The 55,485-nt window shown below is 61.6% G+C and carries 61 protein-coding genes, 2 tRNA genes and 1 pseudogene (1 of these 64 only partly in view); 30 read left to right on the forward strand and 34 right to left on the reverse strand.

What is annotated here, in order from left to right:
- Positions 1-210 (reverse strand): transposase (locus FEV51_RS11360; protein WP_171033121.1); only part of this gene is annotated, 210 nt, incomplete at its 3' end.
- Between the two features lie 357 nt (positions 211-567).
- On the opposite strand from FEV51_RS11360, the gene FEV51_RS11365 reads away from it, so the two are divergent.
- On the forward strand, positions 568-4,608 hold the full coding sequence (locus FEV51_RS11365) for a calcium-binding protein (RefSeq protein ID WP_138619025.1): 4,041 nt from the start codon (positions 568-570) through the stop codon (positions 4,606-4,608).
- Positions 4,609-4,666: 58 nt separating this feature from the next.
- Here FEV51_RS11365 and FEV51_RS11370 read toward each other — a convergent pair.
- Positions 4,667-4,756 (reverse strand) — tRNA-Ser (locus tag FEV51_RS11370).
- A 158-nt stretch (positions 4,757-4,914) separates the two neighbouring features.
- On the opposite strand from FEV51_RS11370, the gene hspQ reads away from it, so the two are divergent.
- On the forward strand, positions 4,915-5,295 hold the full coding sequence (hspQ, locus tag FEV51_RS11375) for a heat shock protein HspQ (RefSeq protein ID WP_138619027.1): 381 nt from the start codon (positions 4,915-4,917) through the stop codon (positions 5,293-5,295).
- Positions 5,296-5,322: 27 nt separating this feature from the next.
- Here the strand turns inward: hspQ and FEV51_RS11380 are convergent, their stop codons facing one another.
- The gene (locus FEV51_RS11380; RefSeq protein ID WP_425466624.1) at positions 5,323-6,237 is read right to left on the reverse strand and encodes an ABC transporter permease; all 915 of its coding nucleotides are present in this window, start codon (positions 6,235-6,237) and stop codon (positions 5,323-5,325) included.
- Between the two features lie 71 nt (positions 6,238-6,308).
- On the opposite strand from FEV51_RS11380, the gene FEV51_RS11385 reads away from it, so the two are divergent.
- The 3 genes from FEV51_RS11385 (at position 6,309) to FEV51_RS11395 (ending at position 8,968) form a co-directional block, all read left to right on the forward strand.
- Positions 6,309-7,013 (forward strand): GcrA family cell cycle regulator, encoded by a 705-nt coding sequence (locus tag FEV51_RS11385; RefSeq protein WP_138619029.1) that lies wholly within the window; start codon positions 6,309-6,311, stop codon positions 7,011-7,013.
- A gap of 170 nt (positions 7,014-7,183) precedes the next feature.
- Positions 7,184-8,389, forward strand: a complete 1,206-nt coding sequence (locus FEV51_RS11390) for a GGDEF domain-containing protein (RefSeq protein WP_138619031.1) — start codon at positions 7,184-7,186, stop codon at positions 8,387-8,389.
- A 51-nt stretch (positions 8,390-8,440) separates the two neighbouring features.
- Complete coding sequence (locus FEV51_RS11395; RefSeq protein WP_138619033.1) at positions 8,441-8,968, forward strand: DUF1993 domain-containing protein; 528 nt, start codon at positions 8,441-8,443, stop codon at positions 8,966-8,968.
- A gap of 15 nt (positions 8,969-8,983) precedes the next feature.
- Here FEV51_RS11395 and FEV51_RS11400 read toward each other — a convergent pair whose 3' ends face one another.
- From FEV51_RS11400 to pspF, 15 genes and pseudogenes are all read right to left on the reverse strand, one after another.
- Entirely contained in the window at positions 8,984-9,664 is a 681-nt protein-coding gene (locus FEV51_RS11400; protein WP_138619035.1) for a polyamine aminopropyltransferase, read from the reverse strand.
- A 4-nt stretch (positions 9,665-9,668) separates the two neighbouring features.
- Positions 9,669-10,712, reverse strand: a complete 1,044-nt coding sequence (locus tag FEV51_RS11405) for a sensor histidine kinase (RefSeq protein WP_138619037.1) — start codon at positions 10,710-10,712, stop codon at positions 9,669-9,671.
- Positions 10,713-10,843: 131 nt separating this feature from the next.
- Complete coding sequence (gene pnp / locus FEV51_RS11410) at positions 10,844-13,144, reverse strand: polyribonucleotide nucleotidyltransferase (protein WP_138619039.1); 2,301 nt, start codon at positions 13,142-13,144, stop codon at positions 10,844-10,846.
- Between the two features lie 167 nt (positions 13,145-13,311).
- Complete coding sequence (gene rpsO, locus FEV51_RS11415) at positions 13,312-13,581, reverse strand: 30S ribosomal protein S15 (protein ID WP_138619041.1); 270 nt, start codon at positions 13,579-13,581, stop codon at positions 13,312-13,314.
- Entirely contained in the window at positions 13,578-14,579 is a 1,002-nt protein-coding gene (gene truB, locus FEV51_RS11420) for a tRNA pseudouridine(55) synthase TruB (protein WP_138619043.1), read from the reverse strand. Before truB ends, rpsO begins: the two co-directional genes overlap by 4 nt.
- A gap of 4 nt (positions 14,580-14,583) precedes the next feature.
- Positions 14,584-15,267 (reverse strand): site-2 protease family protein, encoded by a 684-nt coding sequence (locus tag FEV51_RS11425; protein WP_138619045.1) that lies wholly within the window; start codon positions 15,265-15,267, stop codon positions 14,584-14,586.
- A 25-nt stretch (positions 15,268-15,292) separates the two neighbouring features.
- A complete protein-coding gene (locus FEV51_RS11430; RefSeq protein WP_138619047.1) occupies positions 15,293-15,871 on the reverse strand; it encodes a thymidine kinase in 579 nt (192 codons plus the stop codon).
- On the reverse strand, positions 15,871-16,269 hold the full coding sequence (rbfA, locus tag FEV51_RS11435; protein ID WP_138619049.1) for a 30S ribosome-binding factor RbfA: 399 nt from the start codon (positions 16,267-16,269) through the stop codon (positions 15,871-15,873). Before rbfA ends, FEV51_RS11430 begins: the two co-directional genes overlap by 1 nt.
- 98 nt (positions 16,270-16,367) lie before the next feature.
- Positions 16,368-18,890 carry a translation initiation factor IF-2 gene (infB, locus tag FEV51_RS11440; protein WP_138619051.1) on the reverse strand — a complete coding sequence of 841 codons (2,523 nt, stop codon included), beginning with the start codon at positions 18,888-18,890 and terminating at the stop codon, positions 16,368-16,370.
- Between the two features lie 21 nt (positions 18,891-18,911).
- A complete protein-coding gene (locus FEV51_RS11445; protein WP_138619054.1) occupies positions 18,912-19,661 on the reverse strand; it encodes a DUF448 domain-containing protein in 750 nt (249 codons plus the stop codon).
- A complete protein-coding gene (nusA, locus tag FEV51_RS11450) occupies positions 19,642-21,315 on the reverse strand; it encodes a transcription termination factor NusA (protein ID WP_138619055.1) in 1,674 nt (557 codons plus the stop codon). The genes FEV51_RS11445 and nusA overlap by 20 nt, the downstream gene beginning before the upstream one ends.
- Positions 21,315-21,881, reverse strand: a complete 567-nt coding sequence (gene rimP / locus FEV51_RS11455) for a ribosome maturation protein RimP (protein WP_138619057.1) — start codon at positions 21,879-21,881, stop codon at positions 21,315-21,317. Before rimP ends, nusA begins: the two co-directional genes overlap by 1 nt.
- Before the next feature lie 142 nt (positions 21,882-22,023).
- Positions 22,024-22,644: pseudogene (locus FEV51_RS11460) on the reverse strand (class I SAM-dependent methyltransferase); the annotation flags it as partial.
- A gap of 164 nt (positions 22,645-22,808) precedes the next feature.
- Entirely contained in the window at positions 22,809-23,663 is an 855-nt protein-coding gene (locus FEV51_RS11465) for a hypothetical protein (protein ID WP_138619061.1), read from the reverse strand.
- 32 nt (positions 23,664-23,695) lie between these two features.
- Positions 23,696-24,727: a phage shock protein operon transcriptional activator gene (pspF, locus tag FEV51_RS11470; RefSeq protein WP_138619063.1), complete on the reverse strand. Its 1,032-nt coding sequence runs from the start codon at positions 24,725-24,727 to the stop codon at positions 23,696-23,698.
- Positions 24,728-24,894: 167 nt separating this feature from the next.
- Between pspF and FEV51_RS13180 the strand changes: the two genes are divergently transcribed.
- From FEV51_RS13180 to FEV51_RS11525, 13 genes are all read left to right on the forward strand, one after another.
- Positions 24,895-25,047, forward strand: coding sequence for a hypothetical protein (locus tag FEV51_RS13180; protein ID WP_171033122.1), 153 nt, complete (start codon positions 24,895-24,897; stop codon positions 25,045-25,047).
- A complete protein-coding gene (pspA, locus tag FEV51_RS11475) occupies positions 25,044-25,952 on the forward strand; it encodes a phage shock protein PspA (RefSeq protein WP_425466625.1) in 909 nt (302 codons plus the stop codon). The genes FEV51_RS13180 and pspA overlap by 4 nt, the downstream gene beginning before the upstream one ends.
- 4 nt (positions 25,953-25,956) lie before the next feature.
- Entirely contained in the window at positions 25,957-26,250 is a 294-nt protein-coding gene (pspB, locus tag FEV51_RS11480; protein WP_138619065.1) for an envelope stress response membrane protein PspB, read from the forward strand.
- Positions 26,250-26,624, forward strand: a complete 375-nt coding sequence (gene pspC, locus FEV51_RS11485; protein WP_138619067.1) for an envelope stress response membrane protein PspC — start codon at positions 26,250-26,252, stop codon at positions 26,622-26,624. Before pspB ends, pspC begins: the two co-directional genes overlap by 1 nt.
- 23 nt (positions 26,625-26,647) lie before the next feature.
- Entirely contained in the window at positions 26,648-26,953 is a 306-nt protein-coding gene (locus FEV51_RS11490) for a hypothetical protein (RefSeq protein ID WP_138619069.1), read from the forward strand.
- Positions 26,953-27,312, forward strand: a complete 360-nt coding sequence (locus FEV51_RS11495; RefSeq protein ID WP_246034546.1) for a hypothetical protein — start codon at positions 26,953-26,955, stop codon at positions 27,310-27,312. Before FEV51_RS11490 ends, FEV51_RS11495 begins: the two co-directional genes overlap by 1 nt.
- Positions 27,312-27,620: a hypothetical protein gene (locus FEV51_RS11500; protein ID WP_138619071.1), complete on the forward strand. Its 309-nt coding sequence runs from the start codon at positions 27,312-27,314 to the stop codon at positions 27,618-27,620. Before FEV51_RS11495 ends, FEV51_RS11500 begins: the two co-directional genes overlap by 1 nt.
- The gene (locus tag FEV51_RS11505) at positions 27,620-27,907 is read left to right on the forward strand and encodes a hypothetical protein (protein WP_138619073.1); all 288 of its coding nucleotides are present in this window, start codon (positions 27,620-27,622) and stop codon (positions 27,905-27,907) included. The genes FEV51_RS11500 and FEV51_RS11505 overlap by 1 nt, the downstream gene beginning before the upstream one ends.
- On the forward strand, positions 27,904-28,185 hold the full coding sequence (locus FEV51_RS11510; RefSeq protein WP_138619075.1) for a hypothetical protein: 282 nt from the start codon (positions 27,904-27,906) through the stop codon (positions 28,183-28,185). Before FEV51_RS11505 ends, FEV51_RS11510 begins: the two co-directional genes overlap by 4 nt.
- A gap of 32 nt (positions 28,186-28,217) precedes the next feature.
- Entirely contained in the window at positions 28,218-28,463 is a 246-nt protein-coding gene (locus FEV51_RS11515) for a hypothetical protein (protein WP_138619077.1), read from the forward strand.
- Positions 28,460-28,636, forward strand: a complete 177-nt coding sequence (locus tag FEV51_RS13185) for a hypothetical protein (protein ID WP_171033123.1) — start codon at positions 28,460-28,462, stop codon at positions 28,634-28,636. The genes FEV51_RS11515 and FEV51_RS13185 overlap by 4 nt, the downstream gene beginning before the upstream one ends.
- Before the next feature lie 78 nt (positions 28,637-28,714).
- Positions 28,715-29,122: a SufE family protein gene (locus FEV51_RS11520; RefSeq protein ID WP_138619079.1), complete on the forward strand. Its 408-nt coding sequence runs from the start codon at positions 28,715-28,717 to the stop codon at positions 29,120-29,122.
- A 2-nt stretch (positions 29,123-29,124) separates the two neighbouring features.
- Positions 29,125-29,475, forward strand: coding sequence for a YbaN family protein (locus tag FEV51_RS11525; RefSeq protein WP_138619081.1), 351 nt, complete (start codon positions 29,125-29,127; stop codon positions 29,473-29,475).
- Positions 29,476-29,530: 55 nt separating this feature from the next.
- Here the strand turns inward: FEV51_RS11525 and FEV51_RS11530 are convergent, their stop codons facing one another.
- From FEV51_RS11530 to FEV51_RS11545, 4 genes are all read right to left on the reverse strand, one after another.
- Positions 29,531-29,947 carry a hypothetical protein gene (locus FEV51_RS11530; RefSeq protein ID WP_138619083.1) on the reverse strand — a complete coding sequence of 139 codons (417 nt, stop codon included), beginning with the start codon at positions 29,945-29,947 and terminating at the stop codon, positions 29,531-29,533.
- Positions 29,948-30,023: 76 nt separating this feature from the next.
- The gene (locus tag FEV51_RS11535) at positions 30,024-30,524 is read right to left on the reverse strand and encodes a sterol desaturase family protein (RefSeq protein ID WP_138619085.1); all 501 of its coding nucleotides are present in this window, start codon (positions 30,522-30,524) and stop codon (positions 30,024-30,026) included.
- A complete protein-coding gene (locus FEV51_RS11540) occupies positions 30,521-31,282 on the reverse strand; it encodes a fatty acid desaturase (protein WP_138619087.1) in 762 nt (253 codons plus the stop codon). Before FEV51_RS11540 ends, FEV51_RS11535 begins: the two co-directional genes overlap by 4 nt.
- 17 nt (positions 31,283-31,299) lie before the next feature.
- Positions 31,300-31,701, reverse strand: coding sequence for an acyl-CoA thioesterase (locus tag FEV51_RS11545; protein WP_138619089.1), 402 nt, complete (start codon positions 31,699-31,701; stop codon positions 31,300-31,302).
- Between the two features lie 104 nt (positions 31,702-31,805).
- On the opposite strand from FEV51_RS11545, the gene leuC reads away from it, so the two are divergent.
- The 8 genes from leuC (at position 31,806) to FEV51_RS11585 (ending at position 37,113) form a co-directional block, all read left to right on the forward strand.
- Positions 31,806-33,257 carry a 3-isopropylmalate dehydratase large subunit gene (leuC, locus tag FEV51_RS11550; protein WP_138619152.1) on the forward strand — a complete coding sequence of 484 codons (1,452 nt, stop codon included), beginning with the start codon at positions 31,806-31,808 and terminating at the stop codon, positions 33,255-33,257.
- Between the two features lie 13 nt (positions 33,258-33,270).
- Positions 33,271-33,426, forward strand: coding sequence for an isopropylmalate isomerase (locus tag FEV51_RS11555; protein WP_138619091.1), 156 nt, complete (start codon positions 33,271-33,273; stop codon positions 33,424-33,426).
- Positions 33,426-34,028, forward strand: coding sequence for a 3-isopropylmalate dehydratase small subunit (gene leuD / locus FEV51_RS11560; RefSeq protein WP_171033124.1), 603 nt, complete (start codon positions 33,426-33,428; stop codon positions 34,026-34,028). Before FEV51_RS11555 ends, leuD begins: the two co-directional genes overlap by 1 nt.
- Positions 34,025-35,023: an NADPH:quinone oxidoreductase family protein gene (locus FEV51_RS11565; protein WP_138619095.1), complete on the forward strand. Its 999-nt coding sequence runs from the start codon at positions 34,025-34,027 to the stop codon at positions 35,021-35,023. Before leuD ends, FEV51_RS11565 begins: the two co-directional genes overlap by 4 nt.
- Positions 35,024-35,081: 58 nt before the next feature.
- Positions 35,082-35,408, forward strand: a complete 327-nt coding sequence (locus FEV51_RS11570; protein WP_138619096.1) for a DUF1476 domain-containing protein — start codon at positions 35,082-35,084, stop codon at positions 35,406-35,408.
- Positions 35,409-35,412: 4 nt separating this feature from the next.
- Positions 35,413-35,646 carry a BolA/IbaG family iron-sulfur metabolism protein gene (locus FEV51_RS11575; RefSeq protein WP_138619098.1) on the forward strand — a complete coding sequence of 78 codons (234 nt, stop codon included), beginning with the start codon at positions 35,413-35,415 and terminating at the stop codon, positions 35,644-35,646.
- A gap of 39 nt (positions 35,647-35,685) precedes the next feature.
- Positions 35,686-36,033, forward strand: a complete 348-nt coding sequence (gene grxD, locus FEV51_RS11580) for a Grx4 family monothiol glutaredoxin (RefSeq protein ID WP_138619100.1) — start codon at positions 35,686-35,688, stop codon at positions 36,031-36,033.
- Between the two features lie 297 nt (positions 36,034-36,330).
- A complete protein-coding gene (locus FEV51_RS11585; RefSeq protein ID WP_138619102.1) occupies positions 36,331-37,113 on the forward strand; it encodes an NUDIX hydrolase in 783 nt (260 codons plus the stop codon).
- Positions 37,114-37,239: 126 nt separating this feature from the next.
- Here the strand turns inward: FEV51_RS11585 and FEV51_RS11590 are convergent.
- The 12 genes from FEV51_RS11590 to FEV51_RS11645 all read right to left on the reverse strand — a co-directional run bounded on the left by FEV51_RS11590 (position 37,240) and on the right by FEV51_RS11645 (position 48,769).
- Positions 37,240-37,316 (reverse strand) — tRNA-Arg (locus FEV51_RS11590).
- A gap of 81 nt (positions 37,317-37,397) precedes the next feature.
- Positions 37,398-38,429, reverse strand: coding sequence for a P-type DNA transfer ATPase VirB11 (gene virB11 / locus FEV51_RS11595; protein ID WP_171033125.1), 1,032 nt, complete (start codon positions 38,427-38,429; stop codon positions 37,398-37,400).
- Between the two features lie 13 nt (positions 38,430-38,442).
- On the reverse strand, positions 38,443-39,564 hold the full coding sequence (locus FEV51_RS11600; RefSeq protein ID WP_138619156.1) for a TrbI/VirB10 family protein: 1,122 nt from the start codon (positions 39,562-39,564) through the stop codon (positions 38,443-38,445).
- 11 nt (positions 39,565-39,575) lie between these two features.
- A complete protein-coding gene (locus FEV51_RS11605) occupies positions 39,576-40,349 on the reverse strand; it encodes a TrbG/VirB9 family P-type conjugative transfer protein (RefSeq protein ID WP_138619104.1) in 774 nt (257 codons plus the stop codon).
- Positions 40,346-41,536, reverse strand: a complete 1,191-nt coding sequence (locus FEV51_RS11610; RefSeq protein WP_138619106.1) for a TrbL/VirB6 family protein — start codon at positions 41,534-41,536, stop codon at positions 40,346-40,348. Before FEV51_RS11610 ends, FEV51_RS11605 begins: the two co-directional genes overlap by 4 nt.
- On the reverse strand, positions 41,533-43,962 hold the full coding sequence (locus FEV51_RS11615) for a VirB4 family type IV secretion/conjugal transfer ATPase (protein ID WP_138619108.1): 2,430 nt from the start codon (positions 43,960-43,962) through the stop codon (positions 41,533-41,535). Before FEV51_RS11615 ends, FEV51_RS11610 begins: the two co-directional genes overlap by 4 nt.
- 22 nt (positions 43,963-43,984) lie before the next feature.
- Positions 43,985-44,269, reverse strand: coding sequence for a VirB3 family type IV secretion system protein (locus FEV51_RS11620; protein ID WP_138619110.1), 285 nt, complete (start codon positions 44,267-44,269; stop codon positions 43,985-43,987).
- A 1-nt stretch (position 44,270) separates the two neighbouring features.
- Complete coding sequence (locus tag FEV51_RS11625; RefSeq protein ID WP_138619112.1) at positions 44,271-44,573, reverse strand: TrbC/VirB2 family type IV secretion system protein; 303 nt, start codon at positions 44,571-44,573, stop codon at positions 44,271-44,273.
- Positions 44,574-44,579: 6 nt separating this feature from the next.
- Positions 44,580-45,227, reverse strand: a complete 648-nt coding sequence (locus FEV51_RS11630) for a lytic transglycosylase domain-containing protein (RefSeq protein ID WP_138619114.1) — start codon at positions 45,225-45,227, stop codon at positions 44,580-44,582.
- Between the two features lie 363 nt (positions 45,228-45,590).
- On the reverse strand, positions 45,591-46,562 hold the full coding sequence (locus tag FEV51_RS11635; RefSeq protein ID WP_138619116.1) for an NAD(P)H-dependent flavin oxidoreductase: 972 nt from the start codon (positions 46,560-46,562) through the stop codon (positions 45,591-45,593).
- A gap of 53 nt (positions 46,563-46,615) precedes the next feature.
- Positions 46,616-47,218, reverse strand: a complete 603-nt coding sequence (locus FEV51_RS11640) for a flavin reductase family protein (RefSeq protein WP_138619118.1) — start codon at positions 47,216-47,218, stop codon at positions 46,616-46,618.
- Positions 47,219-47,257: 39 nt separating this feature from the next.
- A complete protein-coding gene (locus tag FEV51_RS11645) occupies positions 47,258-48,769 on the reverse strand; it encodes a tryptophan halogenase family protein (protein WP_138619120.1) in 1,512 nt (503 codons plus the stop codon).
- 155 nt (positions 48,770-48,924) lie between these two features.
- Between FEV51_RS11645 and FEV51_RS11650 the strand changes: the two genes are divergently transcribed.
- The 4 genes from FEV51_RS11650 to FEV51_RS11665 all read left to right on the forward strand — a co-directional run.
- Positions 48,925-52,275, forward strand: coding sequence for a TonB-dependent receptor (locus FEV51_RS11650; protein WP_138619158.1), 3,351 nt, complete (start codon positions 48,925-48,927; stop codon positions 52,273-52,275).
- 188 nt (positions 52,276-52,463) lie between these two features.
- Entirely contained in the window at positions 52,464-53,516 is a 1,053-nt protein-coding gene (locus FEV51_RS11655; protein WP_138619122.1) for a LacI family DNA-binding transcriptional regulator, read from the forward strand.
- The gene (locus FEV51_RS11660; protein WP_138619124.1) at positions 53,513-54,706 is read left to right on the forward strand and encodes an MFS transporter; all 1,194 of its coding nucleotides are present in this window, start codon (positions 53,513-53,515) and stop codon (positions 54,704-54,706) included. Before FEV51_RS11655 ends, FEV51_RS11660 begins: the two co-directional genes overlap by 4 nt.
- A gap of 85 nt (positions 54,707-54,791) precedes the next feature.
- Positions 54,792-55,485, forward strand: the start of a protein-coding gene (locus FEV51_RS11665) for a glycoside hydrolase family 3 protein (RefSeq protein ID WP_138619126.1). The gene runs 1,766 nt beyond the window's last position; 694 of the gene's 2,460 nt are visible here — the first part of the coding sequence; it begins with the start codon at positions 54,792-54,794; its stop codon lies beyond the right edge, outside the window.

The raw sequence follows: 55,485 nt of genomic DNA on the forward strand, positions 1-55,485 counted from the left end.
CTTGCCAGCCTCCATGAAGTCCTTCGACCATTTGTAATACACGCCCTGCGCAATACCCTCACGGCGGCACAGTTCGGCGATACTATCCTCGCCGCGCAGGCCTTCCAGCACAATCCGGATCTTCTCCTCTGCGCTATACTGTTTGCGGGTCGCCCGGCGGATGTCTTTGACTACCCGCTCCGCGGGCGCCTTTGAGTGTTTTGACTTCATCTTCGTTCCTTACAGTCACGAAGATGAACCCAAAACACTCTCCTATTTTATGCAGCCAATCTGTCTATTGAACGCTGGCGGGGGACAGCTCCCATGTGGTTTTTCGCATCGCTGAGGGGCATCGACCGCTACAACTTGTCTATCTTTGCGACGAAGCCAGGCTTTGAACTTGTGACCGCAACTGGTCCGCAGTGATGTGCGGCTCGGGCAAATAGTTATGCCCTTACGCCACATGCACTCTCTCCAGCTCAGGAATTCAGTCGCAAAATAGTGTTCGAAAACGGCAAAACCAATTGCGCGGCTTAACGATCAGATTTATCCCAGATATCTGCAAAAGCTGGACGGGCGTATCAACAGATGTCGATCATACCAAACCCGGGCCTGCCGCCCGAAATCGCCCCCACCAGTCGGCCTCGTACGGTCAATGCAGCCACTTATACCATCACCGAAGATACCGTGTTTCACAGGACCGGCACCAACCGGGTCTTCGATGGCTGGAACTTGTCGATCACCAACTATGGCACGGTCTGGCTCGACTCGGGCGGCGTTCACGCCTGGTTGGTTACCGGCGGTCAGCCTGAAGTCTTCAATCACGGTCTGATTTATATACACGGGGAATCCCAAGTCGAACTGTCTCCGCTTGGCAGGCATCTCGTCAACACCGGTTCTATTTATGCCATTTCGGATTCAGGCTGGGCGCGCGTCCTCAGCGCCGAATACAACGGCTATGTTGAAAACTCCGGCCTGATCGCCGCGCAATCGCTGGGGATCGATCCGGAATATTCTTTTATCTGGAATGCCACTGCGATCGACTCGCCCGGCGGTGTTGAAGTAATCAATCACGCAGGCGGCAGCATCCTTGCCGAAGCACCCAATCTGGCCATTGCCATCTTCTCGGGCGGCGCCGATTTGCAGCCCGGTCACGCGATCGTGACGAATGCGGGCCTTATCGAAGCCAATGCCACGGGTCCCGGCGGAACCTCGATCGGCATTTACGTCTCACAGCCCGGCTATAATGTCGCGACGATCATCAACAGCGGTACGATCCGTGCCGATCTGGCGATCTACGCCACCTATAGCGCCGAGACGGTCAGCAATTCTCAGGAATGGGTCCAGAACCTGACCGGCGGCGTCATCGACGGCTTTGTATTTCTCGACATTGGCGATGACCAGTTCGACAATGACGGAACCGTGATCGGTAACGTCGATATGGGTGCCGGTAATGACATCTTCGGTGGCGCCGGGACTGTCAGCGGCGTGGTTTCGATGGGCTTTGGCGCTGACCACTATACCGGATCAGGCGAGAATGACCGCGCCGTGGGCGGCCGCGGTGACGATACTATGAACGGGCGCGGCGGGCGTGACCTGCTGATGGGCGGGTTCGGCAATGACATCCTGCGCGGCGATGCGGGGAATGACGGCCTGTTCGGTGAATGGGGTAACGATGTCATTTTCACGCTGAACGGCGATCATGCCGATGGCGGATCGGGCAATGACCGCATTGTTCTGGGCGATTACACATTTGCCGCAGTGCGGGGCGGCGAAGGCGTAGACACTCTGGTGATGGCCAGCGGCACGCGCAATTTCAGCCTTGAAAAAATGCTCACTGGCGGGCGCATTTCCGGGTTTGAAGCACTCGAGCTTCAGGCCGGACAGAACATTGCGATCACTGCCAACGCAGTATCGACTTTCACCGGCAGCAATACCGCCCTGCGGATCGATGCCGCTGCGGGCAATACCATCCATCTTGCCGGGAACTGGACGCGCGGTGCCGATGTTACCGTTGGCGGTGTACTCTACGAAGCCTGGACCCAGGGCAGCGCCCGGGTGCTGGTGAACGAAGCGGCTACTGTCACACCCGGCTCCAATCCGAATTACGCGGGTCTTGATGCCGTTGCTGGCGGCGCGGCAGCATTCCAGCCCGGCGCAGCTGCCGGTTTGGATTACTCCCTGCCGTCCGAATTCGTGTCACGCTTCGTGCTGTATGACGAAACCTTCACAGTCGATGCGCAAGAGATCTTCTATTCCGATGGCGCGCCGATTTTCGTTTCGACCAGCAATCTGACCTTCATCAACAATGGCGAACTTTACAGCCTTGACGATGGCTTCCCCAGCGCTCGCGGGCTGGATTTCTATGGCCCGACGCTGGTGATCAACAATGGCCTGATCGCCGTCGAGGAAACCGCGCCGCTGGATTCGGTCTATTACTACCCCAGCATCGGCATCGCGATGGGCGGCGGGGCCGACAATACCGTGCTGGAGAACACGGGCGAGATTTCGGTCTATTCGGTGCCCGGCAGTGCCATCGGCGTCCACAATATGGGCGTGTTGCGCAATGAGGGCCTGATCGTCGCAGTATCGGAACACTCGCGTGCGATTGCGGTCAATTACGTTTTTGCCAGCCACATCCTCGATGATACGCAAACCTTCTTCAACACCGGCGTCATTTATGCCGAAGGCGGCGGTGCCGGAGCCCAAAATTATGCCGAGGGCGACCGGATCGTGCCCGAAATTTATGCGGCCACCGGCGTCGCGGCCTATGGCTCGCTCACCAATGACGGCGTTATTCGTGCTGACTTGGGCGCTAATGCCGCGCCGGGCACGCAGACGGCGGGCGTCTATATCCTGAACCATTACGAAGATTTCGAGAAACAGGCCGGGGTCACCAATTACGGTACGATCGAAGGCACGATCGCGATCAAGTTCGAGGAAAATTACTACAACGATTACAACCACTGGGTGGTCAATAACGGCTTGCTGCTAGGCGATGTCGAGTTTGAAGATGGCAATGACCATTACGACAACACCAATGGCGAAACGGTCGGGATCGTGTTCGGCTTTGGTGGCGACGACACCTTCCTGGGCGGCGCATATGACGACATTTTTGAAGGCGGAACGGGCAACAATACGCTCTACGGGCGCGCCGGATCGGACACCGCCAGCTATCTGCGCGCGGCTGCCGGAGTAACCGTCGACCTGCGCATTTCCAGCGCGCAGGATACCATTGGTGCCGGGATCGATACGCTGATCGGAATCGAGAATTTGCTCGGATCGTCCCATGACGATGTCCTGATCGGCGATAACCGCGCCAACTTCATCGATGGCGGCGAAGGTGCCGATCAGATGGCCGGCGGCAAGGGCCACGATTTCTATATTGTGGACCATGCCGGAGACCGGATCACCGAAGTGGGCGGCGGCGGTATCGACACCGTGGTCAGCTATCTACAGGACTATACACTCGCCGCTGCTGTTGAGAACCTGATACTGGGTTCAGGCGCGGTTTCGGGCACTGGCAACAGCCTCGCCAACCAGATCACTGGCAACAGTGCTGGCAACACGCTTCTCGGCGGCGGCGGCAATGATGTGCTGTCCGGTCTGGCAGGCGATGACATTCTGAATGGCGGCGGTGGCGCTGACCGGATGGTGGGCGGACTGGGTAACGACAGTTACTACGTCAACGTGATCAATGATGTTGTAGTCGAAACCGCCAATGGCGGTATCGACACCGTATTTTCGTCGATTGGCCTGTACCGGCTCGGCAGCAATGTTGAAAATGCAGGTCTGCTGAATGGCGGCGTCACGCTGTATGGCAACACTGATGCCAACCAGCTGACCGGCAACGCAGCAGCCAACAATCTGTTTGGTCTGGGCGGAGACGACTGGCTTTACGGTATGGGCGGCAGCGACAAGCTTGATGGCGGGACCGGCGGCACCGACCACCTGTTTGGCGGCACCGGGAATGACGTTTACTTCATTCGTGACCGACTGGACCAAGTGACCGAATATGCTGGTGAAGGGCGCGATATCGTCAAGGCGTTTGTGAATTACACGCTGGGCGACAATGTCGAAAGCCTCACGCTGCTGGGCGATGCGCGCAACGGTACCGGCAACCAGCTCGACAACATCCTGCGCGGCCAGAATCTGGTGAATGTGCTGCACGGCGGGGCTGGCAATGACCGCGTTTTCGGCGGCGGCGGCAATGACAGCATCTTTGGCGACGCGGGTATCGACCGCCTCTATGGTCAGGCTGGCGACGATATCCTTTTCGGCGGCAGCGAGCGGGATTTTCTGTCCGGAGGCGTCGGCGCCGACCGCTTCGTGTTCCGCGAAGGCGATACAGGGGCAAGTTTTGGCACAGCGGACATCATCACTGATTTCACCCACGCACAGGGCGATTTGATAGACCTGCGCAGCATCGATGCGAAGGTGGGCGCCGGCAATCAGGCCTTCACATTCATCGGCGATGCCGCCTTCTCGGGCAATGCTGGCGAACTACGGTTCGAACAGATCGGTTCCAGCACCCGGGTCTATGCTGATGTCGACGGAGACGGCGTCGCTGACTTCATGATCCGCCTGAATGGCCTGCACGACCTGCAAGCCAGTGATTTCATGCTGTAATATACGCAAGCGAGCCACGCGCGCTCTTGCAGCAGGAGATTAGCTGGGCTGGCATACTTGGCGGAGAGGGTGGGATTCGAACCCACGGTACGGTCTCCCGTACACTGCATTTCGAGTGCAGCGCATTCGACCTCTCTGCCACCTCTCCGCTCGAGGATGCGCTCAGGGGCCGTGGCCCCGGTCGAAGCGAGCGCGCCCGTTAGCTTAAGCCCCCATCATTGCCAAGCCCTTTTCCGACGGAAAACGGGGGATCGCAGGCCAGCGGTGGTTGCCACTGGCGCGATCGCTCCCATATCCTTGGCAATTATGGATCGCGCGCAGTTCTATTCCGCACAGGCAGGCCGCACATTGGAGGCCCCCGCCAGCATTCGCACCCGCTTTGCGATTGGCGATGTCGTGCGCCACCGGATGTTTGAATTTCGCGGTGTGATCTTCGATATCGATCCGGTGTTTGCCAACAGCCAAGAATGGTACGATTCCATTCCCGAGGACATTCGCCCAAATCGCGACCAACCGTTTTATCACCTGCTCGCCGAAAGCGACGACAGTTCCTATGTCGCCTATGTCAGCCAGCAGAATCTGTTGCGTGATACGCAGGGTGGTCCGGTCGATCATCCCGAAGTCCACGGCCTGTTCGAACAGTTTGCCAATGGCCGTTACCGGATGCGTCGCAAGCTGACTCACTGAGGCTGGGGGTATTAACCCGGCGCCCAGTTAGCTCCTGATTTTCCAACCCGATTTCAGCAAGCGATAGGCAATCGCTGCCAGCAGCAGGTTGAAGCCGAGCAAGCCCGCAGCAGCAATCATTACCGCATTGCTGTCGCCAATATCGCTGCGCCCCAGAAAGCCGTAGCGGAAGCCCGATATTACATAAAAAAACGGGTTGAGGCGGCTAATCATCTGGAACACGCCGCCCAGATTATCGATCACGTAAAATGTGCCCGACAGCATTGAAAGCGGGGCGATGACGAAATTGGTCACCGCGGCATTGTGGTCGAATTTCTCTGCCCAGATCGACGCGACCAGACCGAGCAGCGACAGCATCGCTGCGCCCATGAGCGCGAACCACAGGACTGCCCAGGGCTCTGCCATTGCCAGGCTGACGCCGGGATAGAGCGACATGGCGATGGCAACCGTACAACCGACCAGCACCGCACGGGTCATTGCCGCTGCGACGATACCCGCCATCAGCTCGCCTTCGGACAAGGGCGGCATCAGCAGGTCGATGATCGTGCCCTGGATCTTGCCCGACAGCAGCGAAAAGCTGGAATTGGCAAAACCGTTCTGCATCATCGCCATCGCGATCAGGCCCGGCGCGACAAAGCTGGCAAACTGTACGCCCAGCACTTCACGCCCGCCACGGCCTAGTGCGACAGTGAAAATTACCAGAAACAGCAGGGTGGTAACCGCCGGAGCCCAGACAGTTTGCGTCTGCACCTTGAGAAACCGGCGGACCTCCTTAATATAGAGGCTCCACAAGCCGATCCGGTTGATCCCGGTTATGACCGGAACCCCCTGCGCGGGAAACCGGTCCGGCTTTCCAGCATTCCTTTCCATAAAGGTGCCATTCCCGACAGTTTGGTCGGGATGCGCGGATGGGGATGCGGGTTCGTGGGCTTGATCGGCCATGGGCGCGCGCCTAGGGCGAAGTGCTGCTGCTGGCAAGCCAGGTGGCAGGAAACAAGGATACAGGACTGCAGATGAGCTGGACCGAAGAACGGATCGCAACGCTGAAGAAGATGTGGGAAGGCGGCTCGACCGCCAGCCAGATCGCCGAGGAACTTGGCGGGGTCAGCCGCAATGCGGTGATCGGCAAGGCGCACCGCCTTGACCTCAAGGCACGCCCCTCCCCCGTTAAGGCGAATGATGCGAAGAAAGCCAAGGCAGCAGCCAAGCCGGCTCCGCGTCCGGCGCCAAGGAAAACTGCGCCCAGCGTCAAGCCGGCCGCGCCCAAGCCGCAGGGCCAGCCCGCACAGCCAGCCGCCGAGGCCAAGCCTGCTGCTGCCGTTACCCCCAACAGCGATGGGTCGATCCCGTCACAGCCGCTGCCCAACCGCTCACCCGATCTGCCGAAGATCGTCTCGGTCGGACCCGGCGGCTTTTTGCGTCAAGGGCCTGGCGACCAACAGCCGCCGATCCCGCCAGCTCCGCCGCGCCGCCTGGTTCCGGCCAAGCCGAGCCCGGAAATTGCCGACAAGACCAGCATTCTCAATCTGAGCGACAAGGTCTGCCGCTGGCCGATGGGTCATCCGGGCGAGGCGGATTTTCACTTTTGCGGCGTCGCCGTTAACCCGGGGTTCCCCTATTGCGTCGAACATTGCGGCCGTGCGTATCAGGCACAGCTGCCCCGCGGTGCGCGCCGTCCCCCTCCGCCCCTGCCGTTCGGCGGCCCGCGCGTACGCTAAGAAGTTCCCGCGTCGTGCTGCGGCACGGGAAACTTTTGGGCGCTAAAGGATTGTGCCCTTTGACTCACCGCTAACCATATTTATTGACCAGCAGCTCAGCTGCTTGTCGGTATAGTGACAGGTCCAAGATTGGGACAATACCGACAGCTGAAGGGCAAACCAACGCCATCATGGATTGGCAAAGCGTTATCTTTGGCGCCTTTTTAGGCATAGCCGGCGTGTTTGGCGCCATCGCGCTCGCGCTTTATCCTGTAATGCGGCGGACATTTCTGTTGTGGATCGCTGCGCGGACGCTGGCGTTTTTCATCATGGCAATTGCGCTATTCCCGGTGGCCCTCCCGGTTTCCAGCACCGGCGATGCATGGCGTATTGGTCTTGGCGGAGTAGCTGTAGCGATGGGGGCAGCTTCTGCCGGTCCCTTGCTTGCAGCATATCTGGAACAAAATTTGCCGTTGCAGTGGGTCCGTAAATGGCTGCGCGCGATGTTTATTGTGGGTTCGGTATCGGCAGTTTTCACCATTTTCGGTGGCGCAATGCCGTTGCTGGATTTGTTTTACGACGTCGGCCTTCTCGTCGTAACACTCGTGGTTTTCTGGGCCCTGGCCAAGGCGGTTAAAGCGGGCAGTCGTGTCGCCCGGTTTCAGGCAGTTGCTTGGGGCCCGCTTATTGCTGTCGGCTTTGCCTCGCTGAGTTTTGAATTGCTCACCGGCGATGAGATGCCATTCTGGACGGTCGCGGTGTTGGCGGCGCTGGCGGTCGATATCATCGTCACTGCAATGGGACTGGTCGACGGCTTCATGCTGATGCAGGAAGAGCGTGACAAGGCGGTTGCAGGGATCAACGCGGCACATATCGCCGTCGCCACAGATCCGCTTACCGGGATCGCCAACCGCCGCGGTCTGGAGAAACGTTTTGCCGATCCCGCGCATGGTCGCCCTGCCGCGCTGGCGCTTATCGATTGTGATAAATTCAAGCAGATCAATGATGGCTTCGGCCATGCCGTGGGCGACGAAGTGCTGGTCTGCGTCGCCGATGCATTGGGTGATCTGGAAGTCTTTCCGGCCCGGCTGGGCGGCGAAGAGTTCGTCATCCTGCTTTACGGCGAAAACTGGGAAGAAATGGCCGAAACTGTGCGGGCGCGGATTACCAGCGCTGTGGCCCATGTGGTGCCCGAAGTGTCCTTCCCGGTAACCGCCAGCGCAGGCGTGGCTCCAGTCTTTCCGGGCGAGGCCCTGCGCGCCGTGCTCCAACGCGCGGATCGCGCCATGTATGCCGCCAAGGATGCTGGTCGCAACTGCAGCGTTGTCGCGGGCAGCACATCGGACGCAGAAGACCGCAAGCCTGAAAGCAATGTCGTACGACTTGGCTTGGCGTAAGCTGTCAGGCCGCTATGGTTGGCGGCTTGTTCTTGCTGGAGCCATGACGCCATGCCTTTGACCCTTCACGCCGCCATCATCCCCAATTGGCTCCAGTCGCTGGGCGCCACCGCGCGGCTGCTCGACAGGGCCGAACAGTGGAGCGGTGAGGCCGGGATGTCCGAGGGCGAAATTCTGGGCGCGCGCCTCGCAGACGATATGCTCCCCCTCGCTTATCAGTTCACCAGCTGCTGCAATCACTCCGCCTATGCGATTGAGCGCTGCCGTGAAGGGCATTTCACGCCGCAGACCAATCCCCCGCCGATGAAGTTCGCGGAGCTGCGCGCAATGGTGCAGGAGGCGATCGGCACGCTGACCGCTGTGACGCCCCAAGAGCTTGAGGATATCGCTGGAAACGACATGATCTTCAGCTTTGGCGAGACCATGCGGCTGGAGTTTACCGTTCAGGATTTCCTCCTGAGCTTCTCCAACCCCAATCTCTTTTTCCATGCTGCCACCGCTTATGACATCCTGCGGATGAAGGGCATGCCGCTCAGCAAGCGCGATTTCATGGGTGCTGCACGTGTAAAACAGGGCTGATAGCCCGGCTGGAGTTTACGGCCGGACCGCGAACCAGATGATGAAGCGCGGACCCTTGTTGTTCGGGCGGGCGCGTACGCTGCGTTCTTCAACGGCAAAACCGGCATCGCGCAACTTCTCGACAAAGCGCGGATCGGTGCCTGCGGACCACACCGCCAGAATGCCGCCGGGTTTCAGCGCCTCGCGCGCCTTGGCGAGGCCGGTGCGGGTGTAAAGTCGTTCATTGCCGTCACGCACAATGCCATCGGGGCCGTTATCGACGTCGAGCAGGATCGCATCATACAGAGGCGTGGTGCCATCGATCGCGTCATCGATCAGCGCGGCGACATCGGCTATGATAATCTCGCCGCGCTTGTCCTCCAGCGTGTCGCCGGTCAGCGCCGCCAGCGGACCTTTCGCCCATTCGAGGATCTCATGGACCACTTCGGCCACCACCACACGGCCGCCAGCGGGCAGCTTTGCCAGCGCCGCGCGATAGGTGAAGCCCATGCCGTACCCACCGATCAGCAGCCGCGGTTGCGGGGCCTGCAGGCGCTCCAGCGTCAGTTCGGCCAGCTGTTCTTCGGAAAACTGCATCCGCGTGCCCATCAGCTCTTCACGGCCCAGCATGATGATGAAATCACGCCCATGACTGACCAGGGTCAATGTGTCGCCGCCGGGGATGGCAGCCGTGGCAATGGTTTCGCGTGGCAACATGTGATTATCCCTGAACCCGGCGCGCTGAAATGTCCAAGGCTGCCAGCGTGCCATGCCCGCGATTGCGGGGTGCAAGCGTGAACTGTCCGCCCAGCGAACGTGCAAGATTGCTCGCGATCTTCAGCCCCAGACTGTCCGCCGCCGCCAAATCAAAGCCCTCTGGCAAGCCTGCACCATCATCGGTCACTTCGATGCGGCAACCGCCGTCCTGCTCCTGCACGACAACCGAAATCGTCCCTGCGCCGGCCGACAACCCATGCTCGATGGAATTGCTGACTGCTTCGGTGACCACCAGTGCCGCCGGGATGGCATCGCTCGGGTCCAGCTTGGCCTGACCGATGTCGCCCTGAAAACTATAGCCGATGTCCTTGCGGCCCGAAGCTTCGATAGTCTCGCGCACAATGGTGTCGATGAACGATCCAAGCGCCAGCTGCTCGCCATCATGGCTGTACAGCGTCCGCTGGATGCGCCCGATCAATGCCACGCGGCGCGCAGCATCGGCCAGTGCATCGCGGGCAATCGGCCCCTTCAGCCCGTGCCCCTGCATGGCGAGCAGAGAAGCGACCATCTGGAGATTGTTGCCAACCCGGTGCTGCAATTCGTTGAACAGCATCTCGCGGGTGTCGGCCAGTTTGTCACTGCGTGCGCGTTCCTGCGCCAGATGCGCATTGGCGCGCTGCATCCAGTGGACCAGCGCAATATCAACCGTGACGATGACGAGATAAAACCCCAGCGCCAGCGCAGCAGCATAGCTGAGGTCGAAGCTGTCGAATGGCGGAATGAAATAGTACCACGCCGCCAGCCCGCTGAGCACAGCGGCGGCGATGCCCGGCCCCACTCCGAAAAAGAACGCCGTGACGATGACTACGGGGAAGAACGTCAGATATTGGAAGCCGGCAGGGATCAGGCTGTCGATTTCCTGCCGCAGGACCAGACCGGCCAGACTGGCAACAATGGCAAATCCATAGGCGGCCCAGCGCCGGTCGCGCGCCAACGGTAGCCGCTGGAGCAGGCTGAAGGGCCGGTCGGTTTCAGCTGCTGAATTCATGGGCCTGGCGTCCTTTGCGCAGTGCCGAATGACCGACACGGCGCGCCTTCTATCTTACTCTGCAGAAATGAAAAAGGGGCCGCGACGGTGAACGCCGCGGCCCCTGATTTGATTTCATCAAGTGACTGTGATCAGTCCTTGAGGAAGTCGGGCAGATGGCCCGGCGCATCGCCGGAGCCGCCCTTATCGCCGCCGCCGCCATCACGGTTGCCGCCGCCACGCGGGCCGCGGCCGCCACGATCACCGCCGCGACCACCACCGCCGCTGCGCGGACCACGACGATCGCCGCGATCACCGCCTGCGCGGGGTTCGCGCGGGGGACGGGTGTCCTCCAGCGCTTCACCGGTTTCCTGGTCAACAACCCGCATCGACAGGCGAACCTTGCCGCGCGGGTCGATTTCGAGGACCTTGACTTTAACTTCCTGACCTTCGGACACGACATCGGTCGGCTTTTCGACACGCTCGTTCTTCATTTCGGACACGTGGACGAGACCGTCCTTGCCGCCCATGAAGTTCACGAATGCGCCGAAATCGACGATGTTGACGACCTTGCCGTCGTAGATCTTGCCGACTTCGGCTTCTTCGACGATGCCAGCGATCCACTTTTTCGCAGCTTCGATCTGGCTCATGTCGGACGAGCTGATCTTGATGATGCCTTCGTCGTCGATGTCGACCTTGGCACCGGTTTCCGCAACGATTTCACGGATGACCTTGCCGCCGGTGCCGATGATGTCGCGGATCTTCGATTTGTCGATCTGCATCGTCTCGATACGCGGAGCATGCTGGCTGACTTCCTGACGGGCATTGCCCAGCGCCTTGGTCATTTCCCCAAGGATGTGCGCACGGCCTTCCTTGGCCTGCTCAAGCGCCTTGGTCATGATTTCCTGCGTGATGCCGGCAACCTTGATGTCCATCTGGAGGCTGGTGATACCCGTTTCGGTACCCGCAACCTTGAAGTCCATGTCGCCAAGGTGATCTTCGTCACCCAGGATGTCGGACAGGACGGTGTAGTCACTGCCTTCAAGGATCAGGCCCATCGCGATACCCGAAACCGGGCGTTCGATCGGCACACCGGCGTCCATCATGGCCAGACAGCCACCGCAGACTGTCGCCATCGAGGACGAGCCATTGCTCTCCGTAATGTCGGACAGGATGCGGATGGTGTAAGGGAAGTCCTCATGGCTGGGCAGCACGGGGTGCAGCGCACGCCATGCCAGCTTGCCATGACCCGTCTCGCGGCGGCTGGTGAAGCCGAAGCGGCCCACTTCGCCGACCGAATAGGGCGGGAAGTTGTAGTGCAGCATGAAGGGCGAATAGCTCAAGCCTTCAAGGCCGTCGATCATCTGCTCGGCATCCTTGGTGCCCAGCGTGGTGGTGCAGATTGCCTGCGTTTCACCGCGCGTGAACAGCGCCGAACCGTGCGTGCGGGGCAGCAGGCCAACCATCGCCTCGATCGGGCGAACTTCGTCGGTGCGGCGTCCGTCGATACGCTGGCCGTCCTTGAGGATGGCACCGCGGACGATGTCGGCTTCCAGCTTCTTGACGGCCTTGTTGGCGGTCATCTGCGTCTGGCCTTCGGCATCGGCGAAGGCTTCCTTGGCCTTGGCACGGGCAGCGTTCAGCGCGTCCGAGCGTTCCGACTTGTCGGTCAGCTTGTAAGCGGCGGCGATGTCGTCACCGACGATCCCGCGCAGCTGTTCCTTGATCGCCGAAGTGTCGTCGGAAACGCTCACTTCCCAGGCATCCTTGGCAGCCTGTTCGGCCAGATCGATGATCGCGCCGATGACCTTGCGGCTTTCTTCATGCGCGAACATCACGGCGCCCAGCATGACCTCTTCGGTCAGTTCCTTGGCTTCCGATTCCACCATCATCACGGCGTCATTGGTAGCGGCCACGACCAGGTCGAGGCTGCCAGTTTCGAAGATGTTCGAAACGGTCGGGTTCAGCACATATTCGCCGTCGACATAGCCGACGCGTGCGGCACCGATCGGACCCATGAAGGGCAGGCCGGAAATCGTCAGCGCAGCCGATGCGGCAACCATGGCGATGATGTCTGGCTCAGTCTCGCCGTCATACGACAGGACCTGGCAAATTACGTTGATTTCGTTGTAGAAACCTTCGGGGAAGAGCGGCCGCACGGGACGGTCGATCAGGCGCGAGGTCAGCGTTTCTTTCTCCGTCGCGCGGCCTTCGCGCTTGAAGAAGCCGCCGGGGATGCGGCCCGCGGCCGAGAATTTTTCCTGATAGTGGACGGTCAGCGGGAAGAAGTCCTGCCCTTCGCGTACACTCCTGGCGGCGGTCACGGCGCACAGCACCACGGTTTCGCCATAGGTTGCCAATACGGCGCCATCGGCCTGACGGGCGATGCGGCCAGTTTCGAGGGTGAGGGTCTTGCCGCCCCACTCCAGCGATACGGTCTTTGTGTCGAACATGTGTTTTCCTTATGAACCCGCACGCCACATTGCGCTGCGGGGCCTACTGTTCCGGGCAAATCCGTCCCGGTCCGGTGCGGGGCTGTTTGCGCCCCAAGGCCGGATGCCGAATGCACCCGCCCCCATATGCGAAGAGCGGCCCGATTAAGGGCCGCTCCGCAAAACTCTTATTTACGAAGACCCAGCTTCTGGATCAGGGCGTTGTACCGTTCGACGTCTTTCTTCTTGAGATAGGCGAGGAGGGTACGGCGCTTGTTGACCATCATCAGGAGCCCGCGACGCGAGTGGTTGTCCTTGTGATTGGCCTTGAAATGGTCCGTCAGATTGCGGATGCGTTCGGTCAGGATTGCGACCTGGACTTCGGGGGACCCGGTGTCGCCCTTGGCCTGTGCGTTGTCCTTGATAACTTCCAGCTTCTTTTCTGCGGTAATCGTCATGTATTCTGCTCCGCGACATCAGGCAAATTGAAACCCCTGACGACTTTCGCCGTCCCGCCTGTGAGCTCCAGCAAAGCGACCGGCACAGCGTGCAGTGTCGCAAGATAGAGCCCGTCGGACTGGGGCATTTCCGAAAGGACCCGGCCCTGGCGGACCGCCTGCGCGCTATCGGGATCGAGATGTAGAGCCGGGATGTCGTCCAGCCCCGCCTCGAGCGGCAGGAGGAGGTCTTGAAGTGGCGCGCCCTTACCGATTTCGTTTAAACTGTCCAGCGAAATCGCCTGCGCCTCGGTAAACGGCCCTGCCTTGGTACGGCGCAGATAGGTAACGTGCCCCAGGGTTCCAAGCGCGCGTGCGATGTCCCGTGCCAGGGATCGGATGTAGGTGCCCTTGCTGACATGGGCGACCAGTGTCACGCAATCGGCCAGTTCCAGCGGTGCGGGCGGGTTGAACGGATCGGGCTGCGCAAATGACGTGGCGAGTTCCGAAGGGATGTCCTCTCCCTTGTAATCGCCCGCAAAACGCAGCGAATGGATCGTCACCGCGCGGGTTTTGAGCGCCACCTCCTCGCCCGCCCGCGCCAGATCGTACGCGCGCTTGCCATCGACCTTGATCGCCGAGAACGCGGGCGGCACCTGCTCGATATCGCCAGTGAACAGCTCCAGCACTGCGGCGACCGCTTCCATCGGCGGGCGCCGATCACTGCTCTTGGTCACCTCACCCTCGGTATCGAGCGTGGTGGTTTCCGCACCGAACTGGATTGTAAATTCGTAAGTTTTGCTGGCATCCAGCATCCGTCCGGCCAGCTTGGTCGCCTCGCCCAAAGCGATGGGCAGCACGCCTTCGGCCAACGGGTCCAGTGTCCCGCCATGGCCCACCTTGGTCTTGGCATAACCGCCCTGCCGCAACACGCGCTTCACCGCGCTGACCGCCTGCGTCGAGCCCAGCCCGCGCGGTTTGTCGAGGATCAGCCAGCCGGATGCGGGAATATCCGTCATCGGCTCACTGCCCGGCCACGGCAGCGGCAATGCCCAGATATTGCTCAATCATCCAATTGACCGGCGGGCCGACGGTATTCTCGATCACGCCCAGACCCGGCGCAAACCAGGTCAGCGCGATCAGCGCGAAAAAGGCCATCATGCCGAACGGGCGCAGCTTTTCATATCGCTTGGCCCAGCTGGGCGGCATCAGCCCTTCGACAATGTGCGACCCATCGAACGGCGGGATCGGCAGCAGGTTGAAGAAAGCGAGAAAGACGTTGATCGTGATGAACAGATACATGCCCTGAAGCAGCACCGATGGCTCTGTAATCACGCCGGGTTGCGGGGTGGGAACCATCAGCCCCAGCACGGCCGCACCGATCAGCGCCAGCAGCAGATTGCTCGCCGGACCAGCTGCCGCCACCGCCACCATACCAAAGCGCGGGTTGCGAAGCCGCTCCTTGATAACCGGCACCGGCTTCGCCCAGCCAAAGATCGGCCCCTTCACCAGCGCCAGAAACCCCGGCACCAGCAGCGTACCCACCGGATCGACATGGCGCAGCGGATTGAGCGATAAGCGCTTCTGCTCTCGCGCGGTGGGATCGCCCAGCATATTGGCGACCAGCCCGTGCGCCACTTCGTGAAACACGATCGCCACGATCAGACAGGGTATGAGAATGGCCGCAAGGCCCAGCATTTCGGTCATGTGGGGTTAGATAGGGTGCGCAGGCTCAACCCGCCACCGCCTCACTGAAATGACGGCGGCACAGCGCCAGATAGCGGTCATTGCCGCCAATCTCGGTCTGCGCGCCCGCGGTCACGGCAGCACCGCTGGCATCGACGCGCAAATTCATCGTCGCCTTGCGCCCGCAGTGGCAGACCGCTTTCAGCTCGACCAGCGCATCGGCAATGCCCAGCAGCACAGCGGAGCCAGGAAACAGCTCGCCCAGAAAATCGGTCCGCAATCCGTAACACAGCACCGGAATACTCGCCCGGTCGGCCAGCCGCGCGCATTGCCAGACTTGATCCGCAGTCAGGAACTGCGCCTCGTCCACCAGCACGCAGGCAATCGGATCGCTGGCATGGTCTGCCCGCACGCGCGCCTCGATATCGGTGTCCGCATCATAGCGGTGCGCGTCGCTGGCCAGGCCGATCCGGCTGCTGATCGCGCCAAAGCCGGGGCGATTGTCCAGCGCGGCGGTCCATAGCGAAACGCGCATATCGCGCTCGCCATAATTGAACGCGGTTTGCAGCAGGGTGGAGCTCTTGCCCGCATTCATGCTGGCATAATAGAAATAGAGCTTGGCCACTATTCCTCTTCGCCCAGATCCCGCGCCACTTTGGGGTCGCTCAGCAAGCGTTCGATTTTTTCCGCCACGTCGAAGCTTTCGTCGGGCTTGAATTGCAGTTTCGGCGCAAATTTCAGGCCGAGACGCTTGGCGACCTCGCGCTGGAAGAAAGCGGTGTTGGTGCGCAGCGCCTTGAGCACCACGTCCTCTTCCTCGCCCAGCAACGGCTTCACATAGGCGTTGGCATTGCGCAGATCGGGCGTCATCCGCACTTCGGTAACGCTGATCGCATGCGCCGACAGCACATCATCATGCGCCTCGCCGCGTGACAGCAGTTCGGACAGGATATGACGCACCCGCTCGCCCACCTTGAGGACGCGAACCGATTGCTGTTCGGGAGTGGAAGCGTTCTTCGCCATGGCAGTCAGAGGGACCACGGGCGAGAATCGAACTCGCCAAATGACAGGACGAAACCTGCCATCTCCGCCGACCGGATCAGGCCCACATCATTTCCTTCTTAAAGCACCCGTTCGCGCAGTTCGATTTCGAAGACTTCGAGGCTGTCGCCCGGCTTGATGTCGTTGGTGTCTTCCAGCACCACACCACATTCCAGACCGGTGCGGACTTCGTCCACATCGTCCTTGAACCGGCGCAACGACGCAATGGTCGTGGCCGAAACGATAACATCGTCGCGGGTGAGACGCGCGTGGAGGCCCTTGCGGATAACGCCTTCGGTGACCAGCAGACCGGCTGCCTTGTCCTTCTTGCCCGAACGGAACACCTCCTTGACATCGGCACGGCCAAGCACGTGCTCGATCTTCTCAGGACCAAGCTCGCCGGCCATCTCCTTCGCGATTTCCTCGGTCAGGTGATAGATCACGTCGTAATACATCATCCGCACCTTATCGCGGTTGACCAGCAGGCGGGCCTTGGCGTTGGGACGCACATTGAAGCCCAGAATCGGGGCCTTGCTCGCCGCCGCCAGCATCACGTCGCTTTCAGTGATCGCACCCACGCCCGCATTCAGCACGCGGACCTTGATGAGATCGTTGGAAAGGTTGTGCAGCGCGGTCACGATGGCTTCGACACTGCCCTGTACGTCGGCTTTCACCAGCACGGGGAATTCGACAAGATCGCTCTGCAGATTGCTGAACATGGTGTCGAAATTGGTCGGCGCCAGCGCGGTGCGCTTCTCGGTCGCCTTCTCCTGCCGATACTGCGCCACTTCACGGGCACGCTGCTCGTTTTCGACCACGGTCATCTGCTCGCCCGCACCCGGTACGCCGCCGAGGCCCAGGACCTCGACCGGCATCGAGGGTCCTGCTTCCTTGATCTGCTTGCCCTGATCGTTGACGATGGCGCGCACCCGGCCGCTTTCGGTGCCGACGACAAAGGTGTCGCCGCGCTTCAGCGTGCCGCGTGTCACCAGCACAGTGGCAACCGGGCCGCGGCCCTTGTCCAGCTGTGCCTCGATCACGGTGGCTTCCGCATCGCGGTCCGGGTTGGCTTTCAGTTCCAGCAGTTCGGATTGCAGCGCGATCTTTTCGAGCAATTCGTCAAGACCAGTGCCCTCCTTGGCGGAGATTTCCACGTCCTGCACTTCGCCCGACATCGCCTCGACGATGACTTCGTGCTCCAGCAGGCGCTCGCGAATTTTCTGCGCATTGGCTTCGGGCTTGTCGATCTTGTTGATCGCCACGATCATCGGGACGCCCGCCGCCTGGGTGTGTTTGATGGCTTCGATGGTCTGCGGCATGATGCCGTCATCCGCCGCAACCACCAGCACCACGATATCGGTGACATTGGCACCGCGCGCGCGCATTTCGGTAAAGGCAGCATGTCCGGGCGTGTCGAGGAAGGTGATGACCTGCTTGTCCTTGGTGGTCACCTGATAGCTGCCAATGTGCTGGGTGATGCCGCCGGCCTCGCCCTTGGTCACATTGGTGCCGCGCAGCGCGTCCAGCAGGCTGGTCTTGCCGTGATCGACATGGCCCATGATGGTGACAACCGGGGGACGCGGCTTCAGCGTATCTTCCGGATCATCATTCTGCGTGGCTTTGATGTCGACATCGCTTTCGGAAACGCGCGTCACATTGTGGCCGAATTCCTCGACCAGCAGCTCTGCGGTGTCCTGATCGATGGTCTGGTTGACGGTGACCATCATGTCGAGATTGAACAGCGCCTTGACCAGATCGGCGCCCTTTTCGCCCATCCGCTTGGACAATTCGCCAATGGTGATCGCCTCGGGGACGACCACATCGCGGACCTGCTTTTCGCGCGGCTTGGACGAACCGCCGCCCTGCATCCGGCGTTCCTTCTCGCGCGCACGCTTGAGCGCGGCGAGGCTGCGCGCACGGCGGCCTTCGTCCTCGTTCAGCGCCTTGCTGACAGTCAGCTTGCCCGCACGGCGCTTGTCAGCACGTTCGGGTTCGGCGCGCTTATCGTCTTTCTTTTTCTTCTCAGGCCGCTTTGGCTCAGGGCGCGCGACCGGCGTGAATTTGCGAGCTGCGGGCGCAGGCGTGGCAACGGGTTGAGCAGGCTCGGCCTTTGGTTCTACGACTGCTTCCGGCTCAGCGGCGGCCTTGGCGTCCTGCTCGGCCTGTTTGGCGGCATCAGCTTCGGCTTTGCGATTATCCTCGGCGCGCTGCTTCTCGGTTTCGGAGGCCTTGAGCACTTGGGCATCGTCACGCTTGCGCGCCTGTTCGTTCAGTCGCAGCCGGTCTTCCTCGGCTTCGAGCTGGAGCCGGGCAACACGTTCCTGCGGCGTCTCGCCAGCGGGATCCTTGCGCGCGGGCGCCTTCTTCGCGGCAGGCGCGGGCGCAGCGGGTGCTGGCTCGGGTGCCGGAGCAGGCTCGGCCACAGGTTCGGGCGCGGGCGCAGGCGTTTCGCCAGGCTTGAGCAGCTTACGGCGCCGCTTCACCTCGACCGCAACCTTGTTGGTGCGGCCGTGGCTGAAGGTCTGCTTGACCTCGCCAGCATCGACCGCCCGCTTCAGGCCAAGCGGTTTGCGGGTGCGCGGGGTTTCGTTTTCGTCGCTCATTCTGGCTCGTTTCTCTATTTATCAATCGGTCAAATCGTCGTCGGCGCGCGCAGCATTGCGTACACCCGGTTCGGTCATCGGCACAGCGTGCCCAAGATAGTGCAACAGGCGCGTCAGGGCCTTGAGTACCCGCCCGGCAGCAGCATCGTCGGCCAGCGCCAAATGGACGACATTGTCGCGGCCCAATGCCACAGACAAAGCCGCGCGGTCCAGTGGCAAGGTCATGCCGCGTTCGCCCGACCCCTCGGCCTCGCGTCCGACGCGCCATGCCTGGTCGAGCTTCTTGCGGCCATCTTCGCTGGAATCGCTGGCGTGCAGCAACAGCGTCACCCCGCCCCCGCGCGCGGTTTCGATAATCCGCTGCGTGCCCAAGATAAGACTTCCCACGCGCATTTCGAGGCCCAACCGGTCGAGCACCACACGGGTCAGCGCATCTTCGATCTTTTGCGGCAGCTCTTCCGGTATTTCCAACTCGCCCGTCTTATAGGCACGGGCAAGCCCGCCCTTGAGCTTGCCGCTGGCCATAGCAGCTTCCAGATCGGCGCGATTCGTGCCGATCCAGGCACCGCGTCCCGGCGCGCGTTCCTGCGCATCAGGCAGCACCAGACCGCTGGGCGAGATTGCCAGCCGCACCAGAGTGTCGCGCGCCAGTACTTCGCCGGTAATAACGCAGCGGCGTTCCGGGCAGGACTTGGCGCGCCCGGAATCTCTCCGTGCCGTGGGCGCTTCAGCGGTGTCGGACGTCAGGCGCTCATTGTGGGGAGTCCGCATCGGCGGCCTCCTGAGTGTCGGGTTCGGCAGCGGGAGCTGCGGCAGCAGCCGGCTCCTCGTCTTCGAACCAATGTGCACGGGCCGCCATGATGATCTCGTTGCCCTGCTCTTCGGAAAGTCCGTATTCGCCCAGCACGCCGCCCTTGTCCTGCTCGCGCTGCGGCGGACGCTTCATCGGCGGGCCGGAGGCTTCGGGATTGACGCGGCGACGCGGTGCTTCGCGCTTCTTGGCGATCAGCTCGTCGGTGGCCAGATCGGCCAGATCGTCGAGTGTCTTGATGCCCGCCTTGCCGAGCGTCACCAGCATGGCTTCGCTCAAGTGCGGCAGCTCGGCCAGATCGTCTTCGACGCCCAGTTCGCGGCGCGCTTCGCGATGCGCAGTGTCCTGACGTTCCAGTGCCTCGGTGGCGCGATTCTGGAGCTCTTCTGCCAGATCGTCGTCAAAGCCTTCGATACCGGCCAGTTCGGACAGTTCGACATAGGCGACTTCTTCCAGCTCGGCGAAGCCTTCGGCGACCAGCAGCTGTGACAGCGTTTCGTCGACGTCGAGTTCTTCCTCGAACATCTTGGAGCGTTCGGCGAATTCCTTCTGCCGCTTCTCGCTCGCCTCTTCCTCGGTCATGATGTCGATCTGGTTGCCTGTCAGCTGGCTGGCGAGGCGCACGTTCTGGCCGCGGCGACCGATCGCCAGGCTCAGCTGGTCTTCGGGGACCACAACTTCGATGCGGCCTTCTTCTTCGTCCAGCACCACGCGGCTGACCGTTGCCGGCTGCAGCGCGTTGACGATGAAGGTCGCCTGATCTTCCGACCAGGGAATGATGTCGATCTTCTCGCCCTGCATTTCCTGCACCACCGCCTGAACGCGGCTGCCCTTCATGCCGACACAGGCGCCGACCGGGTCGATGCTGCTGTCATGGCTGATCACACCGATCTTGGCGCGGCTACCCGGGTCACGGGCGGCGGCCTTGATCTCGATGATACCGTCGTAAATTTCGGGCACTTCCTGCGCGAACAGCTTGCGCATGAAATCGGGATGCGCGCGGCTGAGGAAAATCTGCGGGCCGCGATTGTTGCGTTCCACCTTGGTGATCAGCGCGCGGACACGCTCGCCGGTACGGGCGGCTTCGCGCGGGATCTGCTGGTCGCGGCGGATCACGCCTTCGGCACGGCCGAGGTTGACGATCACATGGCCAAATTCGACCGATTTGATAACACCGGTGATGATTTCGCCAGCACGGTCCTTGAACTCTTCGAACTGACGTTCACGCTCGGCATCGCGGACCTTCTGGAAGATGACCTGCTTGGCGCTCTGCGCATCAATGCGGCCCAGATCGACGGGCGGCAGCGGATCGACGATGAAGTCGCCGATACTGGCGCCGGCTTCCAGCTTCTGGCCCTGCTTGAGGTCCACCTGCTTGAAATAATCCTCAACCTCTTCGACCACCTCGACAACACGCCACAGGCGCAGATCGCCGGTCACGGGGTCAAGCTTGGCACGAATGTCGTTTTCGGCACCGTAACGGTTGCGCGCCGACTTCTGGATCGCTTCTTCCATTGCTTCGATAACGATCGATTTGTCGATCATCTTTTCCGAAGCAACCGCGGTTGCAATCGCAAGCAGCTCTGCCTTGTTGGCGGAAATTGCACTGGCCATCAGTCGTCAGCCTTTTCTTCTGTAACTTCGAGGATTTCGTCAGCACCGCTCGTATCGAGCGGCCGGGTGGCGGCGATAAGCTCGTCGGTAAGGACGAGTTTGGCCGAATGAATGGCGGACAGCTGCACAGCGGTTTCGCCTGCCTTGCGGTCTGCCAGGGTAATTGTTTCGCCTTCGATCCCGCGCAGGATACCGCGAAAATTGCGCGGGCCTTCGGCGGATTTGTCGAGCGAGATCTTGACCTCATGTCCGGCCCAGGCCGCGAAATCCTTCGCGCGGGTCAGCGGACGGTCGATGCCGGGCGAACTGACTTCGAGGTGATAGGCCCCCGATACCAATGGCTCGTCCTCTTCCTCGGCAGCGTCCATTACGTCCGAGATCCGGCGCGACAGTGCGGCGCACTGGTCGATCACCAGCTGTCCGGTAGCGGGGTCTTCGGCCATGACCTGCAGCGCCTGCGCGCCATCGCCCGCTTCTGACGCCATGATCTTCACCCGCACAAGATCAAAGCCGAGCGCTTGCGCCTCGGGTTCAATCAGTTCGGTCAAGCGTGCCAGATCGGCCATTCGGTCTCCAAGTTTCGCCCCGGTGTTCGCCCTGATGCAGGAACGGAGTTTCGCGCCGGCCCCTTGCGGCGCCAGCCCCTCCAGTCTTGCGACGATGTCGGGAATGACGGCCAAATAGGCGCAGCTGCCGTGAAACGCAAGCCTAGAAGCGCGGTTTATAAGCGACCAGTGTCAGCGAGTAGTCGGCATAGCCAAACAGCCGCGCAATCGGGCGGTCCAGCAGCAGCGGAAGGATGCGCATCGGGAAGGTTACCAGAAAGCCCAGCCTGCCGAACTTGCGCATCAGCGTGGTGAGTTTCTGGCTGAAAAAGCCGCTGCATCCGCCAATCTGCTCCACCACCAGCCCGGCACCCTCAGCCAGTTCGCGCAGCATGGCGGCGGTATAACCGCGCCGCACGTGCCATCCGGTTTCCTCGGTCGGGAACGGGCCATTATCCACCCCAGTGATCGCGCGGTAATCCTTGTTCGGCGTCGACAGCACCAGCCAGCCGCCGGATTTAAGACACGCCTTCAGATCACGCATCAGTTTGCGATCATCGAGGATATGTTCGATATTTTCCAGCGACAGCACGTATTCGTAGCGCGCCTTGTGCTGCTCCATCGCGCCCAGCTGGCGGGCATCGCCAATCGGGAAGTCTGCGGGCAGCGCGCAAATCGCCGCGCGCTCCTGCGCCACCGCCTGATTGCGCTCGTCCCAGCTCAGCCCGGTGACCCGGTAGCCGCGCCGCGCCAGATTGAGCGAGAACGCGCCTGTGCCGCAGCCGACATCAAAGGCCGCCTCAGCATTGCCCGTTCGCGGCATGTGGCGTTTTACAAAGCCCCAGCGGTCCAGCATCAGCAAATCGCCATGCAGCAACGCCGCGCGCGCTCCGAACAGGCGGATCAGCAGCGAACGGTCAAAACGGAATGGCGGCTTGGCTGGCGCGCTCACTCGGTCGCCATCATCTCGGGATCGGCCTCCACCGGATCGGCAAAGGCCCCGCCCAGCACCGGCCAGACCACCTTACCGGTCACCACGCCAAGCGAGAACGGCACGTAATGCCCCACGAAGCTGTGAATTTCGCTGGGGTGTCTGGATTTTGCCTCGGAGGTGTAAAACACCCGCAGGTCGAGTTCGTCATCCTCGGGGTCCCAGCTGATTGCCTCACACGCAGAACCAAACCGCTCCCACCCGCGAATTGCGCCGCCATTGAGAGTGAGGACGCGGTAATGGCCTGACAGCGGAAAGCTGCCATGCTCAATCATCGGGGTGAGCAAATATACTGACACCTCGTCAAATTCATCGGGCGGCAGCACAACCGTATTGGGCATGGCGTCGGCGCAAAACTGAAACTGCTCGTTTTCGGCAGTTTTGATTGCGGTGTTGCGCGCAGCCATCAACCGCTCTTCAAGCGTACCAAGCGGCGCAATTGCAATACCGCCCGAGGTCACTTCGCCGCCGTCGATCACATAGCGAGCGACCTGTACCGGCTGTTCGTCCTGAACGCCGTAAAACACCAGGTCCAGAGCGTCCTGATCGCTTGGCACCACGACATAGCCCAGCGGCACCACACCCTGAGGAATTGCGGATACGTCTTTGGCAAAGGCATCGCTGCCGTGCCAGGCCGCCTGATCGAATGCATAAAGCTGCGCGCCGATCCGCTCTGCCTTGCGCGCATCGTCCAGCAGTCGGTCATCGGCCTGCGCAGGGTCCGGCGCATCCGCAGTCTGGGCGGCCAGCGGCGCAGCAAGTGCGGCGCATCCGGCGAGAATGCCAGCGGTCAGCGATTGGCGAAATGTCATGTTTGGGCCCTCCATGGGCTACGCTAGCCGTGTCACTCGGCGTCGGTCAATCCGTGCTTCTTTATACAATGCCGCAGCTGGTCATAGCTGAGGCCGAGCGCCTTGGCGGTCTGGCGCTGGTTCCAGCGATGACGGCCCAGCGCGTGTTCGACAATCGAGCGTTCGTGCGAATCGACCGCGCCGCGCAGATCCTCAATGCTTTCATAATCGGGGGAGGCCGGTGATGCGGCGGGTGCGGCGCTGGTCGCAGCGGCAGGCTCAGTGGCAGCGCGCTTTGGTGTGAGCGGTTTCCACGGACTATCGAACGGATCGAACACCATATGCGCGATGGGCTCGTCCCACGCGTCCCAGCGATACACCGCGCGCTCCACCGCATTGCGCAATTCGCGGACATTGCCGGGCCAGGCATAGTCTTCCATCTCCGCCGCGACGTGCTGCGCGAAACCGGGCCAGCCGTCCCAGCCCAGCTCCGCCGCCATACGCCGCCCGAAATGCGATGCGAGCACGCCGATATCGCCTTCACGCACCCGGAGCGGCGGCAGCGTGATCACTTCAAAGCTGAGCCGGTCGAGCAGATCGGCACGGAAATCACCGCGATCGGCGCGCGCGGGCAAATCTTCATTGGTCGCGCCGACAATCCGCACATCGACCCGCGTCGGACGGCTTGAGCCGATCCGCGTGATCTCGCCATATTCGACCGCGCGCAGCAGGCGTTCCTGCGCGCCGGTGGACAGTGTACCCAGCTCATCAAGGAACAGAGTGCCCTTGTCCGCCTCTTCAAAGCGCCCCACCCGCGCCCGGGTTGCGCCGGTAAACGCGCCCGCTTCGTGACCGAACAATTCCGCCTCGATCAGCGTTTCGGGCAGCGCCGCGCAATTGAGCGTGACCAGCGGATGCTCCCAGCGGTTCGACAGGCGGTGCAGGCGTTCGGCGATCAGTTCCTTGCCGGTTCCGCGCTCCCCGATCACCAGCACAGGCCGGTCCATCGGCGCGGCACGACTGGCGCGCTCGACCGCATCGAGGAAGGCGCCTGACTGGCCGATAAACTGACTTTCCCGCTCCATACCCCAACACATAGGGATTTTTGCCAAGCTTTGGCAATCGGAACCAATATGTCGTTCGTCGAAAACTGCGAAACTGACGGATTTCTGCGTTTTTTCGGGTTTGGCACGGTGCTTGCTGAACAGGAGACAACAGCCACTATGGCAAATCTTATCGGGAGGACCCCACCATGTACAATCGCAGCTTTTTCCGGACCCGGGTTGGCCAGGCCGCGCTGGCGAGCATTACAGCGATGGTCGCTTTCGTCACGCTGAGCTCGCACATCACGGTCACCGCACCGACACCCGGCCTGGCGATGTATCAGCAGGTCGAGATTGCATGACCCTGCCCCCCGATCATGATCCCCTTGGGCCGGAGCGTCTGTCCCCCGACAGTCCCCCTCGTGCCGATCGCACGAACGACGCTTCGGCCCATCCCCCACGCCGTATGCGGCGGATCGAGGAAGAGGTTGAGCGCCTGCGCCGCTCGCCCACCCCGACCCAGACGCCGCGTGGCCGCACGCAGGATTTCTTTTCCAATGGAGCACCTTTGATGGGTATTTTCAGCCGTACACGCGACATTGTCGCTGCCAATTTCAACGACATGCTGGACAAGGCGGATGACCCGCACAAAATGATCCGCATGATCATCCTCGAAATGGAGGAAACCCTGGTCGAAGTCCGCGCCTCTGCCGCGCGCACCATTGCCGACCAGAAGGAAATGCACCGCCACACCATCCGGCTTGACCAATTGCAGGGGGATTGGGGCGAAAAGGCCGAGCTGGCGCTGTCGAAAGACCGCGAAGACCTGGCCCGCGCCGCTCTGGTCGAAAAGAAGAAGGCGGCGGATATGTCGGGGCAGCTCAAGACCGAGATCGGCGTGCTGGACGATGCCCTGCGCGCTTATGAGCAGGACATCCAGAAGCTGCAGAACCGCCTGCGCGAAGCCCGCACCCGCCAGACCGCCATCGCTGCCCGCCTCGAAAGTGCGGAAAACCGCGTCAAGCTGCGCAGCCTGATGACCAATGAACGGGTGGACGAGGCGCTGACCCGCTTCGACCAGCTGGAACGCCGTGTCGATTATGCCGAAGGCCGCGCCGATGCGCTGACCCTGTCGGATGGCAACGCCACACCCAACCTCGCCGACGAGATCGCCGCACTGGAAGGCGCCGATGCCATCGACGACGAACTTGCACAAATGAAACGCGCACTCGGCAAACCCGAAGATGCCGCGAAAAAAGAGGACTGATCTCATGGAAGAAATCATCATCATCCCGGCCATCTTTATCGGCCTGCCATGGATCATTCTCCACTACATCACCAAGTGGAAAACATCGGCCAGCATAACCACCGATGACGAGGTGCTGCTCGAAGAGCTCTACAATCTCGCCAAGCGGCTTGATGACCGGATGGACACGGTCGAACGGCTGGTCGCCTCGGACAATCCCGAGTTCCGCCCCGCTCGCCTGGTCCACAACAGCGAAGTCGACAACCAGCAATTGCGCGAGCTTGAACGGCTTGTCGCCGAAAAGAAAGGAGCCCTGTGATGAACAGCCCACGCACCACGCTTTACCGCGACAAGACCAATGCCAAGCTGATGGGCGTCTGCTCGGGGATTGCTGACTACACCGGCGTCAACGTCTTGTGGATTCGTCTGGCACTGATCGTGCTGATCTTCTCGACCGGCATCGCGCTGCCTGCCTATTTCGTTGCCGGGCTGCTGCTGAACAAGAAACCAGCCCACCTCTACGTCGATCATGACGAGCAGAAATACTGGCAGCGGGTTCGCCAGAACCCCAAGCGCACGGCACGGGAAATCCGCGGCAAGATGAAGGACGTCGATCGCCGTCTGGCTGATGTCGAGACCTTCTACGTCACTAGCAACCCGCGCCTGAACGCCGAAATCGAACGGCTGCGCTGAGCGCGGTCTGAGGGAGAAAAACAATGGACTGGGGACTTCTGGTACCGCTCTTCGCACTGTCGATCCCGATCGTCGCGATCTGGACCAAACATCAGCAGAAGCTGGCCGAGATGAATGTCAAATCGACTGCCGAAAACACCGCAGAAAAGGCCGCCCAATATGTCAGCAGGGTTGGCGAACTGGAAGACCGTATTCGCGTTCTGGAACGTATCGTCACCGACCGCGGCTATGATGTTGCCACCCAGATCGAGGCGCTGCGAGATCAACGCGCGGTCGACACCAAGGACGCCGGGGTTCCGCTTGGCATGAGCCGCAAGGAGCGCGTGTGATGGACTGGGCTGGACCGGATTTCATCGTCGCAATTATCGCCGTGAGCACAGCCGGGTGGCTGCTCAACAACTGGATCCGCGCCAAACATGGCTATTCCCTGGAAGACGAATGGGGCGGCAAAACCGACAAGGCCGACAGTCAGGAGGCCGCGCAATTGAAGCAGGAGAACAGCGAATTGCGCGCGCTCCTGGGCAAGGTCGACAAGCGGATGCAGGTGCTCGAAACCATCGTCACTGACCGCGGCTATGATGTTGCAACCCAGATCGAAGCACTGCGTGAGCGCTCGGACGAGCGCCATTCAGACCCCGATATTGACAGCGGCGTCTCGCTTAACCTGAAAAGCAAGGAAACAATTTGATGGAATTTCTGAGTGAAACCGCAATCATCGCCGGTGTGGCCATCATGACAGGCGGGTGGATCATCAGCACCTGGCTGCGGATGAAGAACGGCTATCCGCTGGAAAACAGCTGGGGCAAGGCGCTCTATCCCAAAACCACCGAAGCGCAGGAACGCGTCAGCCTGCTGACGCAGGAAAACGCCGCGCTGCGGGCCGAGGTCGGCGCCATGAAAGACCGGCTGGGCAATGTCGAACGCATAGTCACCGACAGCGGTTATCACCTGACGCAGGAGATCGGCCGCCTGAGTGACAGCACGGAGGTGAACTGATGGACCCCGAATTTATCGTGATCCTGGTGTTCGTCGTCGCGATGACTGCCATTGTGCTGGGCATCGGCAATGAAATCTTTCGCCGCCATCTCGAGCACAAGGAAAAGACTATGGAGATGATGGCCGACAAGACCGCCCAGCAGGCCGCGCAATACGCCGCCAAGGCCGAGAAGCTGGAGCAGCGGGTGCGCGTGCTGGAACGCATCGCCACCGATCGCGGACAGGATCTGGCGATGGAAATCGAGGATCTGCGCGAACGGCCTGCCGAAGGGGAGAGCGTCCAATGAGCGGCTGGGCCACCGTGGCCATCGTGGCCATCGTGGTGTGGGGGATCGTCCAGATATCCCGCGCCCGGCACCGGGCCGAACGCGGCATTGTGCGGGATGAACGCGGCAATGAAAGCCTGGCCGCGCAGCCCGACCCCGCCGCCCAGCGCGAGATCGAGGATCTGCGCGAACGTATCAAGGTGCTGGAACGCATCGCCACCGATGGCAATTCGCTGGACGCCCGTGAAACGCGCGCAATTGCCGAAGAGATTGAAAGCCTGCGCCAACAGCAGGACTGACCACGCGCCCAGCGTTGAAGGAGGGCATAGAAATGTTCGAACCGACACTGATCATCACCGCCGCATCGCTGGTCGGGCTTGTCATCGTTGCCGCCGCCCTGCTGCGCGCCTGGCAGGGATGGCTGACGCTCAAGCAGCGCGAGCTCGACACCGCCGATCATGCGCCGACCCGTGACCGCGAACCCGGCAGCCCGCTGGGTGCCGCCCGCATCGAAATCGCCGATCTGAAGGAACGCATCCGCAAGCTGGAAGCCATCGCCAGCGGGGTCGATCTGTGACCGCAGCACGTACCGATGCAGCGCGCGCCGGCATCGGCCTGGGCAGCGCCATAGCGGCGGCGATTTCGTGGAGCCTGCACAGCTCGATCATCTGGGCCGCGATCCACGGTTTCTTCGGCTGGTTCTATGTCATCTATTACGCCTTCACCCGTCCCGGCGGCCTGTCCGGCTGACCCTGCCCGCCATCGCGGTGAGAGCCAGCTGCGCTCCCGGCTTTCACCGCGGTGACGAATGGGTTAGTGCGCCCCGCCATGCGAACGCTTGATGACATTTACGAAGAATATGACTTCCTCGAAGGCGATGAACGCTATCGCCTGCTGATCGAGCTGGGGCGCGAGCTTGATGCCATGCCCGATGCGCTGAAAACCGATGCCACGCTGGTGCGCGGCTGTTCGGCGCAGGTGTGGGTCTATCCCATGGGGGAGGCTGACCGGCTCCACTTCTTGGCCGACAGCAATGCCGCGATTACCAAGGGCATTGTCGCACTGGTCATTGCCGCCGTGCAGGACCGGCCCGCCGCCGATGTTGCGGCGATGGACGTCATGGCGGCGCTCGCCCGGTTTGATCTGGGCAGCCAGCTGTCGTCGAACCGCACGCAGGGTGTCCCCAATATGATCGCACTGGTGCGCCAGCACGCCGCCCGTATCGCGGGCGGCTGACGATGCGCCGCCATCTCTACCTTGTCGCAGGCCTGCTCAGCGTGGCGCTGGGCGCGGTGGGGGCAGTGCTGCCGATTATGCCGACGGTGCCCTTCCTGCTGCTGGCAGTCTATTGCTTCGCGCGCAGCAATCCCGAATGGGAGCGCAAGATCCTCGACCACCCGCAATGGGGGCCGCAGGTCAAGGACTGGCAAGAACGCCGCGCCATCAGCCGCCGCGCCAAAACGATGGCCATCGGCGCGATGACGGTGGGCGCAGTGGTCACCTATATGACGCTGGGCGAGCCTTGGTACTTCATCTCGATCGCGATCTTGGTGATCGCCGGCGGCTGGATCGCGACGCGGAACGAGTGAGTTCGTTATACTACCAAGTGCTACCCAGCCCGCCTATCGACACTGTGACTCGCGGCTACAGTTCCAACGCTTCGTGAACCTCCTCGGATGCTTCATCCTCGACCTGCGCCGACAATGAAATTTCACGAAACATTTCGAACGTGCCGTTGTGCTCGATCAGGCTCCAGACGCCGCTGACGCTGAGACCGTCTGAAGACAGCTGCCCAACATAATCAACGGGGTTCTCATAGCCAAACTGCTGGCCGCGATAGGTTTTGGTGAAATCCACGCTCCGCCCGGCGCGATGTCCGGCAATTGCAGCTTCCATTGTTTCTTGCGAACCGTGGAACGCATCGGGCTCGATGATCGATCCGAATAAAGAGCCCGCTTGATCCTCGATTGTAGCCAGGAAAGGCGTCGCGGGACCATAATTGCGGGGGTATGTATAAGTGCCATGCCACTGGCCAGTCAGATCGAGCGGTTCGCATGTCATTGGCTGAGCCTAAGCTGGAAGGAGCGCGCTGAATCTCCTAACGAAAACAACTGCGCCACTTTCTCTCGCCGCGCAATCACGCTCTGGCGCTATCCCGCACCACGGCAATTCCCGCTTCACGCTGGCGTTTGAGTTCGGCCTTCAGTCTGGCCGGATCGCGGGCGAGGACGAAGCCGAAGCTGACCCCGCCTTCCTTGCCCACGGTCGCATGGTGTAGCTTGTGTGCCTGCACCAGACGCTTGGCATAGCCGCGTTTGGGCACCCATGTGAAATAGCGTTGGTGAACCAGCCCATCGTGAACCACAGTGTAGATCAGCCCGTACAGCGTGATCCCCATCGCCGCCCACCACAGCGCATCGGATACGGCATGGCCGATCACGAACATGACAATCACAATGCTGCCGAACACCACCGCGAACAGATCGTTTTTCTCCAGCACCCGGTCATGCGGTTCATGATGGTCGCGGTGCCAGCCCCAGCCCCAGCCATGCATCACATATTTGTGTGCCCACCACGCAAAGCCTTCCATAAAGATCACCGCGCCGGTCAGGATCAGCGCAATTTGCCACCAGCTCATAATTGCGCCTCCGTGCGTAGGGTGCCGCGCCGCATTGCGGGCAGTGCCCACCACGGCGTGTTTGGCGCGCGGTGGTGTTCGTGATGATAGCCGAAATGGAAACAGCTGGCGAGGCTGGCCAGCACGCCGAAGCGCTCGCTGCGGGCGTTATGCCGGTCGGCAAATCCCGCGCCATTATGGGTGTGCGGACGGTAGGTGCCGAAATAAAACAGCTGCAATGACGAGGCGATGGCGGGCAGTCCGTAGAGCAGCACAATTTTCTCCACCGGCACGCCCAGCACCACCCAGTACAGCGTCACCACGCTGCTGACGAACAGCACCGAGCCCCATCCGAAATAGCGGCGCATAAAGGTGCCGTACCAGCGCCAGAAATGATGTGGATTGTGCTCGTCGAAATCGGGATCGCCCGCTTTGCCGGACAGGCGGTGATGATCGAAATGCGCCGCCCGCATCCGCTTCCACGCAAACCCTGCATAAAGGAACAGCAAAGCACCGCCAATCATGCCGTTGACCCTGCCGCCGCGCGGGATCAGCGACCCGTGCATCGCGTCATGGCTGACGATGAACAATCCGACCGACAGCCAGCATTGCAGCGCGGCTATCACCAGCGCAAGCGGCAGGCTGACCCAGCTCAGCTGGAATGCGAACATGGCGTAAATGTGGATGGCAACCCAAGCGGCAACGATGGCCACCGCCAGCAACACGCCGATGGCGCCCTGAAAACGGACTAAGGGTGGTTTTGCAGCAGCACTGGCCATGGCACCGCCAATATAGGCTATTCCTCGCCCGGAAAGAAGAAGCGGCGCATTTCATCGCCGATGCGCGCCGGGCGCAGCGTCTCTGCGTCGATGCAGCACCATGCCGATTTCACCTCGGCCAGCACATCTTCGCCGCGGCTGATCACGGTAGAGTAAAACGCCCGCGCGCCCTTAAAGTGTTCAAGCACGGTGTGCGCAATGACATCATCAGCCAGGAAGGCGGGTTTGCGATAAGTGATTTCATGCTTCAGCGCGACCCACGCCTTGCTCGCCACCTCGTCCGCCGGGGCCAATTTGCGCCAGTGGCTGAGCACGGCGTCCTGCACCCAGTTGAGATAACGGGCGTTGTTGACGTGCCCCATAAAATCGATGTCCGAGGGAATCACCGTGATGGGAAAGAGATGGGGCTTTGCTGACATGTATGTAAGTTAGCACGACAAAGCTTACCTATCCATGACTTTGGAAATGGCTCTCGTTCACATACTTGCACCTGTTGCCCCGCTGCCGCACACCCGTGCTCGATATGGCCAGCAAACCGCGCACTCTGTATGAAAAGATCTGGGACGACCATGTAGTCGAACAGCGCAGCGATGGCACCTGCCTGCTGTATATCGACCGCCATCTGGTCCACGAGGTTACCAGCCCGCAAGCGTTCGAGGCGCTGCGGCTGACGGGACGGACGGTGCGCCGCCCCGAACTGACGCTGGCGGTGCCCGACCATAATCTGCCCACGACTGCGCGGGTGGATGCGGCAGGGCGGCGGCTGCCGATCGCCGATCCCCAAAGCGCCGCCCAACTCGCCGCGCTGGAGCGCAATGCGCCGGAATTCGGCATCACCTATATCGACGCCGCCTCGGTCAATCAGGGCATCGTCCATGTGGTCGGGCCGGAACAGGGTTTCTCGCTGCCCGGCGCGACTATCGTTTGCGGGGACAGCCACACGGCGGCGCATGGTGGATTGGGCGCGCTGGCCTTCGGCATCGGCACCAGCGAGGTTGAGCACGTGCTGGCCACTCAGACGCTCCAGCTGCGGCCTGCCAAGACCATGGAAATCCGGGTGGAGGGTCAGCTTGGCCCCGGCGTCACGCCAAAAGATCTCATCCTCCACATCATCGGTGTGATCGGCACTGCTGGCGGCACCGGCCATGTGATCGAATATCGCGGCCCGGGGTTCGAGACGATGAGCGTCGAAGGCCGCTTGACGGTGTGCAATATGAGCATCGAGGCTGGCGCCCGGGCCGGACTGATCGCGCCCGATGATATCGTGTTCGACTATCTCAAAGGCCGTCCCTACGCTCCGCGCGGCGAAGACTGGGAGCGGGCGCTGGCCTGGTGGCGCAGCCTGCGCACCGATGATGGCGCCGTGTTCGACAAATCAGTGGTAATCGAAGCAGGCGTGATCGAACCGACTGTTAGCTGGGGCACCAGTCCCGACGATGTCGTGCCGGTGGGCGGCTGCGTCCCCTCGCCCGAAAGCTTCGCCGACCCTGCCAAACAGGCCGCTGCGGTCAAGAGCCTGGCCTATATGGGCCTCTCCCCCGGTGATAAAATCGAGGATATCCGGGTCGAGAATGTCTTTATTGGCAGTTGCACCAACAGTCGGATCGAAGATCTGCGCGCCGCTGCCGAAGTGCTGCGCGGCAGGCACAAGGATCCGGGTGTCAAATGGGCGATCGTGGTGCCCGGTTCGGGTCTGGTAAAACAGCAGGCCGAGGCGGAGGGACTGGACCGCATATTTACCGAGGCGGGGCTGGAATGGCGCGAACCGGGGTGTTCTGCCTGTCTGGCGATGAACCCCGACAAGGTGCCGCCGGGCGAACGCTGCGCCAGCACCAGCAACCGCAATTTCACCGGGCGACAGGGACCCGGCGCGCGCACACATCTGGTCAGCCCTGCCATGGCCGCAGCCGCCGCTGTTACCGGACGGCTCGTCGATGTCCGCAAGCTCACCCCTTGCAAACCCGTACCCGCCTGATCATGAGAACATTATGACAAAAAAACGCACAGGAACGGCCGCCCTCGCAGGCGCCATCGGCTCTGCCGCCATCGCCGCCGCATTGCTCTATGCTAACAAGCGCAGAGAGAAGAAGGGGCCGACCCAGCCGGGACCGATCCCATCGGGGGAGAACCCCGAGACAGACTGATGGGACCGGTAACGACCATCGAAGGGCGCGCGATCCCGCTTGGCATGGCCAATGTCGATACCGACGTGATCATTCCTGCGCATTGGCTCAAAACCATCACCCGCGACGGTTTGGGGCAAGGTGCATTCGAGAGCCTTCGCGCTGTGCCGGGCAATGTCTTCGACAAGCCCGAATATGCCGCAGCCCCGATCCTGATTGCTGGCGACAATTTCGGTTGCGGATCAAGCCGCGAACACGCCGCATGGGCCTTGCTTGACCGCGGCATCACCGCAGTCATTGCGCCCAGCTTTTCGGACATTTTCGCGGGCAATGCGTTCAAAAACGGCATTTTGGCCGTGGCCCTACCCCAGGCCGACATTGATCGCCTGCTCGAAGTTGCGCAGACAGATCCGATTTCCATCGACCTTGATGCACAGAGCGTAACGACACCGTTCCAAGACCGTTTCGCCTTTGCAATCGACCCCTTCCGCAAGCAATGCCTGCTGGAGGGACTCGACGAAATCGGGCTGACTTTGGCGAGCGATGCCGCGATCAGCACCCATGAGACTATGCGCGAACAGGCCCTGCCCTGGCTCGCCACCCCGAGGAGAGAAATAGCGTGAAGGCAGTTCTGTCAAAACAGGTCGGCGGCCCCGAAACTCTGGTCGTCGATGATATTTCCGAACCTGTGCCCGGCAAGGGCGAGGTGCTGGTCAAAGTCGCCGCCTGCGCAATCAATTTCCCCGATACGTTGATCATCAAGGATCTGTACCAGTTCAAACCCCCGCGGCCATTTGCGCCGGGCGGCGAAATCTCTGGCACCATCGAGGCGCTGGGAGAAGGTGTGACTGGCTGGCAAGTGGGCGACCGCGTGATCAGCGGGCTTGGCCATGGCGGCCTGCAGGAAAAAGTCGCAGTGGCTGCAGTGCGGCTGTTCATGGTGCCCGACGGGATCGACCTGGTGCAGGCATCGGCGCTGCTGATGACCTATGGCACCACCATCCACGGGCTGAAGGATCGCGGCGATATCAAGGAAGGCGAAACCGTGCTGGTGCTGGGCGCGGCGGGCGGCGTGGGCCTATCCGCAGTGGAACTGGCCAAGGCATATGGCTGCCGCGTGGTGGCCGGTGTCTCGACCGAGGAAAAGGGCGAAGTCGCGCGCAATGCCGGGGCTGACGAAGTGGTCGTCTATCCGCGCGCACCGTTTGACAAGGACCAGTCCAAGGCGCTGGCGAAACAGTTCAAGGACGCGATTGGCCCCGATGGCGCCGACATCGTTTATGATATCGTTGGCGGCGATTATTCCGAGCCTGCGCTTCGCTCCATCGCCTGGGAGGGCCGCTTTCTGGTGGTCGGCTTCCCGGCAGGGATCGCGAAAATGCCGCTCAATCTGACCTTGCTGAAAAGCTGTGACATTCGCGGTGTGTTCTGGGGTGCATTCACTGCGCGCGAGCCTGAGCGTAACGCCCGTAACATCGCCGAGCTGTTCGAATTATGGCAGGCGGGGCGGATCAATCCGCTGGTCAGCGAAACCTATCCGCTGGACCGCGCGCACGAGGCGATCACCAAGCTGGAAAACCGCGGCGCGATCGGCAAGCTGGTTGTCACGATGGACTAGCGCTTGCCCCCCGGCGCGCGCGCTCCTATTCGAATATCAATTCATTCGAGAGGACAGCATGACCAATTTCAATGACCGCGAACGGGGCGAAGAGGCGAAATTCGCTTTTGACGAGGAAAACGCCTTTAAGATCGCTGCGCGCCGCAACCGCCTGATGGGCGAATGGGCCGCCAGCCTGATGGGGCTGACCGAAGAGGAAACCGACGCTTACAAAAAGGCGGTCGTTCAGGCCGATTTCGAAGAAGCCGGAGACGAGGATGTGATCCGCAAATTGCTGGGCGACCTCACCGCCGCCGAATGCGATGTCAGTGAAGCCGACATCCGCACGCGGCTGGATGAATGCGCCATCGAAGCGCGCCGCCAGTTCATGACCGACCAGAAGTAAGCACATGGCAATGCAAGCTGCCGAGATCGAGCGTCTCATTCTTGACGCGCTGCCCGGCGCCGCAGTCGAAATCCGCGATCTGGCGGGCGACGGCGATCATTACGCTGCCAAGGTGACCGCACCGCAATTTGCGGGCCAGTCACGCGTGGCGCAGCACAAGCTGGTTTACGAAGCGCTGGGCGGCCGCATGGGCGGTGCGCTGCACGCCTTGCAACTGACCACGCAAGCCCCCACCTGACAGGGCACGACATCCATTCATTTCAAGGCAGGGCACCGTATGTCCGATACCAATACTTCACCAACCGACACCCGCATTTCCGAACTCGTCGGCAGCAATGACGTTGTGCTTTTCATGAAAGGCACACCGCTGTTCCCGCAATGCGGCTTCTCCAGCCGCGCCGTTGCCATCCTCGACCATTGCGGCGTCGCTTATGAAAGCGTCGACGTGCTGCAGGACATGGAAATCCGTCAGGGCATCAAGACATTCTCCGACTGGCCGACCATTCCCCAGCTCTATGTCAAAGGCGAATTCGTCGGCGGCAGCGATATTATGATGGAAATGTTCGAAGCGGGCGAACTGAAACAGCTGATGGCTGACAAGCAGGTCGCCAAAGCCGAAGGGTAAACCGCTTTCGCTCCAGACACCGGCCCTTAAACGGGTAAGGCCCGCCCGTGGGACAACGGGCGGGCCTTTGTGTTTGGGGGGCAGAGCACGGAGACGGGGGTGTGCGCTGCCCCTCGAAAACCAAACGGGACATAACCTGCCTTGCACAGGCTGTGCCAAACTGGCAGAGCGACCGAAATCCGGCCAATGCGATAGTTAATGCGCGCATACCGCTTGTCGCGATTGTAAGAATTTCCGACAGGCCAGCACTCTATCGCCGCTTGGCAAGTATCCGGCAGCCGGGCACAAGCTTTGGTGATGAGCGATAATCCCGGAACTGCCGATGAACCCATTCCCGCCGCGACGCTGGTAATCTTCCGTCAGGGCCGTACCGGTCCCGATCCCGAACTGCTGATGGTCGTGCGGTCGCGCTCCATGAGCTTTGCCGGCGGCATGGCGGTGTTTCCCGGCGGCCGCGTCGATCCCGCTGACCGCGAGCTGGCGACTTCTTTTGGCGCAGGCGGCGATCTCGACGAGACCGCACACCGCATCGCGGCAATCCGCGAGACATTGGAGGAAACAGGGCTGGCAATCGGACTGGCCGGAGAGCTTGATGCGGCCCGCGCTGCCGCCGCGCGGGCGATGCTGCTGAACACCCAGGCGCTTGCTCCGGTGCTCGACCATTTCGCACTGTCGCTCGATCTGGCGGCGCTGACGCTGTTTGCTCGATGGCTACCGCTGGGCATGAAGCACGCCCGCATTTTCGATACCCGCTTCTACCTTGCGGATCTGGGCACCGGGGCGGTGGATGTGACTGTCGACGCGACCGAGAACACCCATCTGTTCTGGGTCAGCGCCAAGGAGGCACTGGCGATGGCCGAACGCCAGAAAATCTCCGTGATTTTCCCCACCCGCCGCAATCTGGAACGGCTCGCGTTGTTCCCCGACTTCGCCAGCGCCCGCATGCATGCCAATGCGACGCCGGTGCAGCCGATCACGCCGCAAGTGGACACCAGCGGCGATGTGCCGATGCTGCGCATTCCGGAAGATGCGGGCTATCCGATTTCGAGTGAACCGCTGACGAGCGTGCAAAGGGCGTAACGCGGGATGATTGGCGCGCCCGGCAGGACTGTCCTTGTCCTGCGAGCTCGGTCGTCTCCGCTTCGCTCCGACTCCGAACGAGGTTCGCGACCCTTGGGGACATACCCATTCGCCCAGCGGGCAGTTTGGCGCGCCCGGCAGGACTCGAACCTGCTGCCTCAAGATTAGAAGTCTCGCGCTCTATCCAGATGAGCTACGGGCGCGCGCCGGGCTTGCCATAACGCCGCTTTCCCGCAGCGCCAATCGGCGAAAGGAAGTGCGCACTGAAAAACACCTGCGCGCAGTTACACCAGCGTGCTGGTTTCAGCGATCTGCGTGATGCCGCGCTTGCCCGATGGATCACGGCCCAGTTGCACCATCACGTCGATCACGCTGGCGGCGTAGGCAATCGTGTCCTGCCGCGTCAGCCCGATACCGGTCTGCATGACCATCAGCGCCAATTGCTCCAGCGCGCCGTGCAGCGAATTGGCGTGCACGGTCGAGAAGCTGCCCGGATGGCCAGTGTTGATCGCGCGTAGGAAGCTGACGCTTTCCGATCCGCGCAATTCGCCCAGCACAATACGGTCAGGCCGCAGCCGCAGGGCCGCCTGCAGCAGTTCGTTCGCGGTCACCTTAGCCTCGCCCAGCTCGCCCTTGACCGCGACCAGCCCGACGCCGTTTTCGCCAGGCAGTTTCAATTCCGGCGTATCCTCCACCAGCACCACGCGTTCGTGGCGTGGGATTTCACCGAGCATGGCGTTGAGGAAGGTGGTCTTGCCGGTGCTGGTGCCACCCGACACCAGAATGGTGCGGCGCTGGCGTATCGCCTCGCGCAGGAAGGCGACGGGTTCCGCCTGCGCATCGGGCATCGGCCCCTTGGTCAGCGGCGACAACGGCCCAGTATCATAGGCATCAAGCGGCAGGTCGAGCCGGCGGTGGCGGCGGATCGCCATTGCCCAGTGTTTGCGCGATGCGGGCGGGCCGCAAAATTGCACACGCGCGCCATCGGGGAGCGTTGCCCCCAGCAGCGGATGTTCGCGGTTGATCCCCTGATGGCTGACCCGCGCGACCTGCTCTGCCAGCCGCTGAACCAGCCGGTCATCAATCTCGGGCCGCATGATCTTTTGCATTCCGGGCTGCGCAGCATCTTCGATCCAGATTTCGCCCGGACGATTGACCAGTATCTCGGTCACCGTGTCGCGTTCGAGCCATTCCTTGAACGGCGCCAGATAGGCATCGAGATAGACGCTACGCTCGCCGTGCAACTGCACTGCGGGCGCATCATCGGCCACCGTCTCGCTCTCACCGGACGGAAAGGGTCGGATGTCGGCGCTCACCGGGCCAGCCCTCTCAGCTAACCTGCGAGAAGTCGAGATCGCGCGCTGTGAAGATACGGATCGGTTCACCCTGCCGAACGCGTACCACCGGGCCGCGCTGGCCGTCCTGCTGCGCCGCCGTCGATGCTGCGGACTGGCTTGCGCCGCCGATCAGTACTGCTCCTGCCCCGCCTGTAACGAGCGAGCCCAAGCCGCCCACGACAGACAGAAGCATGGCCGAACCGAACCGCTTGAAGAAGCTGTTGGAAACCTTGCCCTCCAGACCGGTAGTGCCATCGAAGCCGATCGCCGGGGACGCCAGATTGACCGAAGCGCCATCGGGCCGGATCAGCCGCGTCCAGATGACATAGGCACGGCGCTGGCCGCCCTGCAAGCCGGACTGATACTGCCCGATCAGACGGCTGGAGCGCGGGACAAGGACCTTGGTCCCGTCAAAGCTGCGCACATCTTGGCTCACCACAGCGCGGACGAATCCGGGCACATTGGTGTCGATGGCTGTTTCGAGCACGGCGGGGATCAACGTCCCCTGAGTCACCGTTGTCGAAGGATTGGTCATCGCCTTGGCACGCGCCGCCGCGCCGCCAACACCGCCGATGCGGCTGGCGAAATCGCTGGCCGAACCGTCACTGCCCGCTGCCGCCGGACCTTCTGCCGCGTCGGCGGCTACGGCCAGACCGCTAAGACCGCCCGGTGCAGCACCGGCATCGAACACCACAGTCGGGCTGGCATAGGGATTGCCCGCCGGGCCTGCATCTATCACCGGCTGCATTGAGTAGATTGGCGAGGGTGCCGGATCATTCATCATCCGCGGTGCTTGTTGGACCGGCACATTGGTCACTGCCGCATCTGGCACCATCGGTACGGTTTCGGCCGCAGCGACTTGCTGCTGCCCGCCAACCCCTTCGGGCGGCGCGACGCGTCCGGCGTTCATGCTCCACAGCGTGACTGCCCCCAGACCGGCGACAATGGCAATGCCCGCCACCATGCCCATCGCATCGGATTTTCCGCTGCGCTGAGCGACGGCAGGAAAGACGTTGCGCTGTGCCAGGTCGATAACTTCGGCATCGGCATCATCGCGGGGATCGATATCGTTGGCGATCCCGCCCTCGCTCGGCTTTTTCTCGGGCATACGCATGGCTAGACGCATCAGTTAACCTCCGTGTTTGAGGCAAGCGCGGCATCCCCGCGCGAGGCTGTTGAAACAGGCCGCTCAGGCGCGGTATTTGTCAGCAAGGCGCGCTGTTTACCGGCGCGCAGCACAATTTCACGCGGTACGCCGTCGATCACAATGGTGTCGCCGCGCACAGTGAAATTGACCGGGCCTTCGGTGCCTTCGGAATTGGTCATCAGGATCGCAGGAACATCGCGGCCCTGCCCCCATGTCAGAAAAGTGGCGCTGCCATCGTCGAAAGTACGTTCGGGCAGCAGTTTTTTCTCGCCCGACCCCGCCCAGGCGAAATTCAGATCGAGCGGATCGACCACCGCATAGGGGTCGCTGGCGGCGGCCATTTCCGTGGTGGTCGCCTCGGCAACTGGCTGCACTTCCGGTTCTGGCGGATAGGCAAAACGCAGCACATAAAGCGGTTTTGCAGACGGGCTGGCCACCAGATCAAACAGATATGTCCGCTTGCTGGTGACGACCGTCATATTGGTGGTCGCACGCGCGGCCAGCGGTTTTACGAACAGGATGTTGGCGCGCTTGTTGGGGGTGACCTGCCAGGTCTGAGAATCGCCGATGGCGACGTTTTCGATCACCTCGTCATCACCGAACATAATGCTGGCCTGCACCGAAGTGCGGCCTTCGATGCGCACGACCTGCGATTCGTCATAAAACACCTCGACCAGCCGCGGGTCTGCGGCGGCAGGGGCAGCGAACAGAACGCCGGCAAATGCGAGCGCGGAAAATAGCGCGCGGTTCATGTCTTGGTCTCCGTCGAACGATCAAGCGACTTGGCGAGCGATTTTGCCGGGGCGGGACGAAAGCGGCTGCCAATCCCCTGCACACGGCTGGGCCCGGCATTAAGCGGTGTGACCTGACCATTGCCTGAAGCGGCGGTGTACACCCGCGTGGTGCGCGCACCGCCCTGCGCGCTGGCATCATTGGCCGCGCTGCCAACTGGCATGGCAGCAATGTCGATGCGCCGCGCCTGCGAGGCGAGCTGGTTGGCCTGCTGCGCCTGCGCCAGCTGCGGCGTGATGGCGGCGGGCGCTACGGGAGCGGCAGTCGCGGTATCGACGTATTTCTCATCACGCACAGGCTGGAGGCCGAACACGGACCAGCCTGCGACCATTGCGCCGGCAACCTTGAGCACCAGCACCATCAGCGCGACATGGACCGCGCCGATCATGAAGAAAGCCATGCCAGCCTGCGGGTCGACCTGCCCCGGCGTGGCCGTGAGCGCACCGAGGATTGGCACCGCCAGTTCGAGCATCACGCTACCACCCAGCACGGCAAACAACGGCGCCAGAGCGCACATGGTCACGCCCTTGACCCAGCCGGTGAACAGACCGCGCGTGCCATTGAACAGCGCCATCACGACAAACACCGGACCCAGCGCGACCAGCACGCCCAGCGCGATCTTGGTGGTCACCAGCAGGCCGACAGTGCCGAGCATGAACAGCATTGCGCCCAGCCACATCATCCCCTCGGGCGAGAATGCCGAAAACTCCTCGCTACCGCCGCTGGCTTCCTGAATGGCCACAAAGACGACATCGATCTTCTGCGCGAACACCTGCGTTGCGCTGCCATTGGTGCCGGTCAACACTCCGGCGAGGTAATCGGGCGTGCCGATTGCCAAATTCCACACAACGCTCTGATAAGCGACCCAGCTGGTGGCGAACACCAGCACCAGCCCCAGCGTCATCATCCGCGGGATCAGGGCGCGCACGCCGACATTGGAACGGCCGGTCAGCAATGCGAAGCCGAAGAACGCCACATAGAGCGTCAATAAAATGGTCAGCACGGTGCCCAGCGATCCGCCCGATGCGAACAGCCGCCCGAAAGCGGCGGCGCTGGCTTCGCCCGCGACACAATCCACCCCGCGCAGCGCGGCAGCCACGCCATTGCCCACGCCTTGCGCGGCTTGCTGACAGGCGGCGCTGGTCATTCAGCAGCCAGGCCGAGCGGAATATCCCCGGCCTCCCCATGATCATTCGCCCCGCCCGGCCACGCAGTGCCGGTCAATGCGGGGAACCAGTCTGCGGGGACATCACCGACCGCTCCGCGCAGCAGGTCGAGCCGCCGGACCGAACTTTCTCGCCCGGACAGCATTATCAGCACCTCGGGCGCGCCTGACAGATCGAGCCGCACCACCACGCTGGCATCGGGCTGGCGCACCAGGAAACAGCGGCTGTGCGCAGGCAAGGTGCGGATCAGCGCCAGCTCGTGGCTGGTCAGCCCGAAACCGTCGCAATAATCCTCGGGCCGGGCGCGGCTGTTGGGCATGAACACCATGGTCGCGGTCTGCTCGACCAATGCGGTGGAAATGCGGCTTTCCAGCGCATCGCGCGCGCTCTGCGTGGCGAACCCGACCAGCGCATTGCGCTTGCGCAGGGTTTTGAGCCAATCACGAATGCGCGCCGCAAAGACCTCGTCGTCAAGCGCCTTCCAACCTTCATCGATCAGGATCATCGTGGGCTTGCCGTCCAGACGCTCCTCGATCCGGTGGAACAGATACATCATGGTCGGCGTGCGCAACTTGGGATTTTCCAGCAGCGCGGTCATGTCAAAGCCCAGCACGCGCTGCGTCAGGTCCAGCTTGTCCTGATCATTATCGAACAGCCAAGCGTGCTCACCCTCGCCAATCCACGCCGCGAGCCGGTCCGCCAGATCGCCCGGCTGAGGGCGGCGGCTGCCCGACAGCAGTTCCTTGAAGTTGCGCAAGCGGCGAAGCGAACTGTCGTTGCTGTAAGCGGCATCGACTGCATGCGCGATCGTCGCGTCTTCCTCAGGACCTTCGGCTTTCAACAGCACTTGCAGCCAGTCGCGCAGGAACGCCCGGTTGGCCGCAGTGTCGGGGAGTGCCAGCGGGTTAAAGCCCGTCCGGTGCCCGGCGCGGATCCGGTCATAGCGCCCGCCAATCCCGCGCACGAACAGCTCCGCGCCGCGATCCTTGTCGAACAATATGGTGCGGGGCGAGAATTTCTGCGCCTGCGCGGCGAGGAAATTCATCACCACGGTCTTGCCCGAACCCGACGGCCCGATGACCGAGAAATTGCCCAGGTCGCCGTGGTGGAAATTGAAGAAAAACGGTGTCGCGCTGGTAGTTTCCAGCAAGGTGACAGCCTCACCCCAATGGTTGCCCTGCGCCTGACCCAAGGCAAAGCCGTGCAGGCTGCCAAAGCTGGCCATATTGGCGCTGGAGATCAACGCTCGGCGCACCAGATAGGCTTCATTGCCGGGAAACTGGCCCCAGAATGCGGGTTCCAGATTGGTATCCTCGCGCACTGCTATCGCACCGGTATCGGCAATCGCGGCGGCGCAGGCGGCGGTCGCATCATCAAGCAGCGCCAGATCGCGTTCGCGCACCATCACGGTCAGATGGTGATCACCAAAGCCCACCGCGCCATTGCCCAGTTCGTCACGCGCGGCCAGCATATCTGCGCGTTCAGCGGCGGCCTCCTCGTCAGCGGACTTCAGCCGGCGAATCGCAAGATCCATCCGCTCGCGCGCGGTTTGTCGTTCGGCAGGCGCATAGCTTTCAGACACGACCATCTCATACGGCAGCCGCAGCAGCCCATCGAGCAATCCAGGGCTGGTCGCCTCGGGATAATCCTTCAATCCCAGGATCGCGGAAAAATCAGGCGCGCCAGAGCCGCGCAGCTCCATAGCATCCAGCCCGAAGGATACGCGGCGATAGGGCAGCATCTGCCCGATATCGGCGTCCTGATTGGGGCGCCGCACCGGGCGCATTTCACCATTGTACAGTGCCGAAAGCAGCTCCAGCATCTCGGAATTGGTGCTGCCTTGCGGTGTCACATAATCGGCCAGCTGCGTCGCGCCGTAAGCGGTCAGTGAAGCGATCAGGCCAGTGGCCGCTGCGCGCAGGCTGCGGATGTCCTTGGGTTCGGCCTCGATCTCGGCACGGCCTTTGCGTTTCCAGCCTTTGCTCACGCGTTCGACCAGTCCCGCCTTGCCGCGTGCCGGACGGCGGATCAGCGTGATAAACTGGTCATTGACGAACAACTGGCCAGACCCCAGCCGCTCTTTCCAGCGCGCATCGATATGGCGGCTAAGCGGGTCGGCAAACTCCGCCTCCAGCGATACAGCGACCCGGCGGCGGATCACATGGTGATACAGCACAAACCGCGCATCCAGTGTCGAACGCAGCATCACCTCCCGCGTGGCGGCATGGGCGTTCAGCGCATCGGAATCCTCGGTCTCGAACAACAGGCCGGGCACCTGCAGGGCGGTCATCACCGACCCATCGCGCAGCAGCACGGTGTTCTCGTCAATCATCCGCGCATAGGGCAGGCGATCACCGGCGCGCGCTTCTTTCGCGCTCCAGGCAGCCGCTCCGTTCCACTTGCTCATACTTTCGACCCTCCCAGGCCGGCTATGCGGCGTAGCTGTTGCAGCCCCACCGCTTGAAGTTCTTCACCCGCGGGCATTTCGATACCTTGGTGATCCAAAGGTCGAAGATACGCGGTTCGCGCAGACAGGCAAAATAACCCACCGCATGCATGATCACAGCCGCCAGCAGCGCCAGCCAGCTGCCCGTGATCAGGAAAATCTCGGTCGTCACCATCCCGTTGATGATGAAATAGTTGAACGTCACGCCCGCGAACATTTGCGGGCGGGTCAACGCGCGGTGAACGGGATGGCGGACCAGCGTATTCATGTCAGCCCGCCGCGACGCCTTGAATACCGGCCACAATCGACGCTGCGCCAAACAGGATGAACACCCCGATGATCACGGTCGCGCCAAACCGCCAGTTGAGACGTCCTGTCAGCATCATAAAGCCGACCGCAGCCACCGCCATAACAGCAACCGCCGTCGCGACATTGCCCAGCAAAGTGCCTTGCAACCAGCCCAGCGCATTGACGATCGGGCCGGACCCGGCGGGATCGTTATACTGCGCAAAGGCGGCAGTGGGACTGAACAGTGCGGCCAATGCGGCCGGAATGGAAAAACGACGCTTCAAAACCAATTACTCCCCAGACTGATCGGCGCGCGAATGGTCGGATAACCGCCCCATGATCGCCGCCACATAATGTTGTGTTTCGCGAATGCGCGGAACCCCACCCGCACGCTCTACGCGCCCCGGCCCGGCATTATAGGCAGCGAGCGCTTTTTCCAAATTGCCGTCAAACCGATCAAGCTGGGCGCGCAGATAGCGCGCACCGCCTTCGAGATTGGCGAAGGGATCATCGGCATCGACGCCCAGATCGCGCGCAGTACCCGGCATCAGCTGCGCCAGACCGCGCGCGCCAACCGGCGACACAGCGCCTGCATTCCAGCGGCTTTCCTGCCAGACCAGCGCCTCGATCAAAGTCGGGCTGAGATCAAAGCGCGCCGCCAATTCAGCCACTTTGGCGCGGTAATTATCGGGAACACCCATGGCGTGCTGCGCCGTGTTGGCGACGATCCCGTCGGGCACGATCACATCGGCAGGCACTTCGGTCAAAACGACCGGCAGGGTTTCGGCCGCAGGCATGGCAAGCGGCAGCGCGGCGTCACCGCCAGCAACCCAGCGCGCACCGTCAGCATTGATTTCCAATACATCCGCCCGCGCCGGAGCGGCTGCCAACGCCGTGCAGCCAATAGCTGCGGCGAGCGCCATACGCATGAGAATCATCGACACCCTCCGTCCAGTTCCCGGCGCACACCCTACATCACAGTGGGGTGACGGGAAGCTGAATATCGCACAAGACGCTGGAAAACCAAAAAAGACGGCCCGCGTTCCCAGAGGAATGCGGGCCAGTCTCACCGATGCGGAATGTCAGCGCATCGACAGTGCAAACTAGCGTGATCGCGCAGTGCGGTCCAGACGTGCAAGGGGTCCGGTGGAAAATTAACAAAAGTTATTCTTAATCAGCGTGATAGATGAGCCAAAATCGTTTTGGGGGCTGTTTGGTCAGCGTTTTTTCAAATTTGCCATTAACGATAAAACCAGTTCGCGGCGGATTTTGATCCGCTCAGAACGGCTTACCACTTAGCCCTAAACGAACCCTGCCAAGCGGCTGCGAATGATCTGATCCGCCTCCGCCATGATCCGGTCGATCAAGTCCTTGCAGCTTGGAATGTCCGAAATCAGCCCGGCGACCATCCCACATGACCATGCGCCCGCATCCATGTCGCCTTCGGTCATGATGCGCGGATAGACGCCAGCGACCTCCTCGATGATGTCCTCGAACTTGAGGTCGGCCCCCAGTGCGCGCTCTTTTTCCAGCAGGCGTTCGACCGCATCATTGGTCATCACCCGCTCGGTATTGCGCAGCGGACGCATCACCAGCCGGGTGTCCAGCTCACTGGCGGCGACAATCGCGTGCTTCACATTTTCATGCACTGGTGCTTCCTTGGTGGCGATGAAGCGGGTGCCCATGTTCATACCGTCCGCGCCCATCGCCAGACTGGCGACCAGGCTGCGTCCATCGGCCATGCCGCCGCTGGCAACGAAGGGGATCTCCAACTCGTCAGCCGCGCGGGGCAGCAGGATCATATTGGGAATGTCATCTTCGCCGGGATGGCCGCCGCATTCAAACCCGTCGACCGACACCGCATCACAGCCGATCGACTGCGCTTTCAGGCTGTGGCGCACGCTGGTGCATTTGTGGATGACCTTGACCCCGGCATCCTTGAAGAACGGCAGTACCTGCGCCGGATTGTTGCCCGCAGTCTCGACCACTTTGACGCCGCCTTCGATAATAGTGCGGACCAGTCCGGGATAATCTGGCTGGTTGACCATCGGCAGGAAGGTCAGGTTCACGCCAAACGGCTTGTCAGTCATATCGCGGCAGCGCGCGATTTCATTTGCCAGCTTTTCCGGCGTGCCCTGCGTCAGGCCGGTGATAATGCCCAGCCCACCCGCATTGGAAACTGCGGCGGCCAGTTCGGCAAAGCCGACATAATGCATGCCGCCCTGAATAATCGGATGCTGGATGCCAAACATTTCGGTGATGCGGGTTTTCATGGGCGTGCCTCTGCTGTTGCGCGGCAACGGGTATCGGCGCGGAGAGGCGAAGTCTAGCGCCTCGCGAGCGCGTCCAGTGCGGCCAGCATCGCACCGCCGCGTTCTGTAAGGGAAAGGCCAGCGCTGCCGGTTTCGGCAAAGCCGTCACGCACCAGAAGTTCGGGTGTCATCGCGCGGTCGCCATCGGGCATGACGCGGCCATAGCGCCCGCTGTGATAGATCAGCGGCTCGATTTCGCGGCGGTCGAAATCGACCACTTCGCCCAGAAAAATTGCATGATCGCCGCCTTCATACTCAAACCGTGCGCGGCATCCGAAGCGCGCGGCATAGCCATCGATCAACGGTGCGCCCTCAGAACCATCGGCCAATTCCATACCCGCAAATTTGTCCGCGCCCGGCTTGGCAAAGCGATCAGACATGGCCTGCTGGTCAGCGGCCAGCACATGGACCGCCCAGCTGTCCGCGTCGCGGAACACCGGCAGGCTGCCGGACCGCAGCGACAGGCTCCACAAGACCATCGGCGGATCGAGGCTGACCGAGTTGAAGCTGTTGGCGGTAAGGCCAAAGGGTCGCCCCTGGTCATCGCGCGCCGTTACGATCGTCACGCCGGTCACGAAAGAACCGAGCGCGTTGCGGAAAGACTGGGGGTCGAACATCGCGTCTGCGCTAACCGCCGCTTAGCCCCAGGGCAAGCTTCAGGCGACGACTGGGGCGGCGCAATATTTCGCCAGATACTCTCCGTGTCCCGGCATATGCTGCACAAGCCATCGGATCGAGCGCTCCATCTCGTCAAATTCGGGCTTGAGAACTGTATCTTTCATGGCGTCGGCCATGGCGTTGTGCCCCTCCATATGGATGCCCTGTCCCATCATCACCGCTGCCCAACTGGTTTCCGTGAACAGCTCATCTTCCTCACGGAAAATCTGGCCGTTGCTCCGGAACAGCTCGGTCTTCTCTGTCAGGCTGGCGGGCACCTCCATCGTACGGACATAATCCCAGAACCCGGAATCGTTTCGCGCCGTGGCGTTGTAATGCAGGATGAGGAAGTCGCGGATGCGAAGATATTCCTTCGCCGTCAGCCGATTGAAGGCATCTTCCTGCGTTTGATTGATGCCATCCAGCGAAAGCAGCGCAATAAGCTTGTTGATCCCGGTGTTGACCAGATGGATCGAGGTCGATTCCAGCGGCTCCATGAAGCCTGCGGAAAGACCCAAGGCGACCACATTTTTGTTCCAGAACTTCTTGCGCCGCCCGGTGACAAACCGCAGGAAATTGGGTTCAGCCTGCGGCTTGCCCGCAAGGTTGCCGACAAGGATGTCATGCGCCTCGTCGTCATCCATGAATTCGCTGCAATAGACATGGCCGTTGCCATTGCGGTGCTGCAGCGGAACCTGCCACTGCCAGCCAGCGCGATGCGCCGTGGCGCGGGTAAAGGGCGGCGGCGGGCTGCCGTCATCGCGACCGCAGGGCAGCGCCACTGCCCGGTCACAGGGAAGATAGTGTCGCCAATCCTCATAACCGGTCTTGAGCGCCTGTTCGATAAGCAGCCCGCGAAAACCCGAGCAGTCGATAAACAGGTCGCCCGCAATAGTCTTCCCGTCATCCATCTCCAGCTTGGTGACGAAGCCGGTTTCTCCGTCCAATTGCACATCGGCTACGCGGCCTTCGCGCCGGATCACGCCGTTCTTTTCGGCAAACTGGCGCAGGAACGCGGCGTAACGCGTGGCATCAAGATGGTAGGCGTAATTGATCGGCGGCAAATCCTCGCGCTGGTAATCGTCGGTGCGCGAGAACTTGCCGAAATAGGCCGCCATGGTTTCCAGATTGAACACCTGAAGCGGGCGCGGATCGCCCGATTCGCGCAGTCGGCGCCAGATCTGGTGAAACGCAATGCCACCGATGTGATAACCGTAGGCGCCAAAGGGGTGTATATAGCTGTCGCCGACATTGCCCCAGTTTTCGAACTGGATGCCAAGCTTGAAGGTGCCTTGTGCAGCGGCCATCATCTCGGGCTCGCTGACGCCGAGCAGATTGTTAAACTCGACAAACGGCGGAATTGTCGCCTCGCCAACCCCCACAGTGCCGATCATCTCCGATTCGACCAGCGTCACGCTGACCTTCTGGCCCTCTGTCACCTTCGACAGCGCTGCTGCCGCCATCCACCCTGCGGTCCCGCCGCCCACGATTACAATACGTTCAATTGCCATGCGGCCCCCATGCCATGTCAAACCATGTGTTGCCAGACGGCAACGCATCTTGTGAACGTTCATATTGTATCTTGTGAACGCTCACAAGGCACGTTATGTTTCAAAATGAATGTAGGAATATACCTACACCACATTCTTGGGACTCAGGAGGAAACATGTCTCTAATCGCTTACCGTAGCGGTGCCGCCAAGCGCCGCATGATCGCCCTCACCTCCGCCTCGACGCTGGCGCTCGCCATGATGGCGCAGCCTGCTCTGGCCCAGGAAACGCAGGGCGACGAGGAAGAAAGCGCAGCCGGGACGCCCGAGGCCCTCGATCAGGAAAACATGATTCTAGTCACCGGTTTCCGCAAGTCGCTGCAGACAGCGCAAACCATCAAGGAAAACGCTGACACGGTTGTCGACGTGATCACCGCCGAAGACATTGGCGCGCTGGCCGACCGTTCGGTCGCCGAAGCGCTGCAGCGTGTCCCGGGCGTGAACATCGGTCGCTTTGAAAAGACCAGTGACCCCGACCGTTTCTCGGTCGAAGGCACCGGCGTCGTTATCCGCGGCCTGCCCTACGTCCGTTCGGAACTGAATGGTCGCGACATTTTCTCCGCCACAGGCGGCCGCGCTTTGGCCTTTGAAGATGTTTCCCCTGAACTGGTTGGCCGCGTTGAAGTGTACAAGAACACTACGGCAGATATGATCGAGGGGCAGATTGCCGGCCTCGTCAATCTCGTCACGCGCAAGCCACTCGACAATCCGGGGCTTCACGTCGCCGGTTCGATCGAGGCCAATTATGGCGATCTGCGTGAAGAGTGGTCGCCGACCTTCAATATCCTCGGTTCGAATACGTTCGATACCGGCGCTGGCACTTTCGGTGTGCAGCTTGCCTATTCCAATTCCAAGCTCAAGAGCCGCACCGATGCCTCGCAGGTAGCTGACCCGTGCTACCGCAACGCAGACCTGAGCGGCGGCTGCTTGCGCGTGTTTGATGTCAATTCCGGAGGCTTTGGCGAAGAGCCGAACTATCAGCCAGACGAATTCCCGCCTGCCGGGTCGGTCATCGTCCCGCAATATGCTGGTGTTCGCACCACGGATCTCGACCGCGACCGTCAGGCGATTTCTGCCGTAGGGCAGTTTGAATCGCTCGACGGCGGCTTGTTGATGACCTTCGAGTATCTGCGTTCGGAAACCAGCTTCGCGACCGAAGAATTCGCGCTGCTCGGCCGCATCGATGACGGCGTGTCCTCACCCGATCCGCGTTCCGACAGCACTTGGCAGTTCGATGAGAATGGTCAGTTCGTCAGCGGTATCCTTACTGACAATGTCGGCAATGCTTACGCTACGCCGTTTGGACTGGGCGGCATTCCGCTGGATACGCTGCGCTTCCTGCGTGATACGAAGAGCGTCACACAGGACATTTCCTTCGACATTGACACGCAGTTCACGGACCGTTTCCGCGCCAACTTTGAAGCGCAGTACGTCAAGTCCGACCTGCGCCGGGATTCCGTGTTTGGCGCAATGAGCACCTGGGCAGATATCGACCTCGATCTTTCGGGTGATACGCCGAACGTCCAGTTCATCGCTCCGCTGGGCGCGCCGGCCGATTATTTCAGCTCGGGATTCTACACGTATTACTGGTTCGGCCTCGACAGCCGCGAGAAAAACGACGGCGAGCTGTTCAGTCTGAAGGGCGATTTTGAATACGACATCAGCGATGATGGTTTCCTTAAGAAGGCACGTTTTGGCGCTCGATGGGCCGCTCGGGATCGCACGACCCGCAACACCAACTTCAGCACCTGGGGCAACCTTTCGGCACCTTGGGCTGGCCGTGGCGGCTGTGCGCCTTGGGGCGAAGGGCCGGGCTGCTTCTCCGGTCCTGGCCCCTATGTGCCTGACTGGTCAGGCTTTACTCCGGGGCGCTTCTACACAGGACTTCCCGGCCAAGAATTCGCCATCGCGGGCGGCGCTTATACCGACGACTTCCCAGACTACACTGCGCTACGCAATCCCTTCGCAGACGGCTTCCAGCGCGGTGAAGCGGGCACGCCGGTTCCGAATGGCGAAGCTTATTTCTACGGCGGTGATGATTTCCTTCAGGATTACCTCGACGGAGTCACAGACCAAGAATGGGAACAGATATCGACCTTCGGTCAGTCGCCAGAACGCTACAACCTTGGTGTAAATGGTCGCACGCGCACCTTACTGGATGGGCGCGTCGTCGCATGTGACCCGTTCTGTCCCGCCGAAATCTCCGACGTATCGGAAACGACGGCAGCGGCTTATGGTCGGCTCGACTACGGTCTTGATTTTGAAAGTGGCTGGTCAATTGGTGGCAACATCGGCCTTCGCTATGTGCAAACGACCGTAAAGAATTCGGCATTGGTTGCATTCCCCGATCCGGGGCAGTTCGATGCTGTGGAAAATGGTGGCAATGGCGATGGCGTTGTCCAGCCGGTGGAAATTACTGATAGCTGCATCGGTGCAGGCGGTGCCGCACCACAGCGGTTATATTGTGACCTGACTGGCGCTCGCCTGGCCGAATTCGCTTCGCTCTATACGGGAGAAGTAATTCCCGACAACCGCGACATCAAGTTCGACCACTGGTTGCCGAGCTTCAACATCAGGCTCGACAGCGGAACCGGGATCGTCATTCGCGGTGCAGTGTCGAAAGGCATTTCGCGCCCTGACCTGCAGCTGTTCAATGCAGGTGGTGCATTTGGCTTTAGCGGGCGGGTCGATAGCGGTCCGCTGCTGAGCATTTCGACCGGCAACCGCAACCTTCTGCCAATTCAATCGTGGAACTACGACCTGTCTGCCGAATGGTATTTCGACGATGTCGGCTCGCTCACTGCGGCGATATTCGCAAAGGATATCAAGGGTATCGTGACGACAGGCACGGGTGTGGTGAATTACACAGCGCCCAGCGGCATGTCGCAGGATGTCATTATCAACGGCCCCGCCAACGATCTCAGCGGCGTGCTGAAAGGCTTCGAAATTGCCTACCAGCAATCCTATGACTTCCTGCCGGGCCTCCTCGGCGGCTTGGGTTCGCAATTGTCATATACCTATGTGGATGGCTCTGACTTTTCTAACCCGAATCTGTCGGCAATCGGTTCGCCTTCTGTCGCCTCTGGTGGCCAACCTCTGAACGGTGGTCCGTTTGTAAGTGGGCAGCCGTTGGCCGGTATTTCGAAGCATACCGTCAACGCGGTGGTGTTCTACGAGCGCGGACCGCTATCGGCCCGTGCAGCCTACAACTGGCGTTCTGACTTCCTGATCACTCCGCGAGACGATATTTTCCCGTTCTCGCCAATTTGGCAGGAGGGTGGCGGTCAGCTTGACGGATCGATCTTCTTTGCTGTGAGTGACCAGTTGAAGCTCGGCGTCCAAGGCGTGAACCTGCTCGATGAAGTCACGCAGACTTCGCAGGTGATCGATTATGATGGCACTCGGATCACACGCTCGGCGTTCCGCAACGATCGCCGCTTTACCTTCATCGCTCGCTTCGACTTCTGAGGAAGCGAACGCACATGGTAGTTCTGGAAAGGGCTCTGGTCGCAAGACTGGGGCCCTTTTCTGATGATCAACCGATGGCTATGGATGCGCACTTGCCGAGGCAGGGGATTGGGCCGCGCGTCCGATTGCATCCCCTGCCACAGTCGGTAAAGTCGCTGTCACGGTCAATAAACCAGGGATTTTGAGGCATGGGCCGACGGCGTCAAGCGGTCACCATCAAGCATGTCGCAGCCGATGCAGGTGTTTCACTGCAGACGGTCAGCCGCGTCATCAACAATGAACCAAATGTCCGCCCGGCGATGAAGGAGCGGGTGCGCGCTTCTATCGACAAGCTTGGCTATACCCCTTCGATCGCGGCGCAGCGGATGAGCGGATCGCGGTCCTACCTTATTCTGGCGATTAACGACCGCGAGCGCACGATTGCCGATTGGCGCGCGCGGCAGGGTACGGACTGGGTCGATCAGATGTTGCTGGGCGGGATGCTCACCTGCGCCGAACATGGCTATCGCATGATCGTGGAACTGGTCGATACGCATAACGACCATGTTGAGCGTGAACTGGGTGCAGCGCTGACCGCCTTGCAGCCCGATGGGGTGATCCTGACCCCGCCGCATTCAGAGAACCCGCTGATCACCGGACTGCTGGCCGAACGCGGTATTCCCTTTGCGCGGATCGGCTCGATTGCGCCGGGACCGGGTATCGCGATGACGATGGATGATGAACATTCCGCTCGGATCGCGACCGAACATCTGATTGCGCTGGGCCATCGCCGGGTGGGCTTTATCGCTGGTCCGGAAGACTACAGCCTGTCGGGTTGGCGTATCGAAGGTTGGCAACAGGGGATGGACGCGGCCGGATTGCCGCATGACGATCTTTGTGAGCGCGGTGACTTTGGCTATGAATCCGGGCGCGAGGCGGCGCGCCGCCTGCTCGATCTGGCCGACCCGGCCACCGCCATCATTGCCAGCAGCGATCAGATGACACTGGCCATGCTTGAACTCGCACGCGAACGCGGCCTCAGCGTGCCGGACGATCTCTCGCTGGTCAGTTTCGACAACACGCCGATTGTGCGCTTTTCCAACCCGCCGCTGACCGCGGTCGATCAGCCGATTGCCGCAACCATAGCGCGCGCTGTCGAACTGCTGATCACGCATCGCGGTAAGCCGCAGACGGACCAGCCGATCGTGGTCAGCGGCGCGCTGGTCAAGCGCGGCTCGTGCGGACCAGCGGCGCACGCATGACAGCGGCAAACGCGGCTTCCCAGCCGCAGCAATCGCGGCGCTTCCTTCTGCTCTATGCGCTCGCCGTGGCGGGCGGCGCAGTGGCCTATGTCCCCTTCCTCACAATCCTGCTGCCGGTCCAGGTTGCGGCCTTTGATAGCGGATCGGCGGTAAAACTGCTGGGCTTGCTGGCCTTTGCCGGAGCCATCGCGGCAAGCCTGGCAAACATCGGATTTGGCTGGCTGAGCGATTTGAGCGGCGTGCGCCGTCCGTGGATCGCTGCCGGAGCGGTGCTGTCAGGCGTGCTGCTGTCAGCGATGCGGCTGGTGGAGGACACAACTACCCTGATCGCGCTGATCATCGCCTGGCAATTTGCGCTCAACATGATGCTGGCACCGCTGGCGGCATGGGCGGGCGACAGCGTGCCAGATGCGCAGAAAGGCATGCTGGGCGGATTGCTGGCCATTGCCCCAGCCATGGGGGCGCTATCGGGCGCGCTGGTCACTATCCCCGGCTTTGCAGTAACCGAGGTCCGCCCGATGGTGGTGGCGGGATTGGTGGCGGCCATGGTCTTGCCTGTCCTGATCTTCGGCAACCCCCGGCCCATGCCAGCGCTGATGGACAAGTCAGCGCCGCGCGCCGCCACCACCCGTCCGCGCGGCACCGCTGCGCGGATGTGGCTGGCACGTCTGCTGGTGCAAATTGCCGAGGCGGCGCTGTTTGCCTATCTGCTGATCTGGTTTCGCAGTGTCGATGCTGAATTTGGCGACAATGATACGGCCATCCTGTTTGCGATTGTGTTGGCGCTGGCGGTCCCGCTGGCCCTGTTGGCAGGGCGCTGGTCCGACCGTGCGGAGCGTCCGGTGCTGCCGCTAACCATCGGGTCGGGCATCGGCGCATTCGGTCTGGTGGTCATGGGTCTGGCCCCCAGCCTGACCATCGCAATTGCCGGTTATGTCGTGTTCGGACTGGCGACCAGCGTGTTTCTGGCACTCCATTCCAGCCAGACATTGCGTGTTCTGCCGTCACCGCGAACACGGGGCCGCGATCTTGGCGTATTCAACCTGACCAACACTGTGCCATCGCTGATCATGCCGTGGCTGACACTGGCCCTGGTGCCGGTCTTCGGCTTCGACGCGTTGTTTATGGTCCTTGCCGCGCTTTCCGTGGTGGCGTGCATCCTGTTGATGACACTGCAACGCCGCATATAGCGGCTTGCTTTAAGCCTTGAAGCATGGCACTTCCTCTCTGTTGAGAACGTTCCCAAGCATTATGGGGCGTCGGAGGGGATTTAAGATGAACGTGCGCCTGTGGCTCTCGGTGGCAACTATTGCATTGGGTGGTTGCGCAACGCTTCCTGCTCCGGTCGCAGACACATCAGCTCCGGTGCTGGTTGCCGATGCGGGCGCAGCGGCGGCCAATGTTGCGGCCTGGCCTCAGGCCCGCAGCCCATCGGCAATTACTGACCCGGCCACCGAAGCCGCCATCGGCGCGCTGATCGCGCGCATGACGCTGGAGCAGAAGGTCGGCCAGCTGATTCAGGCCGATATCTCTGCAATCACCCCCGCCGATCTTGAACGCTATCCGCTCGGATCGCTGCTCGCAGGCGGCAATAGCGGCCCGTATGGCGATGAACGCGGCAGCGCCGCCGACTGGGACCGCATGGTGCGCGAATTCCGCGCAGTGTCGGCCCGGCCCGGCGCCGATGGCGTTTCGATCCCGCTACTGTTCGGCGTCGATGCCGTTCACGGTCACAACAACATTCCCGGTGCCACGCTTTTCCCGCACAATGTCGGGCTTGGCGCAGCGCGCGACAGCGATCTGATCCGCCGCATCGGTGCGGTAACCGCCGCAGAGATTGCCGGCAGCGGCATCGAATGGACTTTTGCCCCCACGCTTGCGGTTCCGCAGGATCTGCGCTGGGGCCGCGCCTATGAAGGCTATTCCTCCGATCCAGCCATTGTCGCCGATTACAGCCGCGCGATGGTCG

Origin of the sequence: Qipengyuania marisflavi, from assembly GCF_005884405.1 — a bacterium.
GTDB classification, from domain to species: domain Bacteria; phylum Pseudomonadota; class Alphaproteobacteria; order Sphingomonadales; family Sphingomonadaceae; genus Qipengyuania; species Qipengyuania marisflavi.

Excerpts from the sequence above, each read along its gene's own strand:
- FEV51_RS11365 (WP_138619025.1), top strand. The coding sequence starts at position 568 with ATGTCGATCATACCAAACCCGGGCCTGCCGCCCGAAATCGCCCCCACC.
- hspQ (WP_138619027.1), top strand. The coding sequence starts at position 4,915 with ATGGATCGCGCGCAGTTCTATTCCGCACAGGCAGGCCGCACATTGGAG.
- FEV51_RS11380 (WP_425466624.1), bottom strand. The coding sequence starts at position 6,237 with ATGGCCGATCAAGCCCACGAACCCGCATCCCCATCCGCGCATCCCGAC.
- FEV51_RS11385 (WP_138619029.1), top strand. The coding sequence starts at position 6,309 with ATGAGCTGGACCGAAGAACGGATCGCAACGCTGAAGAAGATGTGGGAA.
- FEV51_RS11390 (WP_138619031.1), top strand. The coding sequence starts at position 7,184 with ATGGATTGGCAAAGCGTTATCTTTGGCGCCTTTTTAGGCATAGCCGGC.
- FEV51_RS11395 (WP_138619033.1), top strand. The coding sequence starts at position 8,441 with ATGCCTTTGACCCTTCACGCCGCCATCATCCCCAATTGGCTCCAGTCG.
- FEV51_RS11400 (WP_138619035.1), bottom strand. The coding sequence starts at position 9,664 with ATGTTGCCACGCGAAACCATTGCCACGGCTGCCATCCCCGGCGGCGAC.
- FEV51_RS11405 (WP_138619037.1), bottom strand. The coding sequence starts at position 10,712 with ATGAATTCAGCAGCTGAAACCGACCGGCCCTTCAGCCTGCTCCAGCGG.
- pnp (WP_138619039.1), bottom strand. The coding sequence starts at position 13,144 with ATGTTCGACACAAAGACCGTATCGCTGGAGTGGGGCGGCAAGACCCTC.
- rpsO (WP_138619041.1), bottom strand. The coding sequence starts at position 13,581 with ATGACGATTACCGCAGAAAAGAAGCTGGAAGTTATCAAGGACAACGCA.
- truB (WP_138619043.1), bottom strand. The coding sequence starts at position 14,579 with ATGACGGATATTCCCGCATCCGGCTGGCTGATCCTCGACAAACCGCGC.
- FEV51_RS11425 (WP_138619045.1), bottom strand. The coding sequence starts at position 15,267 with ATGACCGAAATGCTGGGCCTTGCGGCCATTCTCATACCCTGTCTGATC.
- rbfA (WP_138619049.1), bottom strand. The coding sequence starts at position 16,269 with ATGGCGAAGAACGCTTCCACTCCCGAACAGCAATCGGTTCGCGTCCTC.
- infB (WP_138619051.1), bottom strand. The coding sequence starts at position 18,890 with ATGAGCGACGAAAACGAAACCCCGCGCACCCGCAAACCGCTTGGCCTG.
- FEV51_RS11445 (WP_138619054.1), bottom strand. The coding sequence starts at position 19,661 with ATGCGGACTCCCCACAATGAGCGCCTGACGTCCGACACCGCTGAAGCG.
- nusA (WP_138619055.1), bottom strand. The coding sequence starts at position 21,315 with ATGGCCAGTGCAATTTCCGCCAACAAGGCAGAGCTGCTTGCGATTGCA.
- rimP (WP_138619057.1), bottom strand. The coding sequence starts at position 21,881 with ATGGCCGATCTGGCACGCTTGACCGAACTGATTGAACCCGAGGCGCAA.
- FEV51_RS11465 (WP_138619061.1), bottom strand. The coding sequence starts at position 23,663 with ATGACATTTCGCCAATCGCTGACCGCTGGCATTCTCGCCGGATGCGCC.
- pspF (WP_138619063.1), bottom strand. The coding sequence starts at position 24,727 with ATGGAGCGGGAAAGTCAGTTTATCGGCCAGTCAGGCGCCTTCCTCGAT.
- FEV51_RS13180 (WP_171033122.1), top strand. The coding sequence starts at position 24,895 with ATGTACAATCGCAGCTTTTTCCGGACCCGGGTTGGCCAGGCCGCGCTG.
- pspA (WP_425466625.1), top strand. The coding sequence starts at position 25,044 with ATGACCCTGCCCCCCGATCATGATCCCCTTGGGCCGGAGCGTCTGTCC.
- pspB (WP_138619065.1), top strand. The coding sequence starts at position 25,957 with ATGGAAGAAATCATCATCATCCCGGCCATCTTTATCGGCCTGCCATGG.
- pspC (WP_138619067.1), top strand. The coding sequence starts at position 26,250 with ATGAACAGCCCACGCACCACGCTTTACCGCGACAAGACCAATGCCAAG.
- FEV51_RS11490 (WP_138619069.1), top strand. The coding sequence starts at position 26,648 with ATGGACTGGGGACTTCTGGTACCGCTCTTCGCACTGTCGATCCCGATC.
- FEV51_RS11495 (WP_246034546.1), top strand. The coding sequence starts at position 26,953 with ATGGACTGGGCTGGACCGGATTTCATCGTCGCAATTATCGCCGTGAGC.
- FEV51_RS11500 (WP_138619071.1), top strand. The coding sequence starts at position 27,312 with ATGGAATTTCTGAGTGAAACCGCAATCATCGCCGGTGTGGCCATCATG.
- FEV51_RS11505 (WP_138619073.1), top strand. The coding sequence starts at position 27,620 with ATGGACCCCGAATTTATCGTGATCCTGGTGTTCGTCGTCGCGATGACT.
- FEV51_RS11510 (WP_138619075.1), top strand. The coding sequence starts at position 27,904 with ATGAGCGGCTGGGCCACCGTGGCCATCGTGGCCATCGTGGTGTGGGGG.
- FEV51_RS11515 (WP_138619077.1), top strand. The coding sequence starts at position 28,218 with ATGTTCGAACCGACACTGATCATCACCGCCGCATCGCTGGTCGGGCTT.
- FEV51_RS11520 (WP_138619079.1), top strand. The coding sequence starts at position 28,715 with ATGCGAACGCTTGATGACATTTACGAAGAATATGACTTCCTCGAAGGC.
- FEV51_RS11525 (WP_138619081.1), top strand. The coding sequence starts at position 29,125 with ATGCGCCGCCATCTCTACCTTGTCGCAGGCCTGCTCAGCGTGGCGCTG.
- FEV51_RS11530 (WP_138619083.1), bottom strand. The coding sequence starts at position 29,947 with ATGACATGCGAACCGCTCGATCTGACTGGCCAGTGGCATGGCACTTAT.
- FEV51_RS11535 (WP_138619085.1), bottom strand. The coding sequence starts at position 30,524 with ATGAGCTGGTGGCAAATTGCGCTGATCCTGACCGGCGCGGTGATCTTT.
- FEV51_RS11540 (WP_138619087.1), bottom strand. The coding sequence starts at position 31,282 with ATGGCCAGTGCTGCTGCAAAACCACCCTTAGTCCGTTTTCAGGGCGCC.
- FEV51_RS11545 (WP_138619089.1), bottom strand. The coding sequence starts at position 31,701 with ATGTCAGCAAAGCCCCATCTCTTTCCCATCACGGTGATTCCCTCGGAC.
- leuC (WP_138619152.1), top strand. The coding sequence starts at position 31,806 with ATGGCCAGCAAACCGCGCACTCTGTATGAAAAGATCTGGGACGACCAT.
- FEV51_RS11555 (WP_138619091.1), top strand. The coding sequence starts at position 33,271 with ATGACAAAAAAACGCACAGGAACGGCCGCCCTCGCAGGCGCCATCGGC.
- leuD (WP_171033124.1), top strand. The coding sequence starts at position 33,426 with ATGGGACCGGTAACGACCATCGAAGGGCGCGCGATCCCGCTTGGCATG.
- FEV51_RS11570 (WP_138619096.1), top strand. The coding sequence starts at position 35,082 with ATGACCAATTTCAATGACCGCGAACGGGGCGAAGAGGCGAAATTCGCT.
- FEV51_RS11575 (WP_138619098.1), top strand. The coding sequence starts at position 35,413 with ATGGCAATGCAAGCTGCCGAGATCGAGCGTCTCATTCTTGACGCGCTG.
- grxD (WP_138619100.1), top strand. The coding sequence starts at position 35,686 with ATGTCCGATACCAATACTTCACCAACCGACACCCGCATTTCCGAACTC.
- FEV51_RS11585 (WP_138619102.1), top strand. The coding sequence starts at position 36,331 with ATGAGCGATAATCCCGGAACTGCCGATGAACCCATTCCCGCCGCGACG.
- FEV51_RS11600 (WP_138619156.1), bottom strand. The coding sequence starts at position 39,564 with ATGCGTATGCCCGAGAAAAAGCCGAGCGAGGGCGGGATCGCCAACGAT.
- FEV51_RS11605 (WP_138619104.1), bottom strand. The coding sequence starts at position 40,349 with ATGAACCGCGCGCTATTTTCCGCGCTCGCATTTGCCGGCGTTCTGTTC.
- FEV51_RS11610 (WP_138619106.1), bottom strand. The coding sequence starts at position 41,536 with ATGACCAGCGCCGCCTGTCAGCAAGCCGCGCAAGGCGTGGGCAATGGC.
- FEV51_RS11615 (WP_138619108.1), bottom strand. The coding sequence starts at position 43,962 with ATGAGCAAGTGGAACGGAGCGGCTGCCTGGAGCGCGAAAGAAGCGCGC.
- FEV51_RS11620 (WP_138619110.1), bottom strand. The coding sequence starts at position 44,269 with ATGAATACGCTGGTCCGCCATCCCGTTCACCGCGCGTTGACCCGCCCG.
- FEV51_RS11630 (WP_138619114.1), bottom strand. The coding sequence starts at position 45,227 with ATGATTCTCATGCGTATGGCGCTCGCCGCAGCTATTGGCTGCACGGCG.
- FEV51_RS11635 (WP_138619116.1), bottom strand. The coding sequence starts at position 46,562 with ATGAAAACCCGCATCACCGAAATGTTTGGCATCCAGCATCCGATTATT.
- FEV51_RS11640 (WP_138619118.1), bottom strand. The coding sequence starts at position 47,218 with ATGTTCGACCCCCAGTCTTTCCGCAACGCGCTCGGTTCTTTCGTGACC.
- FEV51_RS11645 (WP_138619120.1), bottom strand. The coding sequence starts at position 48,769 with ATGGCAATTGAACGTATTGTAATCGTGGGCGGCGGGACCGCAGGGTGG.
- FEV51_RS11650 (WP_138619158.1), top strand. The coding sequence starts at position 48,925 with ATGTCTCTAATCGCTTACCGTAGCGGTGCCGCCAAGCGCCGCATGATC.
- FEV51_RS11655 (WP_138619122.1), top strand. The coding sequence starts at position 52,464 with ATGGGCCGACGGCGTCAAGCGGTCACCATCAAGCATGTCGCAGCCGAT.
- FEV51_RS11660 (WP_138619124.1), top strand. The coding sequence starts at position 53,513 with ATGACAGCGGCAAACGCGGCTTCCCAGCCGCAGCAATCGCGGCGCTTC.